The organism is Streptomyces sp. NPDC001922 (assembly GCF_042891165.1).
Lineage (GTDB): Bacteria > Actinomycetota > Actinomycetes > Streptomycetales > Streptomycetaceae > Streptomyces.
The window spans coordinates 177,464-225,387 of the sequence record NZ_JBIASV010000017.1 but is presented as its reverse complement, the minus strand read 5'-3'; the positions used below and the strand labels follow the sequence as shown (position 1 = coordinate 225,387).

The 47,924-nt window shown below is 72.7% G+C and carries 41 protein-coding genes, 1 tRNA gene and 3 pseudogenes; 26 read left to right on the top strand and 19 right to left on the bottom strand.

Annotated elements, in window-relative coordinates; genetic code table 11:
* Positions 1-263 precede the first annotated feature (263 nt).
* The 4 genes and pseudogenes from ACFYYR_RS28935 to ACFYYR_RS28920 all read right to left on the bottom strand — a co-directional run bounded on the left by ACFYYR_RS28935 (position 264) and on the right by ACFYYR_RS28920 (position 2,979).
* The gene (locus ACFYYR_RS28935; RefSeq protein WP_388859882.1) at positions 264-1,733 is read right to left on the bottom strand and encodes an IPT/TIG domain-containing protein; all 1,470 of its coding nucleotides are present in this window, start codon (positions 1,731-1,733) and stop codon (positions 264-266) included.
* 141 nt (positions 1,734-1,874) lie between these two features.
* Positions 1,875-2,129 (bottom strand): annotated as a pseudogene (locus tag ACFYYR_RS28930) (hypothetical protein); the annotation flags it as partial.
* 132 nt (positions 2,130-2,261) lie between these two features.
* On the bottom strand, positions 2,262-2,612 hold the full coding sequence (locus ACFYYR_RS28925; RefSeq protein WP_351505927.1) for a PRC-barrel domain containing protein: 351 nt from the start codon (positions 2,610-2,612) through the stop codon (positions 2,262-2,264).
* A gap of 196 nt (positions 2,613-2,808) precedes the next feature.
* Entirely contained in the window at positions 2,809-2,979 is a 171-nt protein-coding gene (locus ACFYYR_RS28920) for a hydrophobic protein (RefSeq protein ID WP_351505930.1), read from the bottom strand.
* Positions 2,980-3,209: 230 nt separating this feature from the next.
* Here ACFYYR_RS28920 and ACFYYR_RS28915 point away from each other — a divergent pair, with 230 nt between their 5' ends.
* Positions 3,210-3,635: a hypothetical protein gene (locus ACFYYR_RS28915; protein ID WP_388859836.1), complete on the top strand. Its 426-nt coding sequence runs from the start codon at positions 3,210-3,212 to the stop codon at positions 3,633-3,635.
* Between the two features lie 339 nt (positions 3,636-3,974).
* Here the strand turns inward: ACFYYR_RS28915 and ACFYYR_RS28910 are convergent, their stop codons facing one another.
* On the bottom strand, positions 3,975-5,276 hold the full coding sequence (locus ACFYYR_RS28910) for a M6 family metalloprotease domain-containing protein (protein WP_388859833.1): 1,302 nt from the start codon (positions 5,274-5,276) through the stop codon (positions 3,975-3,977).
* A gap of 365 nt (positions 5,277-5,641) precedes the next feature.
* Between ACFYYR_RS28910 and ACFYYR_RS28905 the strand changes: the two genes are divergently transcribed.
* Positions 5,642-6,286 (top strand): TetR/AcrR family transcriptional regulator, encoded by a 645-nt coding sequence (locus tag ACFYYR_RS28905; protein ID WP_388859879.1) that lies wholly within the window; start codon positions 5,642-5,644, stop codon positions 6,284-6,286.
* Between the two features lie 169 nt (positions 6,287-6,455).
* Positions 6,456-7,973, top strand: coding sequence for an MFS transporter (locus ACFYYR_RS28900; RefSeq protein ID WP_388859830.1), 1,518 nt, complete (start codon positions 6,456-6,458; stop codon positions 7,971-7,973).
* Between the two features lie 199 nt (positions 7,974-8,172).
* Here the strand turns inward: ACFYYR_RS28900 and ACFYYR_RS28895 are convergent, their stop codons facing one another.
* Positions 8,173-8,673 (bottom strand): MarR family winged helix-turn-helix transcriptional regulator, encoded by a 501-nt coding sequence (locus tag ACFYYR_RS28895; RefSeq protein ID WP_388859827.1) that lies wholly within the window; start codon positions 8,671-8,673, stop codon positions 8,173-8,175.
* 213 nt (positions 8,674-8,886) lie between these two features.
* A complete protein-coding gene (locus ACFYYR_RS28890) occupies positions 8,887-9,441 on the bottom strand; it encodes a GNAT family N-acetyltransferase (RefSeq protein WP_388859824.1) in 555 nt (184 codons plus the stop codon).
* Positions 9,442-9,607: 166 nt separating this feature from the next.
* Here ACFYYR_RS28890 and ACFYYR_RS28885 point away from each other — a divergent pair, with 166 nt between their 5' ends.
* Positions 9,608-10,648 (top strand): RNA polymerase sigma factor RpoD/SigA, encoded by a 1,041-nt coding sequence (locus ACFYYR_RS28885; protein WP_388859821.1) that lies wholly within the window; start codon positions 9,608-9,610, stop codon positions 10,646-10,648.
* Between the two features lie 407 nt (positions 10,649-11,055).
* Positions 11,056-12,690: an MFS transporter gene (locus tag ACFYYR_RS28880; protein ID WP_388859818.1), complete on the top strand. Its 1,635-nt coding sequence runs from the start codon at positions 11,056-11,058 to the stop codon at positions 12,688-12,690.
* Between the two features lie 93 nt (positions 12,691-12,783).
* On the opposite strand, the gene ACFYYR_RS28875 is transcribed toward ACFYYR_RS28880, so the two are convergent.
* Entirely contained in the window at positions 12,784-13,926 is a 1,143-nt protein-coding gene (locus tag ACFYYR_RS28875) for a low temperature requirement protein A (RefSeq protein WP_388859815.1), read from the bottom strand.
* Between the two features lie 577 nt (positions 13,927-14,503).
* On the opposite strand from ACFYYR_RS28875, the gene ACFYYR_RS28870 reads away from it, so the two are divergent.
* The 6 genes and pseudogenes from ACFYYR_RS28870 to ACFYYR_RS28845 all read left to right on the top strand — a co-directional run bounded on the left by ACFYYR_RS28870 (position 14,504) and on the right by ACFYYR_RS28845 (position 20,413).
* The gene (locus ACFYYR_RS28870; protein ID WP_388859812.1) at positions 14,504-15,601 is read left to right on the top strand and encodes an MFS transporter; all 1,098 of its coding nucleotides are present in this window, start codon (positions 14,504-14,506) and stop codon (positions 15,599-15,601) included.
* 17 nt (positions 15,602-15,618) lie between these two features.
* Positions 15,619-17,562: pseudogene (locus ACFYYR_RS28865) on the top strand (molybdopterin oxidoreductase family protein); the annotation flags it as partial.
* A gap of 90 nt (positions 17,563-17,652) precedes the next feature.
* Positions 17,653-18,237 (top strand): annotated as a pseudogene (locus ACFYYR_RS28860) (4Fe-4S dicluster domain-containing protein); the annotation flags it as partial.
* A 236-nt stretch (positions 18,238-18,473) separates the two neighbouring features.
* The gene (locus ACFYYR_RS28855; RefSeq protein ID WP_388859809.1) at positions 18,474-19,301 is read left to right on the top strand and encodes a Rieske 2Fe-2S domain-containing protein; all 828 of its coding nucleotides are present in this window, start codon (positions 18,474-18,476) and stop codon (positions 19,299-19,301) included.
* 401 nt (positions 19,302-19,702) lie between these two features.
* A complete protein-coding gene (locus tag ACFYYR_RS28850) occupies positions 19,703-20,014 on the top strand; it encodes a hypothetical protein (protein WP_388859876.1) in 312 nt (103 codons plus the stop codon).
* A 186-nt stretch (positions 20,015-20,200) separates the two neighbouring features.
* A complete protein-coding gene (locus tag ACFYYR_RS28845) occupies positions 20,201-20,413 on the top strand; it encodes a hypothetical protein (protein WP_388859806.1) in 213 nt (70 codons plus the stop codon).
* A gap of 193 nt (positions 20,414-20,606) precedes the next feature.
* Here ACFYYR_RS28845 and mscL read toward each other — a convergent pair whose 3' ends face one another.
* The 5 genes from mscL to ACFYYR_RS28820 form a co-directional block, all read right to left on the bottom strand.
* On the bottom strand, positions 20,607-21,137 hold the full coding sequence (mscL, locus tag ACFYYR_RS28840) for a large conductance mechanosensitive channel protein MscL (protein ID WP_388859803.1): 531 nt from the start codon (positions 21,135-21,137) through the stop codon (positions 20,607-20,609).
* Positions 21,138-21,631: 494 nt separating this feature from the next.
* Entirely contained in the window at positions 21,632-22,519 is an 888-nt protein-coding gene (locus tag ACFYYR_RS28835) for an S-methyl-5'-thioadenosine phosphorylase (RefSeq protein ID WP_388859800.1), read from the bottom strand.
* A 139-nt stretch (positions 22,520-22,658) separates the two neighbouring features.
* Positions 22,659-23,009, bottom strand: a complete 351-nt coding sequence (locus ACFYYR_RS28830) for an FmdB family zinc ribbon protein (protein ID WP_388859797.1) — start codon at positions 23,007-23,009, stop codon at positions 22,659-22,661.
* 276 nt (positions 23,010-23,285) lie between these two features.
* On the bottom strand, positions 23,286-24,605 hold the full coding sequence (locus tag ACFYYR_RS28825) for an MFS transporter (RefSeq protein WP_388859795.1): 1,320 nt from the start codon (positions 24,603-24,605) through the stop codon (positions 23,286-23,288).
* Between the two features lie 508 nt (positions 24,606-25,113).
* On the bottom strand, positions 25,114-26,643 hold the full coding sequence (locus tag ACFYYR_RS28820; protein WP_388859873.1) for a potassium/proton antiporter: 1,530 nt from the start codon (positions 26,641-26,643) through the stop codon (positions 25,114-25,116).
* Positions 26,644-27,131: 488 nt separating this feature from the next.
* Here ACFYYR_RS28820 and ACFYYR_RS28815 point away from each other — a divergent pair, with 488 nt between their 5' ends.
* A complete protein-coding gene (locus ACFYYR_RS28815; RefSeq protein ID WP_388859792.1) occupies positions 27,132-29,861 on the top strand; it encodes a penicillin acylase family protein in 2,730 nt (909 codons plus the stop codon).
* Positions 29,862-30,012: 151 nt separating this feature from the next.
* On the opposite strand, the gene ACFYYR_RS28810 is transcribed toward ACFYYR_RS28815, so the two are convergent.
* On the bottom strand, positions 30,013-30,639 hold the full coding sequence (locus tag ACFYYR_RS28810; protein ID WP_388859789.1) for a 5-formyltetrahydrofolate cyclo-ligase: 627 nt from the start codon (positions 30,637-30,639) through the stop codon (positions 30,013-30,015).
* Positions 30,640-30,710: 71 nt separating this feature from the next.
* Here ACFYYR_RS28810 and galU point away from each other — a divergent pair, with 71 nt between their 5' ends.
* The 7 genes from galU (at position 30,711) to ACFYYR_RS28775 (ending at position 36,195) form a co-directional block, all read left to right on the top strand.
* A complete protein-coding gene (gene galU, locus ACFYYR_RS28805; protein WP_388859786.1) occupies positions 30,711-31,634 on the top strand; it encodes a UTP--glucose-1-phosphate uridylyltransferase GalU in 924 nt (307 codons plus the stop codon).
* Positions 31,618-32,988, top strand: coding sequence for a gephyrin-like molybdotransferase Glp (glp, locus tag ACFYYR_RS28800; protein ID WP_388859783.1), 1,371 nt, complete (start codon positions 31,618-31,620; stop codon positions 32,986-32,988). Before galU ends, glp begins: the two co-directional genes overlap by 17 nt.
* Positions 32,989-33,041: 53 nt before the next feature.
* Positions 33,042-33,545 (top strand): cyclic pyranopterin monophosphate synthase MoaC, encoded by a 504-nt coding sequence (gene moaC / locus ACFYYR_RS28795; RefSeq protein WP_388859780.1) that lies wholly within the window; start codon positions 33,042-33,044, stop codon positions 33,543-33,545.
* Positions 33,542-34,111, top strand: a complete 570-nt coding sequence (locus ACFYYR_RS28790) for a molybdenum cofactor biosynthesis protein B (protein ID WP_388859777.1) — start codon at positions 33,542-33,544, stop codon at positions 34,109-34,111. Before moaC ends, ACFYYR_RS28790 begins: the two co-directional genes overlap by 4 nt.
* Entirely contained in the window at positions 34,108-34,731 is a 624-nt protein-coding gene (locus tag ACFYYR_RS28785) for a GNAT family N-acetyltransferase (protein ID WP_388859870.1), read from the top strand. Before ACFYYR_RS28790 ends, ACFYYR_RS28785 begins: the two co-directional genes overlap by 4 nt.
* Before the next feature lie 151 nt (positions 34,732-34,882).
* A complete protein-coding gene (glpR, locus tag ACFYYR_RS28780) occupies positions 34,883-36,025 on the top strand; it encodes a gephyrin-like molybdotransferase receptor GlpR (RefSeq protein ID WP_388859774.1) in 1,143 nt (380 codons plus the stop codon).
* Between the two features lie 96 nt (positions 36,026-36,121).
* Positions 36,122-36,195 (top strand) — tRNA-Ala (locus ACFYYR_RS28775).
* Positions 36,196-36,543: 348 nt separating this feature from the next.
* On the opposite strand, the gene ACFYYR_RS28770 is transcribed toward ACFYYR_RS28775, so the two are convergent.
* On the bottom strand, positions 36,544-37,149 hold the full coding sequence (locus ACFYYR_RS28770; protein ID WP_388859771.1) for a TetR/AcrR family transcriptional regulator: 606 nt from the start codon (positions 37,147-37,149) through the stop codon (positions 36,544-36,546).
* 183 nt (positions 37,150-37,332) lie between these two features.
* On the opposite strand from ACFYYR_RS28770, the gene ACFYYR_RS28765 reads away from it, so the two are divergent.
* Entirely contained in the window at positions 37,333-37,743 is a 411-nt protein-coding gene (locus tag ACFYYR_RS28765) for a DUF6463 family protein (RefSeq protein ID WP_388859767.1), read from the top strand.
* 318 nt (positions 37,744-38,061) lie between these two features.
* Here the strand turns inward: ACFYYR_RS28765 and trxA are convergent, their stop codons facing one another.
* Positions 38,062-38,475, bottom strand: a complete 414-nt coding sequence (gene trxA / locus ACFYYR_RS28760) for a thioredoxin (protein WP_388859764.1) — start codon at positions 38,473-38,475, stop codon at positions 38,062-38,064.
* 161 nt (positions 38,476-38,636) lie between these two features.
* Between trxA and ACFYYR_RS28755 the strand changes: the two genes are divergently transcribed.
* On the top strand, positions 38,637-40,178 hold the full coding sequence (locus tag ACFYYR_RS28755; RefSeq protein ID WP_388859761.1) for a dihydrolipoyl dehydrogenase family protein: 1,542 nt from the start codon (positions 38,637-38,639) through the stop codon (positions 40,176-40,178).
* A gap of 46 nt (positions 40,179-40,224) precedes the next feature.
* Here the strand turns inward: ACFYYR_RS28755 and ACFYYR_RS28750 are convergent, their stop codons facing one another.
* Positions 40,225-40,767, bottom strand: a complete 543-nt coding sequence (locus tag ACFYYR_RS28750; protein WP_388859758.1) for a GNAT family N-acetyltransferase — start codon at positions 40,765-40,767, stop codon at positions 40,225-40,227.
* A 67-nt stretch (positions 40,768-40,834) separates the two neighbouring features.
* Here ACFYYR_RS28750 and ACFYYR_RS28745 point away from each other — a divergent pair, with 67 nt between their 5' ends.
* Positions 40,835-41,638 carry an exodeoxyribonuclease III gene (locus ACFYYR_RS28745; RefSeq protein WP_388859754.1) on the top strand — a complete coding sequence of 268 codons (804 nt, stop codon included), beginning with the start codon at positions 40,835-40,837 and terminating at the stop codon, positions 41,636-41,638.
* 142 nt (positions 41,639-41,780) lie between these two features.
* Complete coding sequence (locus ACFYYR_RS28740; RefSeq protein WP_388859751.1) at positions 41,781-42,314, top strand: DUF309 domain-containing protein; 534 nt, start codon at positions 41,781-41,783, stop codon at positions 42,312-42,314.
* Positions 42,315-42,493: 179 nt separating this feature from the next.
* Here the strand turns inward: ACFYYR_RS28740 and ACFYYR_RS28735 are convergent, their stop codons facing one another.
* The gene (locus tag ACFYYR_RS28735; protein WP_388859748.1) at positions 42,494-42,739 is read right to left on the bottom strand and encodes a DUF2277 domain-containing protein; all 246 of its coding nucleotides are present in this window, start codon (positions 42,737-42,739) and stop codon (positions 42,494-42,496) included.
* 126 nt (positions 42,740-42,865) lie between these two features.
* The gene (locus ACFYYR_RS28730) at positions 42,866-43,594 is read right to left on the bottom strand and encodes a MerR family transcriptional regulator (RefSeq protein ID WP_388859867.1); all 729 of its coding nucleotides are present in this window, start codon (positions 43,592-43,594) and stop codon (positions 42,866-42,868) included.
* A 518-nt stretch (positions 43,595-44,112) separates the two neighbouring features.
* Here ACFYYR_RS28730 and ACFYYR_RS28725 point away from each other — a divergent pair.
* Genes ACFYYR_RS28725 through ACFYYR_RS28715 form a run of 3 tightly spaced genes read left to right on the top strand, consistent with a single transcriptional unit; the run spans position 44,113 to position 47,713 of the window.
* Positions 44,113-45,726: a flavin-containing monooxygenase gene (locus tag ACFYYR_RS28725; RefSeq protein WP_388859745.1), complete on the top strand. Its 1,614-nt coding sequence runs from the start codon at positions 44,113-44,115 to the stop codon at positions 45,724-45,726.
* Positions 45,723-46,826 carry an alpha/beta fold hydrolase gene (locus tag ACFYYR_RS28720; protein ID WP_388859742.1) on the top strand — a complete coding sequence of 368 codons (1,104 nt, stop codon included), beginning with the start codon at positions 45,723-45,725 and terminating at the stop codon, positions 46,824-46,826. The genes ACFYYR_RS28725 and ACFYYR_RS28720 overlap by 4 nt, the downstream gene beginning before the upstream one ends.
* Complete coding sequence (locus ACFYYR_RS28715; RefSeq protein WP_388859739.1) at positions 46,823-47,713, top strand: SDR family oxidoreductase; 891 nt, start codon at positions 46,823-46,825, stop codon at positions 47,711-47,713. Before ACFYYR_RS28720 ends, ACFYYR_RS28715 begins: the two co-directional genes overlap by 4 nt.
* Positions 47,714-47,924: the final 211 nt, after the last annotated feature.

The window sequence follows — 47,924 nt, the reverse complement described above, 5'->3', positions numbered from 1 at the left end:
CTGTGCCCGCACAGCGCGGTGAAGCAGGAAGCCCCCGGAAGGGTCAACCGACCCAGGCCGGAATCCCTGGACTTTAGGCCAGGGAGCACGTCAAGGACACCTGGTCGCCCGGCAGCTGCTCTGCCGGGCCGCACAGCTCCGTGGCTTGCTCGCCGCAGGGCGAAAGGTCCTGCGGCGATCCCTCGCCCAGGCACGCTTCGACCGGTCGGCGGCAAGGGCCCGGGGCTGCTCGCAGGGCCACCCGGGAACGGGGCGTGCGGGCGCTACCGTCCGGTGTAGGTGAACTCGTCGTCCGGGCTGGTGGGAGAGGTGGCCTTGCCGACCGTCACGGTGATGTTCACCGTCTGTTGGACGTCGAGCAGACCGGGCGCTGTTGCGGTGAGCTGGCCGGTGGAGACGAACTTGACCGAGTCGGATGCCTGGTCCTTGAAGTGCACGGTGGCGCCCTGGGCGAAGCCCTCGCCGTTGATGGTGACCGGGGTGCCGACCTTTCCACTGGCCGGGCTGACCGAACTGACCACTACAGGTGCGGGTCCGCCATAGGCGAACTGCGACATCGCGATGGCCGGGGAGGTGCCGAGAGTGTTGGTGACGCGGACGTGGACGACGCCTGTTCCGTTGGGGACCTTGGCGGTGATCTTGAGACCGGAGGAGTCGATGGTGGGCGGCTCGGTGCAGGCGAAGCGGCCGAAGTCGACCATGCTGTCCTTACTGAAACCCGTGCCGTTGATGGTCACCGTGTCGCCTGCTGCGCCGAAGGTGGGACTCAGGGCGGTCACCGCCGGCGGGGAAGGCACGTCAGGCGCCCCCACCAGGTCCAGGTAGGTGGAGTTGGCGTGCTGGTAGGCGATCTGGCCGAGGAAGTCCTGGGTGGTCTTGTGGATCAGCTTCTCGGAAAAGCTCGTGTATCCGGTGTTCATCAGGTAGAGCGTGCCGGGCTGGACGTAGACGTTGCCGTTGGTGCGCCTGGCGATCTTCTCGATGAGCAGCTTCACTTCTTCGGTTGCCTGCGGTCCCGGGCTCGGGTACCAGTCGGCGGTGGTGTCGAGATCGGCCCACGCGTGCGGTACCAGGTCGTAGGCGTTGTTCTGGCGCTCGTCGATGACCCACGGAATGGAGTCGAAGTAGTCGACGAAGCTCTGCACGCCGGCGGTGGGAGCGGCGTAGGTCATCACCGCGAACTTCGGCTGTTTCGGCCAGGTCTGTGCCTGCAGGTACGGCGCGAGCATGCTGGCGATGCAACCGCCCAGGCTGTGGCCGGTCAGATAGACGGTCGGCTGCGGCGAGGAGGGCGCCGCCTTGAGCGCGACGGAGAGCGCCTGAGCGAGCGTGGCGTTCGGGGAGGGAGAGGCGATCGAGCCGGCGGTGACCACTCGTGTGAACGCATCCTTTGCCCCCTTGGAAACGTGGATGGGCGTCGGCGATCCGCTTTCGGGGAACGGGACGACCGTGCCGACCTCGAGGTCTTCGAGGATGTCGATCCAATCGGCGTCCGTTCCGCGAGCGACCACGGCGAACTCGTTCGAGCCGTTGGTGCTCCGTACGAGGTAGGCCATATTGGCGTTGGCCTTGCTCAGGGCCAGCCACACCAGCTCCCACTCGTCCTGCGTCGCAAGGGTGGGATCGCTCAGTTGCGCGTCGATGCCGGTGATGATTCGTTTGGTCTGCTGCTCCAGGGTTTCCCCGGACGGACGCGGGGTGGCCCCGGTGGCTGCAAGGGCAGCCAGGGTCATGTTCACCTGGGAGATTGTCGGGTCGGGTGCCATCGTCGTTCCTGCTCCTCGGATGTTTTGCCGGTGCGGAGACGGGACGGCCGTTCGGCAGCATCAGGGCAGATCTGTGCCGAACCGACCGCCGGAGTGCATCGCACACCATCAGACCTCCCCTATGCGTTGCCCGGTGCTTTTCCTGCCTTCAGGCTGGGCAGGTTCACCTTTCTGGCCGTTCGCCATGCAGGTGCGTGGTTCACCGAGCCAGGTGCGCAGCGCGGTCGCCCGAGCTGCGGTGTCGGCGGACAGGCCCGAGGCGGCGGCCCAGGCGACGAGGCCGTCGGGGCGGATGAGCGCGGCCGACAGATCACCGCGGTCGGCAGGGGCGGCCGCCACGGTCGACAGGCGGTCACGCCATCCGGCCGCATCCTCGAAGCGCGGGCTGGGGACCGGAGCATCGTCGGGGGCGGTCGGCCGGCGGGGCCGACACGGCGCCGGGCCGCCGGATCCTCCTCGGGGGAGGCCGGCGGCCCGGCGCGCGGTGGGTGGGGGTCAGGCGGGGAAGCCGCCGTAGTAGCCGCCCACCTGGCGGTGGTATTCCGGGTCGGTGGAGTGCTGGTCCCTGTCGAACTCCGGGGCATTTTTGATCTCGTCCTTCGTGCGGGCGACGAAGAGCGTCCTCAGTTCGTGGTCGACGCTGGAGATGGTGCCCGCAGGCAGCAGGACGTGCTTTCCGAAGATCCAGATCCCGGTGTCGACGATGACAAAGGCCGAGCCCGCCTCGTCGAAGTGCTTGTCGACCTTTCCCACGCTGCCGTCCGTAGCCTCCACCGTGTATCCCGCGAGGTCGGTGCCGGTCAGGTATCCGGCCGTCGGCGTGTAGGCCCAGATGTTCTCGGTCACAGGTGAATGCCTCTCTGTTCCTGCGGGGGATCGGGTCCTGTCCGCTTTCGTGGATCAGGTCCTGCTGATCATCGTTGCGTTGCCGTTGTTTCCCGGTGGTCCCCGTCCGGCCCCGCGGGCGCGGGCCCCGGATGCGGGGGCGCTGCTCGATGCGCGGCCGCCCGGGCGGGGCCGTCGTGGCGGTGCAGGTGGGGGTCTACCAGCGGTACCAGCGGCCCCGGCGACCGCCCGAGGCGGCGGGGCGGACCACGAAGCCCAGCAGCCAGACGACCAGGACGATCGCTGCTATCCACCACAGGGCCTTGAGGGCGAAGCCGGCGCCGAAAAGCAGGGCGGCGAGCAGGAGTACGAGAAGAAGGGGAACCATGTCTATCAACCTCCGGTCACTCGAATTCCCGTGCTTTTGCCGGTCATTCCTGCCGGATGATTGGTTTGCCGGATGCGGGGGCGGGTACTCGACGGCACTTGTGTTCGTCAGCGGCGGTAATTTCGCGCGATGTTCGAGAACTGACGTGATCTCAGGGGTTGGTGTTCTTCGTGGGGGCCGGTCGGTATCGCGACGGGTTTGCTGCGATGCCGAGCGGTTAGGCGAAGGTCATGACTGAGAAAAAGAATGTGCGTACTGCTGCCCGTCGTACCACCGCGAACGCCAACGCCAAGTCCGCCGAGGCCAAGGCCAAGGACACCGCCGACAAGGCCAAGGAGACGGCCGGTGAGGCGGGGTCGACCGTAGGGAGCGCGGCGACGACCGCGACGCGGGCCGCGCAGGCCGCCGCGGGGAAGGCACAGGTGGCTGCCGACAAGGCGGTTGCCACCGGCCGGACCGTGGCTGCGGAGGCCCCCAAGAAGGCCGTTGCCGCGGCGGGTACCGCCTGGATGGTGATCAAGGCACGGAAGGTGGCGACCGTCGCCGCCGGTGCCGGAGCCGCCGTGGCCGGTGCAACCGTTGTGGTGCTCCGTCGGCGCGCCGCGCGCCGCCGTCGCCCGCTGGCGCGGCTGACCGGCGGCCGGCTGGGCGTCTGACGGTGGACGCCGGGAGGTGCGGGTGGTCCGTACCTGTTCGGCGGGGCTCCGATGGGGCCAGCTTCCGTACCCGTCCGGCCGCCTGCCGGTACCACTGCCGCCCGCGTTCCGCGTGCGGATCCGCCCGTGAGTCCGGGACCGGACCCACGGCCGCAGGAAATCCCTGCGATGTCACCCGGCTCGGGTGACCCGGCCCATGCGCCCGCCACGGCGGGACGGCCGGAGCGGATCCGCACGCGGAAGCATGTGCGGGGGCGGGTGTGACCCGGCTTCCGCATCCGTGCGGCGCGCCATCCCGCGGGGGCGGGTGGCCGGTGCCGGGGCAGGCGGCGGGGGGACTCAGGACGGCCGGGTGATCCGTACCCGGTGGTTGCCGGACGCGTCGGAGCCGATGACCTCGACGGTGACCCCGGTGGTGCTGTCCGCCATCCGTTCCCCGGGGGCGAACGGGGCGTCGGTCAGCTCCGCGTTCACATTGGGCCGGGTGGTGCAGCCGTCGCTGTGCGGCTTGCTGTCCTTGACGGTGACCGGCCCCTCGCCGCTGCTCACCCCGGTGTCGATCCAGTAGACGAGGACCCCCGGTTTGCAGACGGCGGCGTCGTTCCCCTCCTGGGTGCGGACCTCGACCGCGTACCCCGTCCGTCCGGAGACCGGCACGTACACCAGCTTGGTGCCGTCCGGCCGGGCGAGCGGGCTGATGGTGTGCTCGCTGCTCCCGGTCCCGTCGGCGCAGACCACCTGCTTGCCGCCGAGCCAGCCGAGCTTGCGCTTGTGCCAGGCGAGGAAGTCGTTGTTGGCCCCCCAGTCCTCGGACATGATGTCCCAGTGGCCGGCCAGGGTGCCGCCCTGCGCGGTGTAGAGGTCGGGCAGTCCGAGGGCGTGGGCGTTCTCGTGCGGCAGGACCCGGTAGGCGTTCAGCCCCGCGGTCGCCGAGCCGTCGTCCTGGCGGCTGTAGACGAACGACATATGACCGAGTGTCACCCCGTCCGCCTGCGGGGCGTCGCGTATGCCGGCGAAGGTCACGGAGAGCACGGTGTCGAGCGCGGACGGGCCGGCGTTCGGCGTCACCAGCACATTGACCACGTCGTACGCGCCGAAGTCGACCCGGGCGTCGGCGGCCTTCGCGATGTCCTTCGCCAGCTGCCGGTAGCCGGGCTCGTAGCTGACGCCGCGGTCCACCCCGTACTCGACGAACGAGCGGGGCATCCGCAGCCACTCCATGACCGGTGCCTCGGCCTTGTACTCCAGCGCCCCGTAGGAGCTGGTCCGGTACCAGTCGGCGGTCGCCGGGAAGAACTCGTCGAACCGCGCCCGCGGGCTGCCCTCGCCGTGCGCGTCGGGGAAGTCGATCATGAGGTTCAGGGACCGGAGGACTCCGGTGCTCGGGCTGTGGCCCGGCGGGGTCGGCAGGCCTTCCGACATCTGCACCCCGGGGACGGTGGCGGGCGTGCAGGGGGCGTCGGGTTCGGCCCGGGTGGCCGGGGAGGGGCCCGAGGTGCCGACGGTGACGGTGGCGGTCGCGGTGGTGGGGGCGGTGATCCCGAGGGCGGCGACGGCGAGGAGCGCGGTGCAGCGGCGGGGCTTGCGGGGGCGGGCCCTGTGCGGGAGGGCCTCGCCTATTCGGGGGCGGTGTGGCGTCATGCTGCCGCCTTCCGGTCGGGGGCAGTCGTCCACGGCCGACCGCACGCTGTGACCACCGTGCTGCGGCGCCCCGGCCGGTGGCGCGCCGGATGCGGCCGTCCGGGCGGAAGCCCTGCGCCGTCCGGGCGACGTTCCCTATCGGAGCGTTACGGCGTAGCGACATTCGGTGTCCGGGGCGCGGCCCCGGGTGGTGTGTGACGCGGGTCACGGCGGCAGGGTGAAATATCCGGGGACTCAATCCCCGTTAAGGCGGTGTCCGGATCAAACGGGGACTCGCTCCCCGTATCCCGCGCCCACCGCGGCCGGACCGTCCAGCAGAGCAGCAGTCCGGCGACGGGCTCACGACCAGGAGAGGGGTGCCGGAGTTGGCCGCCACCACCGAGCAGCACCGCAAGCCCCGGCTGCGGGCCGACGCGCTGCGCAACCGGAAGCTGATCGTCGCCGCCGCCCGGGAGCTGCTGGTCGAGCAGGGCCCCGACATTCCGCTGGACGAGGTCGCTCGTCGCGCGGGCGTCGGCAACGCGACGCTCTACCGTCACTTCCCGGACCGCGGTGAGCTGATCCACCGCGTCACGCTGGACGTCATGTCCCGGATCGCCGACCAGGCCGAGGCCGCGCTCGCCGAGGAGACCGACACCTTCGAGGCGCTGCGGCGCTTCGTCCACGCGGCGGCCGACGAGCGCATCGGGGCGCTCTGCCCGCTGCTGGCCGAGGGCATCGACCGCGACCATCCGGAGCACGCGGCGGCCCGCGACCGGCTCGATCACGCCGTCGAAGCGCTGATGGACCGGGCGCGGCGCGACGGGCGGCTACGGGAGGACATCGCCGTCGGCGACCTGATGGTGGCGATCACGCAGCTGACCCGGCCGCTGCCCGGCAACGCCTGCGGCGGCTTCGACCAGTTCATCCACCGCCATCTGCAGCTCTTCCTGGACGGTCTGCACACCCCGGCCCGCTCCGAACTCCCGGGCTCCGCGGCCACGCTGGAGGACCTCCGGCAGCAGCCCTGAGCCCGTACCGCCCTGCCGGGCCGGCACCGGGCGACGTCCCGCACGCACCGAACTTCCCGCGACCCATCCGCGCCCCGCGTTCCCGCCCGCTTCCGCCGTCCCTCCGTTCCCCGTCCTCGCTTCCGAACGTTCCGTTCCTCCCACTCCGCACCCTGAGGTAGGCACAGCCATGCCCGTTTCCCTTCCGGCACTCGATCCACGGCGCTGGAAAGCGCTCGTCTTCATCGCCCTCGCCCAGCTGATGGTGGTCCTCGACGCGACCATCGTGAACATCGCGCTGCCCTCCGCCCAGGCCGACCTCGGCATCTCCGACGGCAACCGGCAGTGGGTCATCACCGCGTACGCCCTGGCCTTCGGCGGGCTGCTGCTCTTCGGCGGGCGGATAGCGGACCTGTGGGGCCGCAAGCGCGCCTTCCTCGTCGGCCTGGTCGGCTTCGCCGGTGCGTCGGCCCTGGGCGGCGCCGCGGTGAACACCGGGGTGCTCCTCGGCTCCCGGGCGCTGCAGGGGGCGTTCGGCGCGCTGCTCGCGCCGGCCGCGCTGTCCCTGCTCGCGGTGATGTTCACCGACGCCAAGGAGCGGGCGAAGGCGTTCGGCATCTACGGCGCCATCGCGGGCGGCGGCGGTGCCGTCGGCCTGATCCTCGGCGGCTTCCTCACCGAATACCTGGACTGGCGCTGGACGTTCTTCGTGAACATCCCGTTCGCCGTCATCGCCGCCGCCGGTGCGTACTTCGTGATCCGGGAGCCCGAGGGCAGCCGGAACCGCTCCACCCTCGACATCCCGGGGGTGGTGCTCTCCACGCTCGGCCTGGTCTCCCTGGTGTACGGCTTCACCCGCGCCGAATCCGACGGCTGGACCTCCCCGGTCACCCTCGGCCTGTTCGTCGCCGCCGGAGTGCTGCTGGCCGCGTTCGCCCTGGTCGAGTCCCGGGTCAAGGCGCCGCTGCTGCCGCTGCGCGTGGTCACCGAGCGGAACCGCGGCGGGGTCTACGCCTCGCTGGGGCTCGCCGTGATCGCGATGTTCGGCCTGTTCCTCTTCCTCACCTACTACCTGCAGATCGTGAAGGGGTATTCGCCGGTCCGGACCGGATTCGCCTTCCTCCCGATGATCGCGGGCATGATCACCGGCTCGACGCAGATCGGCGCCCGGCTGATGAACCGCGTGCCGCCGCGGCTGCTGATGGCGCCGGGCTTCCTGGTCGCCGCCACCGGCATGCTGCTGCTGACCCGGCTGGAGGTCGGCAGCGACTACGCCACGCTGATCCTGCCGGCGCAGCTGCTGCTCGGCCTCGGCATGGGCACGGCGTTCATGCCGGCCATGAGCATGGCCACGTCCGGGGTGCAGCCGCGGGACGCCGGAGTGGCCTCCGCGATGGTCAACACCTCGCAGCAGGTCGGCGGTGCGATCGGAACCGCGCTGCTGAACACCATCGCCGCGAGCGCCACCACGGCCTACGCGACCTCGCACGCGACCGAGGCGACGTCGCCGACGGCCCTGAAGCTCGCGGCGATGGTGCACGGCTACACCAGCGCGATCTGGTGGGCGGTCGGCATCCTGCTGGTGTCCTCGGCCATCGCCTTCACCTTCATCACCACCCGCGGCCAGGGCGGGCAGAAGGTCGCGGGCTCGGACGACGAGGGGCGCCCGGTGGAGGACGAGGTGGCGGTGCCGGTTCTCGCGCACTGACGCACACCGTGGAACAGATCAGGGGCCCCGCTTGCGCCGAGCGGGGCCCCTGTGGCCGTGCGGGGGCAGTGGGTGAGGGGTGACGGGTGTCGGGGCGTGCGGTCCGGCCCGTTCCCTGACGGATGTGCCGTGCCGGCTCAGCGAAGCCCGGCTCGGGGGATCCCGGCTCAGCGGATCCCCTGCTCAGAGCATCCCCGGCTCAGCGGAGCCAGGGAAGGTCCGCGCCCTGCTTCGGCTGGAGCCCCTCGGCCATGATCCGGCAGATCTCGCCCAGTTGCTCCACCTGCCGGGGATCGAGCCGGTCGAAGATCGCGGCGCGCACGGCGGCCACATGGCCCGGCGCCGACTTCTCCAGGACCCCGTACCCCTCCTCGGTGAGGACGGCGAGCTGGCCGCGCTTGTCGGACGGGCAGTCCTCGCGGCGCACCCAGCCCTGCTTCTCCAGGCGCGCCACGGCGTGCGAGAGGCGGGACCGGGTGATCTTGGCGTTCTGGGCCAGCTCCGTCATCCGCATCCGGCGGCGCGGGGCGCGCGCCAGGGCCACCAGCAGGCCGTAATAGACATGCGGCATGCCCGCGTCGCGCTGCAACTGGCGGTCGAGGTGATCCTCCAGGAGCGCGGTCGCGTGCAGATAGGCCTGCCAGGTGCGCTGTTCGTCGTCGGTGAGCCAGCGGGGCTCGTCCTCGGTTCCGCTTGTCATGGGACCACTGTACGGGGGCAGTTCTTGAAAGTTAAACGAAAAATGGGGTGAAGGGTTCCATTCGCGGGCCGAGGGGCCTGTTGCGGAGGTCCGCGGGAAGTGCGGGGCGCCTGGGGCGGGTGGGTCGCCCTGTCGCGGGGGCGCCGCGGCGTCCGACGGCCCCGGTGCCTCCCGCGCCGCAGGGTTCCGGATCCCGGGCGGGAGCCGCCGGGGTCAGCCCGCCGTGCCGCGGTCCGCGTCGGCGGGCTTCCCGTCGAGGTGCTTCTCGTAGTGGGCCACGTCCAGGTACCGGCCGAACTTCCGCCCCACCTCCCGGTACGTCCCGACATGGGAGAAGCCGAAGCGGTGGTGCAGGCGGACCGAGGCCTCGTTGGGCAGGGCGATCGCCGCGTAGGCCCGGTGCAGGTCCTCGCCCGCCAGGGCCTCGAACAGGGCGGTGTAGAGGAGGGTCCCGATCCCGCGCCCGGCGGCGTCCGGTGCGCAGTAGGTGGTGACCTCGACCGATGTCGAGTACGCCGGTTTCGGCCGGAAGGGGCTGCTCGTGGCGTAGCCGACCACGCACCCGCCGCGATCCTGCGCAACCAGGAGGCGATGTGGGCCGTCTTTCGGGTAGGAGAGCAGCCACGGGCGACGTTGCCCGGCAGTGAAGGGCTCGGTGTCGAAGGTGATCACCGTCTCGCGGACGTAGTGGTTGTAGATGTCCGTCAGGACCGCGAGGTCGCCTTCCGTTCCAGGCCTGACCTGCGTGTCCGCTGTCTCCATGGGCATGTCGCCTCCCCCTGTGCGGCCGGACAGGGTACTGCATGATCACAAAAATCGTCGGACGGCTTGGGAATTCTGTCCGGATTCCAGTCGTTGTTTCCATCGGAACGGGCATCCGATCCGGGGTGTACGTCCGTTTGACCCGCGACCGACTCATCGCAAGGGAGCACGCATGGCAACCCGTGCCGTCGCCCGTCGTCAGTCCGCCTCCACCGAGACCGACCGGGCCAACAGTGTTCGCGCTGCAGGCGGGGAGATCGCCGACCGCGACCTGGTCGGCATGTACCTCGACGAGATAGCGCGCACACCCCTGCTCGATGCCGCGAAGGAAGTCGAGCTTTCCCAGACCATCGAGGCGGGCGTGTACGCCCGGCAGATCCTCGACGGCGTGGAGGCGTCACCCGTCGCCGAGGGGGAGGGTTCCGGGGAGGCCGAGGGCTCCGGGAAGGGCGGCGCGACCCGCGAGGAGCTGGAGGCCGTGGCTGCCGAGGGCGAGCGTGCCAAGGACGTCTTCATCCGTTCCAACCTGCGGCTGGTCGTCGCCGTGGCCCGCCGGTACCCACGCAGCGGGCTGCCGCTGCTGGACCTGATCCAGGAGGGCAACGCGGGCCTGGTGCGCGCGGTCGAGAAGTTCGACTACACCAAGGGCTTCAAGTTCTCGACGTACGCGACCTGGTGGATCCGGCAGGCCATCACCCGTTCCATCGCCGACCAGTCCCGGACGATCCGGCTGCCCGTGCACCTGGTCGAGGAGCTCGGCCGGATCCGGCGGGTGCAGCGCGAGTTCAACCGCGAGAACGGCCGGGAGCCGGAGCACACCGAGATCGCCGCCGAGTTGGGCTCCACGCCCGAGCGCGTGGGCGACGTCCTCGACTGGGCGCGCGACCCGGTGAGCCTCAACATGTCGGTGGACGACGAGGGCGAGACCCAGTTCGGCGACCTGCTGGAGGACACGTCGGCGGCCACGCCCGAGCAGTCCGTGCTGGTGATGCTCCGCCGTGAAGGCCTCGACGAGCTGATCGGCAAGCTCGACCACCGCACCGCGTCGATCATCAAGATGCGGTACGGCATCGAGGACGGCCGGGAGCGGACCCTGACGGAGGTCGGCAAGCGGCACGGCCTGACGCGCGAGCGGATCCGGCAGATCGAGAAGCACGCCCTGCTGGAGCTGAAGAAGATGGCGCGCGACACCGGCTTCGACGCCGCCGCGTAAGCCCCTGAGCCGCCGCGCAAGCCCTCGAGCTGCCGCGTCGGCCCCCTGAACCGGACCCCGGTGCCCTCCCCCCCCCGGCACCGGGGTTCGTGCTGCCCAGCCTCGCGGGGGCGGGCCCGTCCGGGTGGCCCATGGCCGGTCCGTGGCCGGTCGCCGTCGGGGGCGGTGTGCAGCCGGCCGTCGGCTGCCCGGTGCCGTCCCGAGCCGTCGGCCCGGCCCCTCATGCCCGGCCTGCCCCGGCCGTCGTTCCGGTGGCTCACCGGCCCGGCTCCGGCTGTGGCCGTATGGGACATCTCCTGTCCTAGAAGCGCTCTAGTGTTCGGTGTGCTCCAGGAAGTGCCCGGGAAACGCCCCGGAACCGCCGGACCGGAGCCGCCTGACCGGAAGTGCCAGAAAGGCCGCGCCTCATGACCACCGCCCCCGCCCCCGCCGCCGTCACGGATGCGGCGTCCGCTCCACCCGACCCCCGCCGCTGGCTCGCGCTCGCCGTGGTGATGACCGCGAGCTTCATGGACCTGGTGGACGTCACCATCGTGAACATCGCGATCCCCGAACTGCGGCGCGACATCGGTGCCTCGTTCACCGCGATCCAGTGGATCACCGCGGGCTACGCCCTGGCCTTCGCGGCGGGGCTGATCACCGGCGGCCGGCTCGGCGACATCTACGGCCGCCGGCGGATCTTCCTGCTCGGCATGGGCGGGTTCACGCTGGCGTCGGTGCTGTGCGGCGTCGCCGCCGATCCGGAGATGCTGGTGGCGGCCCGGCTGCTGCAGGGCGCCGGCGGGGCCTTGATGGTGCCTCAGGTGCTGGCCATCATCCACGTCACCTTCCCGGCGCACGAGCGCGGCAAGGTCTTCGGGATGTTCGGCGCGGTGATCGGCCTCGCCGCGGTGTCGGGCCCGCTGATCGGCGCCCTGCTCACCCAGTGGAACCTCTTCGGCCTGGAATGGCGGCCGATATTCCTGGTCAACCTGCCGGTCGGCATCGTCGGGCTGTTCCTCGGACGCCGCTTCATCTCCGAGTCCCGGTCCCCGCACGCCCTGCGGCTGGACCTGGTCGGTGTCGCCCTGGCCACGCTCGGTCTGGTGATGCTGCTGTACCCGCTCACCCGGGGCCGCGAGCTCGGCTGGCCGCTGTGGGGTCATCTGTGCATGGCCGGCAGCGTCGTGGTCTTCCTCGGCTTCATCGCGCACGAGCGGGCCAAGACCCGCCGGGACGGATCGCCGCTGGTGGAGCTCTCCCTGTTCCGGGTGAAGAGCTTCGCCGCGGGGATCGGGGTGTCGCTCACCTTCGGTGTGGTGACCGGGATCTTCTTCCTGGTCTGGACGATGTACATGCAGCTCGGCCTGGGCTGGAGCGCGCTGCGGGCGGGCCTGACCGGTGTGCCGTTCTCCCTCGCGGTGTCGGCCGCCGCGGCCGTCTCCGTGCAGAAGCTGGTCCCGAGGTTCGGCCGCAAGGTGCTGCAGGCGGGCGCCCTGGCGATGATCGCCGGACTGCTCCTCTACATCTGGGAGGCCGACCACTTCGGAACCGCCATCTCCTCCTGGCAGATGGCCTTTCCGCTGGTCGTGATGGGGATCGGGATGGGCCTGATCGTGGCTCCGCTGACCGACGCCGTGCTCTCCGACGTGCCGCGGGAACACTCCGGATCGGCCTCGGGGCTGATCAACACCACCCAGCAGGTGGGCGTGGCCCTGGGCCTCGGGCTGGTCTCCGTCGTGTTCTTCGGAGAGCTGGACGGCGACCTCGCGCCGGGTGCCGGGGGCCGGCCCGTGACCCCCGACGCCGTGGGCCAGGCCTTCGCCCACGCCTTCACCCACGCGCTGGGCTGGGTCGCGGGAATCCTGGGCCTGGTCTTCGTCCTGGTCTACGCGCTGCCGGCGAAGGCGCGGACGGCGGGCGAAGCGGCCGGTGCGGGGGACGCGGCGGAGAAGCGGGACGGCGCCACGGCCGATGCGGCGGAGGTGCCGGACGGCGCCGCGGGGGTGCGGGACGGCGACGCCGAGGTGACGGCAGGAAAGGAAGCCGCTCTGACCGGCTGATCGGGCTCACCCGGCCCAACGGCGGCGGCTTCGAGGCCATGGCCTCGAAGAGAGCGGGGGCCGGGCGCGGGACCGGACCTCGGCCCGGCGATATCACCGGGCCACCGCCCGCGCCTGCCGGCGGCTCACGGTGAGGCCGACCGCGATGGACATCGCGGAGACCAGCCCCGCCAGCAGGACGGCGGAACGCCCGGCGAACGTGCAGGCCAGCACCGCGATCGCGGTCGCCGGCAGCACCGCCTGGCCGATGCCGTGCTTGGTGAAGCGGGCGTGGAGCACCCAGACGCTGAGGAAGTAGAGCGCCGCGGGGAGGGTCACCGCAGCGGACGCCGCGGTCACGGAGATGTGCGCCTTGCCGATGGTCTGCTCGACCGCCACCTCGATGCCGGCGCCGATGGCCGCCGCGGAGCCGAAGACCAGATAGTGGCCGTACCCCCAGGGGAAGGCGGCGCGATTCGAGGTCAGCCGCTCATGGGCGGGAACCACGAAGTAGATCCACCACGCGGAGAAGATGATCAGCAGTCCGCCGGCCGCGATGGGGAGCAGGTCGATCAGCTTCTCGTTCTCGTCGAGCGCGGACCGGACCGCGGTGGTCGAGGCCGCGATGGTCTCCCCGAGCACGATGATGGTGAACAGCCCGTACCGCTCGGCGATGTGGTGCGGGTGCCAGGCCGTCTGCCAGGCGCGTTCCGCCCAGGCGGGCACGGCCAGCTCGACACAGGCCATGGCGAGGAACAGCCACGGCTTCGCGTGGTCCGGCAGGAACAGCAGGCCCGCCCAGCCGACCTGGCAGAGCGTCACGCCGATCGCATAGCGCAGCGCCGTCGCCCGTTCCGCGCCGCTGGTGGACCAGGCGGCGCGCAGCCACTGGGACACCAGCGCGATCCGCATCACCACATAGCCGAACCAGGTGCCGTCGAAGTCGTCGTCCTCGAACGCGCGCGGTACCGAGGCGGCGAGGATCAGCACGCCCACGATCTGGATCAGGGTCACCAGCCGGTACGGCACATCGTCGACGTCGTACGCGGAGGCGAACCAGGAGAAGTTCATCCAGGCCCACCAGATGGCGAAGAACGTCATCAGGTAGAGCGTGATGCCGTGCCCGGGGTGGCCTTCGGCCAGGGCGTGGACGAGACCGAGACCCGCCTGCGCGATGGCGACGACGAAGCAGAGATCGAAGAAGAGCTCCAGCGGAGTGGCCGCCCGGTGCTCCTCGTTGCGGTCACGGGCGGTCATCCGGACCAGGGGAGGGGCCGCGTGGCCATGGCCTGCGCCGACGGGGCCGGAACGCGTGGAGCCGCCGGACGGCTCACCGGATGGACCCCCGGACGGGTCACCGGACGCGTCGGAGGGGGTCTGCTCGCTCATCGGTGCGCGTGCCCTTCGCTCGTGCGGCCCGGCTCCGGAAGGCTCCTCACCCGGAGATCCGTGACCCGGCGCTTCCTCACCCCGGAGACCCGGCCTGGAGGCTCCTGATCCCGGCCGGCACACCGTCGGGCTCCGGCGCGCGGCCCGTGTCCGGAACACAGCCGGGTCCCAGCACAGCAGATACCCGACCCGGCCGCGCGACGGCGACGGAGCCGGCCCATCCAGCCGTCCGCCGAGCGGAGGCACCGGTGCGCCGGCCCCGGCGAAGCGGCCGGGTTGTGTCCCGGCCGGCGAAGTGTCCCGACCGGCGAAGTACCCCGGCGGGCAAGGGGCGGCGAGGAACGCGGGAACGGCACGGGGGACCCGCCCGGCCGACGGGCGGACGGCCTCACCCACCCGTCGTACAAATCGGGCTGAAGCTCGCATATGTCGATACGGTGACCGCGTGGCCGCGTCCTCGGAGACACCCCGGGAGAACTCCGTCCAAGGGGAGAACTCCGCCCCATGGGAGGCCCCGCCGCGCCCCGGCAGTCTCCGTGCGACCTCGTCGGCCACGCTGGCCTCCTTGCTGCTGACCGTGCTCATCGTGGTCGGCAGCCGGTATCTGGAGGGCTTCGACGCGGCCCTGTTGCCGTATGCCGTGGCCACCGTGTTCCTCACCTTCGGGGTCGTCTACCGCTACACGGTGTGGGCCCAGGCCCCCGCCGCCCGGCGGCTCTTCCGGGAGGGCGTGCGGACCTGCTTCTCGCGTGCCGGTCTGCGGGGATCCGCCGCCGCCCTGCCGCGGATGGCCGCCGCGTCTCTGGGCCTGCGGAGGTTCTCCGGTCCTCGCTCCCGGGCCCGCTGGGTCGCCCATCAGTCCGTTCTCTGGGGGTGTGTGCTGGCCGTCCTGGTGGCCGTCCCCCTTTCCTGGGGCTGGATCAGCTTCACCGCCGTCACCTCCTCCGGACCGGGCTACGAGCTGCGCATCTGGGGGCGGACCGTGGTCGGCTTCGACTCGGCCTCCCCCGCGGGGTGGGCGCTGTTCCATGTCCTGGACCTGGCGGCGGTGCTGGTGCTCGCCGGCGCCGGGTACTTCCTCTGGCGCCGGATCAGGGGGCAGGCCCCGGTGACCGGCCAGCGCTTCGGCTACGACCTGGTCCCGCTCCTCGCTCTGATCGTGATCTCGGTGACCGGTCTTCTGCTGACCTTCTCCGCGCTGGCTCTGCACGGCGGTGGCTACGAGTTCCTGGCCGTGCTGCACATGACCTCGGTGGTCTTCGCTCTCATCCATCTTCCGTTCGGGAAGTTCTTCCATGTGGTGCAGCGGCCGGCGACAGCCGGAGTCCAGGCGTTCACCGACACCGCCCGGCAGGGCGGTGACACCGCGCTCTGCCGCCGCTGTGCGGCCCCGCTGGCCCCGGTCCCCGCGGTCGCGAACCTGCGCGGGACGATGCGTGACCTGAGACTCCGTTTCGACCAGACGGCCGAATACTGCCCGCGCTGCAAGCGGGTACTGCGCGGGAGCGCCTACCTCTCCGACGTGAAGCGGGGCTTCCGGTGACACCGCCCGCCGTCCTGAACGGCGACACCCTGGTGCCCACGCACTGCTCGTGCTGCGGGATGCAGTGCGGGTTGTATCTGCGGGTCGGCCGGCGCGGCAGGGTCTCGGGCGTCGAGCCGCGCGATCACGACATCAACCGGATGCGGCTCTGCCCCCGGGGCATCACCGCCTACCAGCAGGTCGACCACGCCGACCGGCTGACGGTTCCGCTGGTCCGCCGCTCCCGCGACGACCCGTTCCGGGCGGCCTCCTGGGAGGAGGCGCTGGACGTCACCGCCGCGGAGATCCGGCGCATCCAGGAGGCCCACGGGCGGGACGCGTTCGGACTGCTCGGTGGTGCCGGGCTCGGCACGGAGAAGACCTATCTCCTCGGGAAGTTCGCCCGGGTCGCCCTGCGGACGCGACAGGTGGACGACAACGCCGGTCCGTACGGAACAGGCGCCTCCGACGCCCATCGGACGGCCTTCGGCATCGACCGGGCCGCCAGCCCGTTCTCCGACATGCTCCTCTCCGACTGCCTGCTCGTCGCGGGCCCGGACGTGGGGGAGCGGTTCCCCGTCCTCACCCGGTACCTCTGGGGCGCGCGGGACCGCGGGGCGCGCCTGATCGTCATCGACCCCCGTGCATCGGCCATCGCCCGTACGGCCGACATCCATGTCGCACTCCGCCCGGGCACCGACCCGGTCTTCTGCAACGCCGTCCTGCACGTCCTGGCGACCGAGGGACTGACCGACGAGGGCTTCCTCACCGAGCACACCACCGGCTGGGCAGAGGCGGAGCGCGCTTCGGCTGCGTATCCGCCCGAGCGTGCGGCGACGGTCTGCGGCGTCCCCGCCGAACAAGTGGTCCAGGTCGCCCGGCTCTTCGGCACGGCGCGCAACGCGATGGCCTGGTACGCGGGCACCACCACCCCCTGGACCCCGCGGGACGCGGAATCCAGCACCCGGACGGAGGCCGAGAGCTGTCTCTCCGTCATCAACCTCTGCCTGGCGACGGGCAGCATCGGACGGCCGGGCGCGGGATACGGCGCCCTCACCGACCCCGGAGCCGCCCCGGTCCCGGAACCGGCCTTCCTCGAACCCGTCGTCGAACCCGGCTCCGAACCTGGCTCCGAATCCGGCTACGCCCAGGGCTCTGCCCAGACCTACGGCCACTGCCGGGGCGGCCGGGAGCCGGGGTGGAGGGCCGACATGCTGCCCGGCGGACGGTCCCTCGACGATCCCGCACACCGCCGGGAGCTCGCCCGGATCTGGGATGTCGAGGAGACCTCCCTCCCCGGGCCCGCCCCCACGACGGGCACGGCGGAGCAGCTCAGGCGGGGCGCGATCCGCGGCCTCCTCGGCGTCGGTGACATGTCGGCCGTGCCCCTCCCCGGGCACTCGCTTCCCGGGCACGTGGATGCTGGGCACGCGCTCGCCGGGCACACAGGCACCGGGCACACAGGCACCGGGCACTCGGGCACCGGGCGCACGGACACCGGACACGAGCACGGGCTCCGGATCGGGAGCCCGTACGAGCCGACGACCCCGAACAACCTGGAATTCCATGTCCAGTGCGCCTCCTTCCTCTCCGGACCGGCCGTGGGCGCCCATGTGGTTCTGCCCGTCACGACCTGGGCCGAGGACGACGCTGTGATGACCAATGCCGAGGGCCGGATGGTCAAGCACAACAAGGCGCAGCAGCCACCGCCCGAGGTCCGTACCGAGACCTGGGTGCTGTGTCAGCTCGCGGTGCGGCTCGGTGTCGGCGACCGGTTCGCCTTCGCGGGGTCCCGGGAGCTCTTCCAGGAGTGGCGAACCGCCTCGGCGGGCACCGCGGTCGACGGCTCCGGGGTCAGCTACGAGCGGCTGGAGGAGACCGGCGGCATCGCCTGGCCCTGCCCCGCCATCGGCCACCCCGGAACTCCCCGCCTCTTCGAGGACGGACGCAGCCACCACGCGGACGGACGCTTCCACCTGCGGTCGGGCGGGCCGGCAGGGGAGTGGGGACGGTACACCGACCCGCAGATCGCCTCCCCTGTCCCCGGCACGGCAGGGACGGGGTGAGAGCCGATGATGGGCAGAACGATCTTCATCGATCCGGGGCGCTGCACAGGGTGTCAGGCCTGCGTCGCGGCCTGCCGCGAGTGCGACTCCCATCGCGGCATCTCGCTCATCCACCTCGACCCTTCGGACGAGGGCCATAGCGTTGCCTCCCTTCCCACGGTGTGCATGCACTGCGAGGACCCGGTCGCGCCCTGTGCCGCGGTCTGCCCGGCGGACGCGATCCTCACCACCCCCGACGGCGTGGTGCAGCAGGCCGATGCCTCGCGCTGTTTCGGTTGTTCGGACTGTGTCAGCGCCTGCCCCTTCGGCGTTCCCGAGATCGACCTCCAGGCCAGGCTGCAGCGCAAGTGCGACCTCTGCTACGACCGCACCTCCCAGGGCCTCGGCCCGATGTGCGCCACGGTCTGCCCGACGGGGGCGCTCTTCTACGGCACGCTCGACGAACTCCGGGCGGAACGCCCCGGCGTCGAGGTCGCCGACTCCTTCGTCTTCGGCGAAACGCAGGTACGGACAGGGGCCGCGATGGTCGTCCCCGCCGACAAGGCCCGGTGGCCGGTGCCCGGCGGGCTGCCGATCGTCGAAGTGAACGGAGTCGGCATCAGCGGCGCGGGCATCACCCGAGCCGACGGCACGGTGCCCCGGGCCAACGTGCCCGAGGCGTCCGGAGCCGGCCCCGACCGACCCGACAGCGTTCAGGGCGACGGCGATGCAGCCCACGGCGGTCGGGCCGACGGCGACCGGCCCGACAACGGTCAGGCCGGCGGCAGCCCGGCCACCGGCACGTCGGCCGGGGACGACAGCACCGAGGCGAACGGAGCGGACGTCAGGTGACCGAACAGGGCGAGCAGATCGTTCCCACCTCCCCAGGGGCCACCCCATCGGGAACCGCCTCCGGAACCACCTCCTCAGGGCCGCCCTCCTCCGGGGCCCTCCCTGCATCCGGGGCCGCCACGGCCTCCGGTGTCCCCACCGGCCCGGCGTCCCTCGCGCTTCAGGCGGCGGTCACCGATCCCTCGGCCCCGGCCGCGGACCCCACCGACGGTTCCGAGGCCGGGAGCGGCCGGCGGCCGACAGCCTCCGGCAGGAACGGCCCCAACTCCCTCACCACGCGGCGGGACTATCTGCGCATCGTGGCCGTCGTGTCCGGAGGCCTCGCGGCCGGGGGCCTCGCTGTCGCCGCCGGCGGGCTGCACCGGCAGGGCGACTCGGAGGGCGCTCCCGCAGCCAAGCGTGTCGCGACGGTGATCGGCGCGGGGGAGTCCGTTGCCTTCCGCTATCCGGGAGAAGACGACCGGGCGATCGCGGTGCGGCTCTCCGACGGTTCGCTCGTCGGTTACTCCGCGGTGTGCACCCATCTGGCCTGTGCCGTGTCGTGGCGTGCGGACCAGGGCTTCGAGGGCGAGCTGCACTGCCCCTGCCACCAGGGCGTATTCGACATCCGCACCGGCGAGGTCACCGCCGGCCCGCCACCGCGCGGCCTGCCCAAGGTGGTTCTCGTCGAACGGGCCGACGGCAGCGTCTGGGCCATCGGCACCGCACGCTCCGGCGAGAGCCTCGAAGAGGGCCTGTGCCGCCAACTGCTCAGGGACTACCCCGACACGGCTCGTGAGATCGGCTGCCCAGGCGTGCCGCCCGTGGGGAACGAACAGGTATGAGCGAGCACGACCCCAACCCCAACCCGCCGGGCTCCAACTCGCCGGGCGGCCCCAGCCCGTCGGGCCGCAATGAGCCCGGCCTCAATGAGTCTGTCCCGGGAGAGTCCGGCCGATCAGAGTCCGCCCCCGAGGAGCCCGGCAGAGACGAGCCCGGCAGGGACGAGCCCGGCAGGGAAGCGCCCGCCGCCCACGGACCGGGTTCGTCCCCGGCGTATGAACCGCCCCCGCATGTTCCGCCTTCCGGCGGAACAGCTTCCGGCAGCCCGCCGACGGGCGGGTCCGCGCCCCTTGGTTCTCCACCTCCTGGCTCTCCGCCCGTGGCTCCTGCCGCTGTCGGCTCTCCGCTCGCGGGTCCTCTGCCTGCCGCCTCGCCGCTCGAGGGGACTCCGCCGCCCCGGCCTCTGCTGACCGAGGCACCCCGGGAGCCCGGTCCCTGGGTCGGTCCCACCAGCGGCCACGGGGACCCCCGCGTCAGGCACACCGGGCCGGGGCCGGGTGCGGGCGGTGAACAGGAGCCGGCGCGGTCCTCGAAACTGTCCGTACGCCTCGCCCTGGCGCTGACCGTGGTCATGGGGCAGCTCTGGGGCCTGACCATCGCTGCGAATGAGTGGATGAGGGGCGATACCCGGACTGCCCAGTGGCTGGCGGGTTTTCTCGTGCTGTCCTTCGTCGTCGTGCTGGTGCTGTGGCTGATCGATCCGGAGGACCGCTGAGCCGGCCCTTCTCCCGGAATGCAGGAGCCCGAACCACGCGCCGGGAGCCGGCAGCCTGCGCCCCAGGCCGGAGGCCAGGGCCCGTCGGCATCGGGAGGAGCAGGGGAGCACGGACCGTGGTGCCCGACCCGTGGGGACGGGGCACGCAGCGCCGACCACCGGCCCGGGCCCCGTACCCTGGGAGCCATGAGCAGTGCCCCTACGCCCGAACCGTCCGCACCCGCCCCCGCGCAGGGGGCGTCCCGTGATCCGAGGGCCGCCAAGGTGGACTTCGACGACCCCTTCGGGCGGCCGTCCGCGGACGACACCGACCGTGGCTGGGGCGAGCGTCCGACCGAGGGCGACAGCGCCTCCGACCTGGCCCGGTTCCTCGACGAGAAGCCGCCGCACCACTTCTGAGGCGGCACCTCCTTCTGAGGCGGCCCCTCCTTCCGAGGCGGCCCCGCCTTTCGAGGCATCTCTGCCGTCCGAGGCAGCTGCTCCTCTCGAGGCGGCCCCACCTGCTGGGGCGATCTCTCCGCAGCTCGCGTACTCCACGCCTCCGGACCGGCAGCGGCAGCCGCCGCCCCGACAGGTCCTCCCCGAGCAGGTGCTACTTCTGTGTCGGAACGCGGCCGGTGCCGGGCCCGGAGGGGCCGGGGCCCTGCCAGTCGGAGCCGCCCTGCCGGGCGACCAGGGCGTCCCGGATCTCGGTGAGCAGCTCGATCTCCGTCACCTCGGTCGGCGTGGCCTCCACGGGCGCCTTGGCAGCCTGCCGGGCCTTGTAGCGGTTCATCGGAAGGATCATGAGGAAGTAGACGACCGCTGCTGTGATCAGGAACGTGATGGTGGCGCTGATCACCGAGCCCCAGAGGATGTAAATGCCCTCGGTGGCCTCGCCCGCCTTGTTCTTGGTGCAGGTGCCCAGGCAGAACGTGTAATGGTCGAGGTTCTGGGTCCCGAAGGCGCCCACAACGGGGTTGATGATGCCCTTCACCACGGTGTTCACGATGTTGGTGAACGCCGCTCCGATGACCACCGCAACCGCGAGATCGACGACGTTCCCGCGCATCAAGAACTGCTTGAAGCCGTCCAGGATGCCCTTGTTCTCCTCGCTCACCGGGGTGCCTCTCTCTGCGTGCACGATGAATGGAACAGATGGTTCCGCAATGTACGGCAGGGCAGCGGCGGGCTGTCCAATCACGCACCCCGGGCGTGGCAGCGACAGCCGCTCCCGAGGTGCCGGCGGCGGTGGACCGCCGGGGCAGCCCCGTTCGTACGGCAGCGGGCTGCTCCCGTAACGCACCCGGGAGCGCCCGTACTGCACCGGGCAGGAGCCGCACCGCCTGGGGAAGCGTCGTCGGGGAATCGATTGTCGGGGACGTGACCGTCATGGCCATCACCAGCCTGCCGCGAGGAGGTTCTCGCTCGGACGCCCCCCACGATGCACGGATGTTCCCCATCCCGCTGAGGCCTGTGGACAACCCCTCGATTGTGGACAAGGCGGTCACCCTCAGGGGTTCACAGCACCCACAGAAGTCTCCGCTGGCCCCCAAGAGCCAAGAGCCAAGAGCCAAGAGCAAGAGCAAGAGCCAGCCCCACTCAGCGGCCGGCGCCTCCTACAGCCGAGGCCGCCCCCTACGGCAGCTCGATCCCCGGGTCGAGCCCGTCCAGAGCCCGCGCGCAGAAGCAGTCCCGGTCGCCGTTCTCCGGCAGCCCGCCCACTGCGTCGAAGAGCACGGTCCGCAGGCGTGAGACATTCGCGGCGAAGACCTTGAACACTTCCTCATGGGACACGCCCTCGCCCGTCTCCGCCCCCGCGTCCAGGTCGGTGACCAGCGTCAATGAGGTGTAGCAGAGGCCCAGCTCGCGGGCGAGCACCGCTTCCGGGTGGCCGGTCATCCCGACCACCGACCAGCCCTGCGCCGCATGCCACCGCGACTCGGCCCGGGTCGAGAAGCGCGGGCCCTCGATGACGACCAGCGTTCCGCCGTCCACCGGCTCCCAGTCCTGTCCCCGGGCGGCGGTCACGGCCGCCTTCCGGCCCACGGGGCAGTAGGGGTCGGCGAAGCCGAGATGCAGCACGTTCGGCACCTGCGCGGCCCGGGGCTCCACTCCCGCGGGCGCGGAACCGGCCGTCGCCGGCAGCGGCTCGCCGTCGTAGAAGGTCTGGGTGCGGGTCTTGGTGCGGTCCACCAGCTGGTCGGGGACGAGCAGCGTGCCCGGGCCGTACTCCTCCCGCAGGCCGCCCACCGCGCACGGCCCCATCACCTGGCGCACGCCGACCGAGCGCAGCGCCCAGAGGTTGGCGCGGTAGTTGATGCGGTGCGGCGGCAAGTGGTGCTTGCGGCCGTGCCGCGGCAGGAAGGCCACCCGGCGTCCGGCGACCTCGCCGAGGAACAGCGAGTCACTCGGCGGCCCGTAGGGGGTGTCCACCGTGATCTCGGTCACGTCCTCGAGGAAGGAGTAGAACCCCGATCCGCCGATGACGCCTATCTCTGCTTGCGCGCTGACTGTCTCGACCATGGGATCACCCTATGGGGCCCCGGCCGGTTGTCACGGGCATGCATCGGACCCCGTCGCCTGGATCAGGCCACGGGGTCCGCTGAGTCCGTCGTCCGCGCCGCCCGGCCGGGCCGGGCAGGGCCGCGGAGAGGTGGTGCCGTCAGGCGGCGGAGGAGCTGCTCGCGCTGCCGCCGGTCCCGCTGCTCGTCTTCGCCGACGAGGAAGAGGACGACGAGGTCGAGGAGGAGCCGGCCGAGGACGAGGAGTCCGACGACGACGAGCTGTCGCTCTTGGCCGGGGCGGACGACGACTTCGCCGTGCTGCTCGACGACGAGCCGCGGCTGTCCGTCCGGTAGAAGCCGGAGCCCTTGAAGACGACGCCGACCGCCGAGAACACCTTGCGCAGGCGTCCTTCGCAGCTCGGGCACTCCGTGAGCGCCTCGTCGGTGAACTTCTGCACCGCTTCGAGGCCTTCACCGCACTGGGTGCACTGGTACTGATAGGTCGGCACTTGCTCCTCCTGGCACTCTCACTCGATGAGTGCTAACGACGGTCAATAGTGCAGCATTCCGCGGGATCAGTCCACTGCGACCGGCCTCACGGTGACCGAGCCCACGCTCCGCGCGCCCGATTCACACGCGTGCGCCGGCTTCCCGCACCCGTGTGCCGGTCTCCCGCACGCGTGCGCCGACTTCCCACAGCCGCACCTCGGCCCCTCACGCGCGGCCCCTCACGCGCGGCCTCTCACGCGCGGCCTCTCACGCGCGGGCTCTCGCAACGCGCGCTCTCACACCCGTGCGTCGGCCTCCGCGCCGTCCCGGTCCCCGGAGTCCCAGCTCCTGGTCGCGGAGCCGGCGACCACGCCACGGCCTCCGGAGTGCGACGCCGCGTCCGGGCTCGGCACCAGCCGCCCGCGCAGCACCACCAGGGTCAGCAGCGCCAGCGACGTACCGATCAGCGGGACGGTGAACGCCGCACTCGGGCCGAACCGGTCCGCCAGCTGTCCGGCCGCCGTCACCGCCGCCGCCTGCCCCAGGGCGACCGCCCCGGTCAGCCAGGTGAAGGCCTCGGTGCGGGCGGTCGCCGGAACCAGCGTCTCCACCAGCGTGTATCCGGTGATCAGCGCCGGAGCGATGCAGAGGCCCACCAGCAGGCCGAGGGCCCCGAGCAGCAGCGGCGAGTGCACCGTCCACAGGACCGAACAGGCCGGGGCCAGCGCCGCGTACGCCGTCAGCAGGCGCCGCCGCGCGGACGCCCGCCAGGCGATGGCCCCGCAGGCCGCACCGGCGAGCATGTTGCCCGCCGCGAAGACGCCGTACAGCGGGCCGTTCAGCCCCGGCTCCCCGATGTCCTGGGTGAAGGCGGTCAGGGCCACCTGCATGCCGCCGAACACCGAACCGATGCCCAGGAAGGCCGCCGCCAGCACGCGGACGCCCGGCACGGCCAGGGCCGAGGTGCGCGGTGCCCGCTCGCCGTCGGTCCCGGGCCGGGACACGGGGGGTGCGGTGCGGCGCTGGGCCGCGAAGAGCAGCCCGCCCGCCAGGGTCAGGGCGGCCTCGGCGACCAGGCCGGCCGCCGGATGCACCCCGGTGCACAGCGCGGTCGCCAGGACCGGGCCGATCACGAAGGTGAGCTCGTCGGTGACCGACTCGAAGGCGGCCGCGGTGGACATCAGCGGGTGGCCGTCGAGCTTCGCCGCCCAGCGCGCCCGGACCATGGGGCCCACCTGCGGCACGGAGGCGCCGGTCGGCACCGCGGCGGCGAACAGCGTCCAGAGGGGCGCCTGGCCGAGCGCGAGCGCCGTCAGCAGCCCGGCGGCCACCACGTGCACCAGCACGCCGGGCACCAGCACCCGGCTCTGGCCGAAGCGGTCCGCGAGCTTGCCGCCCTGCGGCGCGAACAGGGCCATCGAGACCCCGGTGACCGCCGCGACGGCGCCCGCGACGCCGTACGAGCCGGTCGTGTGCTCGACGAGCAGGACGATGCTGATGGTCAGCATCGCGAAGGGCTGGCGGGCGGTGAAGCCCGGGAGCAGGAAGGTCCAGGCGCCGGGGGTGCGCAGCAGCTGCCGGTAGCCGGGACGGGACGTGGTGACCGCGGATGCCACGGCCGTGCCTTTCCGCTGCCTGGTAGCGCACGTCCGACGAGACCGGCCCCTGAAACGGCGATCTCTCAGTACGGTGCGCCGAGAGCTGTCCTCTCGCGCATGTTCCGCGGTAGATACCGGGTCCGCACCGAGGTGGCTGAAGGGACCGCGGCCGCCATGCGGTCGCGCCAGCTCTGCATCAGGCAGAGTGGGTCGTCATTTGTGCGTCCTTGATTGTACAGGGCGGATCGGGGCCCCTCCTGTGATCCATGCGGCGCCTGTGGCCACTGGCCTGTGAAGGAGCGGCCGACGCCTCCCGCGATCCGGTGCGGGGGCAAGGGCCTGGTACGAGGGCATGGAGCGTGCGGCCCGCCACCGGTCCCGTCCGCCGTGGCTCCGTCCGTCCGGGATCGGCCGGCTCGGTCGGCTCGCCGTCCTCAGTGCGGGCCGTCCGGGCGCAGCCGGCTCGTCGGCTTGCCGCCCTCGGCGCGGGCGTCCGGGGTCAGCCGGCTCGGTCGGCTCGCCGTCCTCAGCGCGGGCCGCCCGGGCGCAGCCAGCTCGCCAGCTTGCCGCCCTCGGCCACCGCCCGGAGCCGCTTCTCGGTGGCGTCCCGCACCGGGTCCGTGGCCACCACCAGCAGCTCGTCGCCGCGCCGCAGCACCGTGGTCGGCGCCGGGACGAAGCTCTTCTCGTCCCGCACGACCAGGGTCACCGCGGATCCGGCCGGGAGGCGCAGTTCGCCGACCTCCACGCCGTGCATCTTCGACTCCTGCGGGACCGTGACCGACAGCAGGTGGCCGCGGAGCTTCTCCAGCGGCGCCGATTCGATGCCCAGGTCCGTCGTCGGCTCCCCGGCGCTCAGCCGCAGCCGCAGCCGCTGGGCGACCCAGGGCAGGGTCGGCCCCTGGGCCAGGGTGTAGACGATCACCAGCATGAAGACGATGTTGAAGATCCGCCGGCTGTCGCCCACCTCGTAGACCATCGGGATCGTCGCCAGCACGATGGGCACGGCCCCGCGCAGGCCCGCCCAGGACAGCAGCAGCCGCTCCGCCCACGAGGTACGGAACGGCGCCGTGCTCACCAGCACCGACACCGGCCGCGCCACCACCGTCAGGACCAGGCCCACCACGACCGCGGGCACGATGTCGTCCCCCAGCTCGTGCGGGGTGACGAGCAGGCCGAGCAGCACGAACATGCCGATCTGCGCCAGCCAGCCGAGCCCCTCCGCGAAGCCGCGGGTCGCGGGCCAGTGCGGCAGCTTGGCGTTGCCCAGGATCAGGGCGGCCACGTACACCGCGAGGAAGCCGCTGCCGTGCGCCAGCGCGCCGCCCGCGTAGGCGACGACCGCGATCGCCATCACCGCGATCGGGTACAGACCCGAGGCGGGCAGTGCGACCCGCCGCATTATGTAGGCCCCGAGGAAGCCGACCGTGATGCCCATCGCCGCGCCGATCGCCAGCTCCAGAGCGATCTTGCCGAGCAGCAGGTACCAGCTGTCGATCGGCCCGGTCGAGGAGAAGGCGACGACCAGGATCACCACCGGGGCGTCGTTGAAGCCCGACTCGGCCTCCAGGACGCCCGTCAGCCGGGACGGCAGCGGCACCCGTCGCAGGACGGAGAAGACCGCCGCGGCGTCCGTGGACGACACCACCGCGCCGATGATCAGCGACTGCCGCCACTCCAGCCCCACCAGGTAGTGCGCCGCGGCCGCGGTGATGCCCACGCTCACCGCGACGCCGACCGTGGACAGCACGGCGGCGATCGGCAGGGCCGGTTTGATCTCCCGCCACTTCGTGCCCAGACCACCCTCGGCCAGAATCACCACAAGGGCGGCGTAGCCGATCAACTGCGTCAGTCCGGCGTCGTCGAAGGTGACTCCGATGCCGTCCTGCCCTATCGCGACGCCGATGCCGAGGTAGATGAGCAGGCTGGGGAGCCCGCTGCGCGAGGAGACCCGGACCGCCGCCACCGCGATGAGGAGGACGAGCGAACAGACCAGCAGGAGTTCATTGAGGTGGTGAACAGTCAGGGGCCGAACCCTTTCTTGCGTTATCGGCAGGAACGTCCATTCCTGCCGATCGGTACTTCATTGCCTTACCTAATATTTTACCGGTTCTTGACGCGGGCCCGCCGTGGAAGCGGTCACCATCTCCGCCGATCCTGCCGAACACCCCCGCGCGAACGGTCCGGACGACGCGCGGCGGAGAGCGAATCGCGCCGGACGACGGACCGCCGAGCCGGAGCCACCCGTCCGGAGCCGTCGCCCCGGAACCCCGGAGCTGTCGCCCCGGAACCCCGGAGCTGTCGCCCCGGAACCCCGGCCCGTCGCCCCGGAACCCCGAGCCGCCGGACCACCCATCCCGTGGCGACGGAAACCGGACAGCCCGCCCGCCGGAACCGCACCGATCGCGCCACACCGGAAACGGCACCGGACGCTCGCGGCGCCCTTGCCGGCACCGACCCTGACTCCGCGTAGGGGCCGTCCGGGCACTGCGCCTAAGGTTGCTCCTGCATTCCCAGGACCACCCTGCCCCTCTAAGGACAGCGATGCCCGCCAACAAGACCGGCCCTTCAGGCAAGAGGAAGGGCCGACGCGCCCGGCTTCTCGTGTTCGCAGTCGTGCTGCTCCTCGTGGCGGGCTTCGGCTACGGCACGTACTGGAGCCTCAGCACCGTGCGCGCCTCCTTCCCGGAGACCACGGGTTCCGTCAAACTCGACGGCCTCTCGGGGCCGGTCCAGGTGAAGCGTGACGGCCACGGCATACCCCAGGTCTACGCCGACACGGAGGAGGACCTCTTCCGGGCGCAGGGATTCGTCCAGGCGCAGGACCGCTTCTGGGAGATGGACGTCCGTCGGCACATGACCGCCGGACGGCTGTCCGAGATGTTCGGCAAGGGGCAGGTCGAGACCGACGCCTTCCTGCGGACCATGGGGTGGCGCAAGGTCGCGCAGCAGGAGTACGACCACAAGCTGTCGCCGCAGACGAAGAAGAACCTGCAGTCCTACTCCGCCGGTGTCAACGCCTACTTGAAGGACCACAAGGGCTCCGACCTGTCCGTGGAGTACGCGGCGCTCGGCTTCACCAACGACTACACGCCCCAGAAGTGGACCCCGGTCGACTCGGTGGCCTGGCTCAAGGCCATGGCCTGGGACCTGCGTGGCAACATGCAGGACGAGATCGACCGTGCGCTGATGACCAGCCGCCTCACGCCGCAGCAGATAGAGGAGCTCTACCCCCAGTACCCGTACGACCGGAACGAGCCGATCGTCGGCGGCGGCGCGGTGAACCGGGCGACCAAGGAGTTCGACCCCCAGGCGACCGCCCCGCGGAACGCCGCGGCCGGCACCGCCGGGGCGGACGCCGCCCGCGGTGCCCGGACCCAGCTGTCGTCGCTGTCCAGGACGCTCAAGGGCGTCCCGGCGCTGCTCGGCCCGAGCGGTGACGGCATCGGCTCCAACTCCTGGGTGGTCTCCGGCAAGCACACCGCCACCGGCAAGCCGCTGCTGGCCAACGATCCGCACCTCGCGCCGCAGATGCCCTCGCTCTGGTACCAGATGGGTCTGCACTGCCGGAACGTCAGCGCCTCCTGCCGCTACGACGTGTCGGGCTACACCTTCTCGGGCATGCCGGGCGTCGTCATCGGCCACAACAAGGACATCGCCTGGGGCTTCACCAACCTGGGCGCCGACGTCTCCGACCTCTACCTGGAGAAGGTCACCAGCGACGGCTACCTCTCCGACGGCCGCCGCCGGCCGTTCAAGGTCCGCCGCGAGACCATCAAGGTCGCGAACGGGCCGGACCGGGAGATAACGGTCCGCTCCACCGGCAACGGGCCCATCGTCTCCGACCGGAACGAGGAGCTGGGCAAGGTCGGCCGGCAGGCGCCGGTCCGGGACGCCGCGCCGGACCGGGGCAGCGGCTACGCCGTCTCCCTCCGCTGGACCGCCCTGGAGCCGGGCCGCACGATGGACGCGGTCTTCGAGCTCAACGCCGCGAAGGACTTCGACGGCTTCCGCGCCGCGGCCCGCGACTTCGCCGTCCCCTCGCAGAACCTGATCTACGCCGACACCCGGGGCCACATCGGCTACCAGGCGCCGGGCCGGATCCCGGTCCGCGGCAAGGGGAACGGCCGCTACCCCGCCCCCGGCTGGGACTCCGACTACCGCTGGACCGGATACGTCCCGCAGTCCGCGATGCCCTGGGAGAAGGACCCGAAGCGCGGCTACATCGTCACCGCCAACCAGGCCGTGGTCGACGGCCGGAAGTACCCGTACCTGCTCACCGAGGACTGGGGCTACGGCGCCCGCAGCCAGCGGATCAACGACCTCATCCAGTCGAAGATCAAGGACAGCGGGAAGATCTCGACGGACGACATGCAGACCATCCAGCAGGACAGCAACAGCGAGATCGCCGAGCTGCTGACCCCGCTGCTGCTCAAGATCGACGTCAAGGACCCGTACGTCCGGGAGGCGCAGAAGCTCCTCGAGGGCTGGGACTACACCCAGGACCCGGACTCGGCGGCGGCCGCCTACTTCAACGCCGTCTGGCGGAACACCCTCAAGCTGGCGTTCGGCAACAAGCTGCCGAAGGAGCTCCGCGTCGAGGGCCAGTGCCTGCGGGTCCGCCCCGCCGACGACACCGGCCCGGCGGAGGACCTGAACGGCAACGCCCGGCTGGTGCGGGAGTGCGGCGAGCGGGAGGCCGAGTCGGCCCAGCCGGACGGCGGCGACCGCTGGTACGAGGTGGTGCGCTCGATCCTCGACGACGAGGACAACACCTGGTGGAAGACCTCCGGCACCGTGGGCAGCCCCGGCGACCGCAACCGGGACGAGCTGCTCGCGCACGCCATGAAGGACGCCCGCTGGGAGCTCACCGCCGAGCTGGGCAAGGACACCGACACCTGGAGCTGGGGCCGGCTGCACCAGCTGACGCTGCGGAACCAGACCCTGGGCGTAGACGGCCCCGGCTTCCTGCAGTCCGTGTTCAACCGCGGGCCGTGGAACCTCGGCGGCGGCCAGGAGGCGGTCAACGCCACCGGCTGGAACGCGGCGGGCGGCTACGACGTCGTCTGGGTCCCCTCGATGCGGATGGTCGTCAACCTCGGGAACCTCGACAAGTCCCGGTGGATCAACCTCACCGGCGCCTCGGGCCACGCGTACAACGCGCACTACGCGGACCAGACCGACAAGTGGGCCAAGGGCGAACTGCTGCCCTGGGCCTTCAGCGAGGCGAAGGTGCAGAAGGGGACCGAGGACACCCTGGCGCTGACGCCCTGACCCTGTCCCACCGCCCCGTCCCGGTTCCCGGCCGCCCCGCGCGGCCGGGGCCGGGACGGCGTCGTTTCCGGCCCCGGCCGTTCCGCCGTAGCGGTTCCGCTTCCGCCGGCCGGCCCGGGGCTACGGCTCCGTCGTGCGCCGCTCCCCGGGGCTAGGGCTCCGGCGTGCGCTGCTCCCCGGGGCCGAACCGGTGCACCCCGGACGGCGTCACCGCCGCGTGCACCGGGCGGTCGTGCTCCTCGGCCGGCACCGCGTCGAGCAGCTCGCCGTCGTACAGCAGCACCACCAGGGCCGGGTCCGCCCCGGCCGCGGCCAGCCGCTCCAGCACCCGGTCGTAGCTGCCGCCCCCGCGCCCCAGCCGCAGGCCCCGGCCGTCCACCGCGAGGCCCGGCAGCAGTACCGCGTCCGCGCCGGTGACCGCGTCCGGCCCCAGCCGCTCCCCGGCCGGCTCCAGCAGCCCCCGCCCGGCCTTCGCCAGCCGGTCCGCTCCCGCGTAGGTGCCCCAGTCGAGGTCGTTGTCGGGCAGGAGCACCGGCAGCAGCACCCGGACGCCCCGGTCGCGCAGCGCGTCCAGCAGCGCGCGGGTCCCGGGCTCGCGGCCCACCGAGACGTACGCGGCGACGGTGCGTGCTCCCGCGAGCTCGGGGAGTTCCAGGGCGTGCCGGGCGAGCAGCGCCGCCGTCGCCGGGACGTCATCCGCCGGAAACCCGGCCCTCACCGACAGGAGGTGCCGCCGCAACTCCGCCTTCGTAACCTGGCCCGCACTGTCCACGCGCACAAACCTCTCCTACGGAACGTAATAAGTGGAGTCTCATCTTCCGCTCATACGTACCGGTTATGGTTCTCCGCATGACTGAAGCGCGCTCCCGGATCAGCAAGGCTGTCATTCCCGCCGCCGGACTCGGCACCCGTTTCCTTCCGGCCACCAAGGCCACGCCCAAGGAAATGCTGCCCGTGGTGGACAAGCCCGCGATCCAGTACGTCGTCGAGGAGGCCGTGGACGCGGGTCTCGGGGACGTCCTCATGGTCACCGGTCGTAACAAGCGCCCGCTCGAGGACCACTTCGACCGCAACTACGAGCTCGAGGAAGCGCTGCGCCGCAAGGGCGACGAGTCCCGCCTCGCCCGGGTCCAGGAGTCCAGCGACCTCGCGACCATGCACTACGTCCGGCAGGGCGACCCCAAGGGCCTCGGCCACGCCGTGCTGTGCGCCGCGCCGCACGTCGGCGAGCAGCCCTTCGCCGTCCTCCTCGGCGACGACCTGATCGACCCCCGTGACCCGCTGCTCGCCCGGATGATCGACGTCCAGGAGCAGCACGGCGGCAGCGTCGTCGCCCTCATGGAGGTCGACCCCGCGCAGATCCACCTCTACGGCTGCGCCGCCGTCCGGGCCACCTCCGAGGGCGACGTCGTCCAGGTCACCGACCTCGTCGAGAAGCCCGACCCGGCGGACGCGCCCAGCAACTACGCCATCATCGGCCGGTACGTGCTCGACCCCGCCGTCTTCGAGGTGCTCCGCAAGACCGGGCCCGGCCGCGGCGGCGAGATCCAACTGACCGACGCCCTGCGCACCCTCGCCGAGACGCCGACCCTCGGCGGGCCCGTGCACGGCGTGGTCTTCCGGGGCCGCCGCTACGACACCGGCGACCGTGGGGACTATCTGCGTGCCATTGTCCGACTCGCGTGCGAACGTGAAGACCTGGGACCGGACTTCCGGACCTGGCTTCGCAGTTACGTCACGGAGGAGATGGAGCACGGTGAGCGACACCGCTGAACACGCCGCCGCGTCGGCCGGGCTCGGGGACACGTCCCCGGAGGAGTCCGGCGCGGCGGCACCGGTCCAGGACGACGACCGCGTCTGGACCGTCTCGGAGCACCTCGACGACATCGTGCGGCACGTCCGCCCGCTGGAACCCATCGAGCTGCAACTCCTGGACGCCCAGGGCTGCATTCTCGTCGAGGACGTCACGGTCCCGGCCGCCCTGCCGCCCTTCGACAACAGCTCGATGGACGGCTACGCGGTGCGGACCGCCGATGTCTCCGGTGCCTCGGAGGAGTACCCGGCCGTCCTCACCGTCATCGGTGACGTGGCGGCCGGCCGCGGCGAGCCGCCCACGGTCCGGGCGGGCCAGGCCGCCCGCATCATGACCGGCGCGCCCCTGCCACCGGGCGCCGAGGCCGTCGTCCCCGTGGAGTGGACCGACGGCGGCACCGGCGCGGGTCCGGTCTCCGGGATGCGCGCCGCCGGCCGGGCCCCGGAGGGCGCCGGCGGCGAGGTGGCCGTGTACCGCGCCGCCGAGGCCGGAGCACACATCCGCGCCCGCGGCAGCGACGTCGCCGCGGGCGAGCTCGCCCTCGCGGCGGGCACCGTCCTCGGGCCGCCGCAGATCGGGCTGCTCGCCGCCATCGGCCGCGCCAGCGTCCGGGTCCGGCCGCGGCCGCGCGTCGTCGTACTGTCGACCGGCAGCGAACTCGTCCAGCCGGGCGAGGAGTTGGGCCAGGGCCGGATCCACGACTCCAACAGCTTCGCGCTCACCGCGGCCGCCCGCGACGCCGGAGCCATCGCGTACCGGGTCGGCGCCGTGGCCGACGACCCCGACACGCTGCGCGCCACCGTCGAGGACCAGCTCATCCGCGCGGACATCATCGTCACCAGCGGCGGCGTCAGCGTGGGCGCGTACGACGTGGTCAAGGAGGCGCTCTCGCAGTTCGAGGGCGAGGAGGGCCGCGTCGACTTCCGCCGGATCGCCATGCAGCCGGGCAAGCCCCAGGGCTTCGGCCGCATCGGGCCCGACCGGACCCCGCTGCTCGCCCTCCCCGGCAACCCGGTCAGCTCCTACGTGTCGTTCGAGATCTTCGCCCGCCCCGCCATCCGCGCCCTCATGGGTCTGGAGGCCCGCGGCCGGGAGACGGTCCGGGCGGTGTGCCGGGAGGAGATCGGTTCCTCGCCCAAGGGGAAGCGTCAGTTCCTCCGCGGGTGGTACTCCGAAGGGGAGGTCACCCCCGTGGGCGGCGCCGGCTCCCACCTCGTGAAGGCCCTGGCCCATGCCAACGCGCTGATCGTGGTGCCCGAGGACGTCACCTCCGTGGCGTCGGAATCCCTGGTCGACGTGATCCTCCTCGGCTGAAACGCCGTTCCTGCCGGTACGGTGTCTGCCCACAGGACCGGACCGGGAGAACGATGAGCAGCGCCGAGCACCACCTCACCCACCTCGACGACACGGGCGCGGCCCGGATGGTCGACGTCTCCGGGAAGGACGTCACGGCGCGCACCGCGCGGGCGGCGGGCCGGGTGCTCGTCGCCCCGCGCGTCGTCGAGCTGCTGCGCGGGGCGGGGGTGCCCAAGGGGGACGCCCTCGCCACCGCGCGGATCGCCGGGATCATGGGCGCCAAGCGCACCCCCGACCTCATCCCGCTCTGCCACCCGCTCGCCGTCTCCGGGGTGAAGGTCGATCTGGCGGTGGCCGACGACGCCGTCGAGATCGAGGCCACGGTCCGCACGACCGACCGCACCGGCGTCGAGATGGAGGCCCTGACCGCGGTGACGGTCGCCGCCCTCACCGTGATCGACATGGTGAAGGCCGTCGACAAGGCCGCGGCCATCGCCGACGTCCGCGTCCTGGAGAAGACCGGCGGCAAGTCCGGCGACTGGCGGCGCCCGGCGGAGGCGGGGGACGAGGCATGAGCCCGGAGCCCACCGCCCACCAGGAGCCGCGGCCCCGGCCCGGCGGCCCGTCCGGGGAGAGCCCGGAGCGGGAGTACCGCGCCCTGGCCGTCACCGTGTCCAACCGTGCCGCCGCCGGTGTCTACGCCGACAAGGGCGGCCCGCTGCTGGTCGAGGGCCTCACCGCGATGGGGTTCCGGACCGACGGCCCCCGGGTGGTGCCCGACGGCGAACCGGTCGAAGCCGTGCTGCGCGAGGCCGTCGCCGCCGGGTACGACGTGGTGCTCACCACCGGGGGCACCGGCATCTCGCCCACCGACCGCACCCCGGAGATGGTCCGCCGGGTCCTCGACCACGAGATCCCCGGCATCCCGGAGGCGATCCGCGCCGAGGGCCTGGCCACGGTGCCCACCGCCGCACTGTCCCGCGGTCCGGCGGGCGTCGCGGGGACTACCCTGATCGTCAGCCTCCCCGGGTCCACCGGAGGCGTCCGCGACGGCCTCGCCGTGCTGGGCCGCCTGCTCGTCCACGCCGTCGACCAGATCCGCGGCGGCGACCACCCCAGACCCACGGGGAGCACGACCTGAACGCCTCCTGGCCGGTCGGACTGGCGGACGGTGACATCGCCCTTCGCCCCATAAAGCTGCGCGACCAGCGGGCGTGGCGGGAGGTCAACCGGCGCAACCGTGACTGGCTCCGCCCCTGGGAGGCCACCGTCCCGCCCCCCTCGCCCAGCGGCCCGGTCACCCACCGCCCCACCTTCCGGCAGATGGTGCGCCACCTGCGGGCCGAGGCGCACGCCGGCCGGATGCTGCCGTTCGTCATCGAGTACCGGGGCGAGCTGGTCGGCCAGCTCACGGTGGCCGGCATCACCTGGGGCTCGATGTGCTCGGGCCACATCGGGTACTGGGTCGACGAGGCGGTGGCGGGCCGCGGCGTGATGCCGACGGCCGTCGCACTCGCCGTGGACCACTGCTTCCGCGCCGTGGGGCTGCACCGCATCGAGGTGTGCATCCGCCCCGAGAACGCCCCGAGCCGCCGGGTCGTCGAGAAACTCGGATTCCGCGAGGAGGGGTTGCGGCCCCGCTATCTCCATATCGACGGCGCCTGGCGCGACCATCTGGTCTTCGCCCTGACGGCGGAGGAGGTACCGGAAGGGATGCTGGCCCGCTGGCACCGCGTCCGACCTGGATCGGCTCACAAATAAAATAAGTGTTCGAATTTCAGAGCGAGTTGACCGGTTGTGCGGTCCAGCTCTCTCAACAATCACAAAAAAAGTTCGGGATATCAGCCAGATCGTGCGACACACCGCGCCAATTGGCAGATGGCCTCATGCGGACCCCTCTACCGTGTGAGATGTGAGCAGCAGTGGCCTCATTTATGCAGTCATCGTCGGGGCCTGGGCCGCCTACTTGGTGCCGATGTGGCTCCGTAGGCAGGACGAGCTGAACGAAGCCCGTCCGACGGAACGCTTCAGCACCGCCATCCGGCTGCTGTCCGGACGGGCGGGGATGGAGCGCCGTTACGCCAAGGGCCTGGAGGAGCGTTCCTCCGGTGACGCGGACGCCTCCGGGGACGGAGACGGTTCCGCGGGACCGGACCGGGGCGCCGCCCCGGACGTCGTGACCGACTCGGTCGACGTCCGGGCCTTCGCCGTGTCCGCGTCCGAGCCGGCGCCGGCGCCGGCTCGCGTCGACACCGGGACCGGACGGGCGGACCGCGCCGCCACGGGCACCGGCCGCACCGAGCGCCCGGCGCGGCCCGCTGCCCACCCGACGCCGTCCGCCGCGCAGCGCGCCCGCCGTTCGAAGGTCCTGGCCCGCCGGCGCCGCACCACGATGGCGCTCTTCGTCGCCTTCACCGCCGGATCGGTGGTCGCCGCGGTCGGCGGAATCGCCTTCCTCTGGGCCCCGGCCCTGCCCGCGATACTGCTCAGCCTCTACATCGCCCATCTGCGGGCCCAGGAGCGCCGCCGCTTCACCTTCACCATGGACCGGCGCCGTGCCGAGGCCGCCGCCCAGCGGCTGCGCGAGCACCGGTCGCGGATCGCCGCGCGGCCGGAGCACGGCGACGCGGAGCCGCCCGCGGACGACGGTCCCGCGGACCCGGTCGCCGCGCCGGAGAGCACCTCGCCGCACACCGCGGGCCGCCGGGCACTGGTCGAGCAGACCGACCACGCGGAGTGGGTCGACCAGCAGCGGCGCAGTTCCGAGGGCGACAGCTGGGACCCGGTGCCGGTGCCCCTGCCCACGTACGTCACCGCGCCGGTCGCCCCGCGGGCCACCGGTGGGGTGGACCTCGACGCCCCGGACGCCTGGAGTTCCGCGCGGTCCAGCGTCGCCGAGCCGGCCGCGGAGGCCCCGCCGGCCGAGCCGGCCCCGGTTCCGGAGCCCGCTCCGGCCGCTCGCCGGCCCGCCGGCCGCCGGGCTCGTGAGCGCGGCCGCACCCCGCTCTTCGACCAGTACGCCGACGAGGACCGGCCGCGCGCGGCCAACGAGTGACGGCAGGGCCCGCCGGGGCGCACCGTGCGGGCCCACCAGCGCGGGAAGCGATTTCCGAGCACCCCGAGGAGGGTGCTAGAGTTTCACCCGTTGCAAGGGCCTGTGGCGCAGTCCGGTAGCGCACCTCGTTCGCATCGAGGGGGTCAGGGGTTCAATTCCCCTCAGGTCCACAGCAAGGCCGTTCTCGAGTTCGCTCGGGTTCGGTTGACGGGATCCCGCCGATCATCATGATCGGCGGGATCTCTGTCGTTTCCGGGGTCTTTGTCGTCCCGGGGTCCGTCCGGCGCCGTTCGGGGGTGTGGACGGCAGCGCATCGCGGCGGGAGCCGTGCTGATCCTCTGTCATGCGGTCGTGTGAGGAGTGCGGCCTCCCGGGGTTCGGGGGGCGGCGCTGGGCCGGGGGCAGGTCAACGGGTGCCTGGACAGCCGGTCTTGCCCCGTGGAGCGCGTGGCTCACCCGGTAGGGGTGAGCGGCCGGCGCGGGGACGGTGGGGTGTTGAGTCCCGGACGGCCGCCCGGTCAGGAGGAGCGGCCCTGTCGGTGCGGCTCGGCGGCTCCCTCGGGATCGCTGTGGTGCCGGTCCGCCAGTGCGGTGATTCCTGCCGTGGCGGCGGTGGCGAGGTCGGTGACCATCGCGTCGTCGACGGGCTGGTTGAGGATGTACAGGGCGGATGCCAGGGAGCCGAGCAGCAGCAGGTGGGCCATCGCGGGGTCGACGGTCCCGGCCAGCTCGCCGCGGGCCACGGCCTGTTCGATGATGTCGGCGAAAGCGGCCTGTTCGGTGGCCAGGAAGGTGTCCCGGAACCGGGTGTTCAGTTCGGGATTGACGGCAAGTTCGCTGATCAGGGCCGGTGCCAGCTGTCGGGCCGCCGGGGCTGCCATACGGGCGTGGAAGGTGCGGACCAGCGCCAGCAGGTCCCCGTGCAAGGAGCCGGTGCCGGTGAACGGGGGCAGCTGCTGCTCGTGCACGGTGGCGACGAACGCCATCTCGGCCTTGGAGGCGTAGCGGCGGTAGATCGCCGCCTTGCCCACCCCGGCGCGCGCCGCGACCTGGTCGACGGTCAGGGCCGGGTAGCCGGCTTCGTCGATCAGCTCACGGGTGGTCTCCAGGATCTTGTGATCCACGTGACTGTCCCGGGGGCGTCCACCCCGTTGCGTTCGCGCTGTCATGGCTGCATGATACGGAACGTGAGTATCGAAACCGTAGTATCGGAACTATGGTTTCGGATGTCGCCCGCTGTGCGGAGGCGACCGCGATGAAGTCACGCCGTGCGGCTTCACGACCAGCGAGCAGAACGGAGAACTCGGATGATCAAGTGGGCCGGCTGGATCGTCGTGTTATGCGGAACCGCGCACACGATCGGCGCCCTGACGGTGGAGAAAGCCGCGCGTCACGCCGGGACATGGTTCAGCGGCGGACTGTGGAGCGAGGACTTCACCGACATGAGCCCGGCGGGCAGCGCGTACTGGCTGAGCCTGTCGAGCTTCGGTATACCGCTCGTCCTGGTCGGCCTGACGGTGCTGTGGCTGGACCGCCGCGGGATCACCCCGCCGGCCTTCATCGGCTGGACACTGGGGGCCTGGACCGTCGTTGACGCCGTGGTCCTTCCGTTCACGCCGTGGCCCATCTTCGTGCTCGCGTGCGCCCTGCTGCTGATCGGAACCCGCCGCGCCCGCCGCGACAACCCCGCGCCTGAGGCCGGGCTTCGGCGAGCGTGACCACGGGCCCCGCCCGTGGCGGGCGGTGGAGGGTGCCGGCTCCCCGGCGGTGAGTGCACCGGCTCACCGGGAACCGTCCTTCTTGCCCAGGGCCGTTGACCCGACGTCGGAGCGTGTGGCGCGAAGTGCTGCGTCGCACATGGTTGTTGAGGGTCCGGCGTCCCAAGGGGAGCGCTCGGGGGGTGGTCGGGTGCCGATGGTGGCCGGTTGCGGTGCGGAGGCGGGCGCGCCGAAGGCCCCGGCCGGGTGGCCGGGGCCTTCGGGAAGGGGGTGACCCGCATCACCCGCCACGGGGGTCCGGGTGGACCGCCGCGGGGGTCAGGCCGAGGGCTCCTCGCTCGCCGCGGCGGTCGCGCCCTGCCGCTCGGCGGCGGCCTGCTGCTCGGCGACGGACTTGTGCACCTCCGCCATGTCCAGGTTCCGGGCCTGTCCGATGACGTCCTCCAGCGCGGCCTCGGGCAGGGCGCCCGGCTGTGCGAAGACCGCGACGTTCTCCCGCACGATCATCAGCGTGGGGATCGACTTGATGTCGAAGGCCGCGGCCAGTTCGGGCTGGGCCTCCGTGTCGATCTTGCCGAAGACCAGGTCCGAGTGGCGCTCGGCTGCCTCCTCGTAGACCGGCGCGAACTGTCGGCACGGGCCGCACCAGGAGGCCCAGAAGTCGATCAGAACGAAGTTGTTCGCGGAGACGATCTCGTCGAAGTTTTCCTTGGTCAGCTCGACCGTGCTCATGGTTTCCTTACCTGCTTCCGGATGACGTCGGCGGGTGTCCCCGTTGGGGGGAACGAGGGGGAGCCTGTCCGTATTCCGGTGGTTCATGTGGCCGACTTTGCGGCAGCGCGGAAGGATGGCCGCAGCACCCCACCGGCATCCCCGACCGAGAGGCGGCGCGCATGAGCCCCAGCGCGGAGGCACCCCAGAGTTACGAGCGGGAGGACGAGTACGACGTCGTGGTGCTGGGCGCCGGGCCGACGGGGGAGGTGCTCGCCGAGCGGGTGCGGGCCGCGGGGCTGTCCACCGCCGTCGTGGAGCGCGAGCTGATCGGCGGGGAGTGCTCGTACTGGGCCTGTATCCCCAGCAAGGCGCTGCTGCGCCCGATCGCCGCGCTCGCCGGGGCGCGGGCCGTCGAGGGCGCCCGGCAGGCCGTGAACGGAGGCCCGGACGCCGCCGCGGTGCTGGCCCGCCGGAACGGCTTCACCTCCGACTGGAAGGACGACGGCCAGGTGGCCTGGCTGGGCTCCGAGGGCGCCGAGATCGTCCGGGGCAGCGGCCGGCTCGACGGCCCGCGCCGCGTCGTGGTCCGGACGCCCGACGGGGGCCTGCGGCTGCTGCGGGCGCGGCACGCGGTCGCCGTGTGCACCGGCAGCCGGGCCGTGGTGCCCGATCTGCCGGGGCTGGCCGAGGCTCGTCCGTGGACCAGCCGGGAGGCCACCAGCGCGCAGAAGGTGCCGGGGCGGCTGGCGATCGTGGGCGGCGGCGTGGTCGGGGTGGAGATGGCCACCGCCTGGCAGGCGCTCGGATCGCAGGTCACGATGCTCGTCCGGGGCGGCGGGCTGCTGGAGCGGATGGAGCCGTTCGCGGGCGAGATGGTCACCGAGGGGCTGGCCCGGGCCGGGGTGGAGATGCTCATCGGGGTGTCGGCGACCGGCGTGCGCCGCGAGGCGCCCGGCGGGCCGGTGACGGTGCTGATGGACAACGGCCGGGAGATCGTCGTCGACGAGGTGCTGGTCGCCACCGGGCGCGCCCCGCGCACCGACGGCCTCGGGCTGGAGACGGTCGGCCTGTCGCCCGGGGGGTGGATCGAGGTGGACGACTCGTGCCGGGTGACCGGGGTGCCGGGGGACTGGCTGTACGCGGCGGGGGACGTCAACCACCGTGCACTCCTCACCCACCAGGGGAAGTACCAGGCGAGGGTGGCGGGCGCGGTCATCGCCACCCGGGCGCAGCACGTGCCCGTCCTGGAGCGGGACCGGTGGGGCGCGCACGTGGCGACCGCGGACCGGGCGGCCGTGCCGCAGGTGGTGTTCAGCACGCCGGAGGTGGCCGCGGTCGGGCTGACGGCGGCCGAGGCCGAGCGGCAGGGCCGCCGGGTGCGGGTCGTCGACTACGAGCTGGGGCAGGTCGCGGGCGCCTCGCTGTACGAGGACGGCTACCGGGGGCGGGCCAGGATGCTGGTCGACCTCGACCGGGGACATCTCATCGGGGTGACCTTCGTGGGGCCGGGGGTGGGGGAGCTGCTGCACTCGGCCACGGTCGCGGTGGTCGGCGAGGTGCCGGTGGACCGGCTGTGGCACGCGGTCCCGGCCTTCCCCACGATGAGCGAGGTCTGGCTGCGGCTGCTGGAGGAGTACCGCGGTCAGCAGCTGTGGCCGGTGGGCACGCCGGCGCTGACCGAGCCGCAGGCGATGGCGCCGGGGCCGGGCGTGGGGCGCTGAGTACGGGGGCGGGGAGCAGGGCCGGGCTCGTGGTGCCCGGTGGAGATCACCGGTCCGGGGCGGTCCGGGCGGACGGCTCCGGCGCCGGCGCCTGGCCGGAGGCGGCCGGGGCGCCGAGCGGCTTGGCGAAGCAGCGGCTCAGGGACTCGTGGCGGTAGATGCCGAACTTCGGTACCGCGGGGGCGTAGCCGCTGGAGGCGTAGAGGGCGATGGCCTCGGGCTGCTTGGTGCCGGTCTCCAGGACCATGCGCTGCCGGCCCGCCTGCCGGGCGCTGTCCTCCAGCGCGGCCAGGACCCGGCGGGCCAGCCCCCGCCCGCGGGCGTCGCGCACCACGAACATCCGCTTGATCTCGGCGTCGCCGTCCGCGTAGCCCTCGGAGCTCCCCTCCTGGGCGCGCCAGCCGCCGGACGCGACCGGCCGGCCCTCGTCGTCGTACATCACGAGGTACAGCCCCTGCGGCGGATCGAACTGGGACGGATCCATCGGGGTGAGGTCGCCGTCGCCGTAGCGCTCGGCGTACTCCAGCTGCACCTCGGCGTTGAGCCTCACGGCGTCGGGGTGGTCGTAGCGGACCGGGCGGATCTGCATGGGGGCAATCGTACGGTTGTGCGGGCCGAGTCCGGGGGCGCCGCGCGGAGGTCGGTATCGTGCCGGGATGCTCACTGTGACGACCGTGAATGTGAACGGGCTCCGTGCCGCCGCCCGGAAGGGATTCCAGGAGTGGCTGGCGGCGACCTCGGCCGATGTGGTCTGCCTCCAGGAGGTGCGGGCCGAGCCGGACCAGCTCTCCGCGCAGGTGCGGGAGCCCGACGGCTGGCACACGGTCCACGCTCCGGCGGCGGCCAAGGGCCGGGCCGGGGTGTCGCTCTACTCGCGGCGCGAGCCGGAGGGGGTGCGGATCGGCTTCGGCTCGACCGAGTTCGACGGCAGCGGCCGGTACGCGGAGATCGACCTGCCGGGCGTCACGGTCGCCAGCCTCTATCTGCCCTCGGGCGAGGTCGGCACGGAGCGGCAGGAGGAGAAGGAGCGCTTCATGGGCGAGTTCCTGCCGTATCTGAAGGGGCTCCGGGAGCGGGCGGCGGCCGACGGGCGTGAGGTGCTGGTCTGCGGCGACTGGAACATCGCGCACCAGGAGGCCGACCTGAAGAACTGGAAGGGCAACACGAAGAACGCCGGTTTCCTGCCGGAGGAGCGCGGGTGGCTGACCCGGGTCCTCGAGGAGGGCGCGTACACGGATGTGGTGCGGCGGCTGCACCCGGACGTGGCGGGCCCGTACTCGTGGTGGTCGTACCGGGGGAAGGCGTTCGACAACGACAGCGGCTGGCGGATCGACTACCACATGGCGACGCGGGGCCTGGCGGACCGCGCGGTCAAGGCGGTCGTCGAGCGCGCCGCCAGCTATGACCTGCGCTGGTCGGACCACGCCCCGGTGACGGTGGCGTACACGACCGGGCACTGAGACCGGCACTGAGACCCACTGCACTGAGACCCGGCACTGAGACCCACTGCACTGAGGCCTGCCGGGCACTGGGACCCACCGGGCACTGCGGCCCGGGGCCGGCGGACGGCCTGGGCGACGGACGGCGGAGGACAATCGAGCTGTGAGCGACGAGGGCACCACCCGGGACACCGGCGCACCGGCCGAAGGCCGGCGGACCACCGCGGGCCGGGACCGCGATGAGGAGGGCCGCGCCCGCAACGCGCGCCCGCGCGACGGTCTGGGGCGGCCGCTGCCGTACGGGGCGGCGGGTGTGGAACGCCAGCCGGAGGGCGTGGTGCGGACCCCGGACGCATCGCTCGCCGAGGGCCAGCGGCTGCTCGACACCGGCATGCCGTTCCATGCGCACGAGGTCTTCGAGGACGCGTGGAAGTCCGCGACGGGACCCGAGCGCGCGCTGTGGAAGGGGCTGGCGCAGCTCGCCGTGGGCGTGACCCATGCCGCGCGCGGCAACCGGCGCGGCGCCGTGTCCCTGCTCCGGCGGGCGGCGGAGGTGATTGCTGCGGCCGAGGGGAATCCGCCGTACGGCATCGATGCCGCCGGGCTGGCCCGCTGGGCGCGAGGGTTCGCGGACGAGCTGGCCGCCGCGCCGGAGGGCGGGCCGGTGCCGGCCGCCGCGCCGCGGTTGCGGGGCTGAGGGGCGCGGAGGGAGGCGGCCGGACAGGCTGACGTCGGCCTGGTCCGGCCTCGCCGGGCCTGGTTCGGTTCGGTCCGGCTCTGCTCGGTCCGGCTGGGCTGGGCTTCGCCCGACCAGGCCCCGACCCGACCGGGCCCGACCCGACCAGGTCCGATCCGGTCCAGCCCCCGCGGAGGGCGTCAGGCCGTCGCGTCCGTCCGGGGGCGCCGGTGGCCTCCGGAGCCCCGGATCTCCAGCTCGGCGAGGAGCTGCTCGGTGGCTCCGGCGACGGCCTCCACGGCCCGGTCGAAGACGGCCTGGTTGTGGGCGGCGGGGGCGCGGAACCCCGAGACCTTGCGGACGTACTGCAATGCGGCCGCCCGGATGTCCTCGTCGTCGACGTGGTCCATGGCGGGCGGGCGGAGCGTCTTGATGCTGCGGCACATGCCACCAGTGTGCTCCCGCACGGGGACGTGGCGCGGCTCGGTCGCCGGATGGAGCGTCGACCGTCCGTACGGGGCGGCCCGTACCGGTCCGCAGGCTCGCCCCGACGCGTGCCGGGCCGGTCCCGTTCAGGTGCCGGGCCGCTCCGGGAGCTCCTTCCGCCAGGCGTCCAGTTCGGCCCGGATCCTGCGGTCCAGGGCCATGGAGAGCTCGGCGTCGACGACGCCCTTGGCCAGCGGGCGCAGCCGTTCCACGGTGGCCGTGATGTCCGCCGTCTCCTCGGCGCCCGGCGGCTCGCCCGCCGCGGCCCGGGTGAGGGCGTCCGACACCACATGGGTGCGGACGAGGGAGGTGAACAGCTCGGCCAGGGCGTCGGTGTGGGTGCGGACGGCGCGGGCCGCGGCGAGGACGGCGTCGAGCGGGATGCCCTTCTCGACCAGCGTGCTGGAGGTGTCCAGCAACCGGCGGCTGACGTGCACGAGTTCGTCCCCGTCCACCGTCAGATAGCCCAGGTCGAGGGCTTCGGCGAGGTTCTCGGCGGTGATGTGGTCCGCGAAGTAGTCGGAGAGCGCCTCGGGGGTGAGGCGGACCGGGGTCTCGTCGGTCCAGGTGGCGCCGATGGCGTTCTCCAGGCCCAGGAGTTCGCCGACGTCGCGGCCGTTCTCGAACGCCGTGATCAGCTCGGCGATGCCGCCCAGGGTGTGGCCACGTTCCAGCAGGGCGCCGATGGTCCGCAGCCGCGCGAGGTGGTGGTCGTCGTACCAGGCGATCCGGCCCTCGCGGCGCGGCGCGGGCAGCAGCTTCCGCTCGCGGTAGAAGCGCAGGGTGCGGACGGTGATGCCCGCCTCCGCGGCCAGTTCCGCCGTCCGGTACTCGGTCCGTGGCGCGCGGGAGGGTTCGCGCGGCTCCGCGGAGGGGGCGTGCGCCTCGGGGCTCGGGGCGTGGGGTTCGTGCCTCTCGGGACTCGGGGCGGGGCGCTGGTTCCGTTCGGACGGGCCGCTCGTCCCGGGCGGTTCGCCGCTTCCGGGGGAGCGCTCCCGCGCCGGTGTGCCGCCGGTGGCCGGGGCCGGGTGGCCGGAGGGGTTCGCCGGGTCCCGCCGGCCCGGCGCCGTCGGGGCGTGGTCCCCCGGCCGGCGGTCCTGTGCGCTCCGTGTTTCCTCTGTCTCGGCCACACCGGAAGCCTATGCCGTCCCGTCGGCGGGCCGGGGCCGCGCGGCGAACGGCCGCGAGCCGGCCGGGCCCGCCTCCGGGCCGCCGCAACCGGCGGTAACTTCCGCTGCCGAACCCCTACCCCTGAGTACGTTCCTGCTTTACGCTCCCGATCACGCCAGTGATTGGTGGCGCGATCGTTTCCGGACGTTGGGAGGCGGCGGTCATGGCCGGACCGAAGGACGAACACGCACATGTCCGAGTCGCGGTGATCGGCTCGGGCTTCGGCGGTCTGGGGGCCGCCGTCCGGCTGCGCAGAGCCGGGATCACCGACTTCACGGTCCTGGAGCGGGCCGGCGCGGTCGGTGGCACCTGGCGGGACAACACCTACCCGGGCTGCGCGTGCGACGTCCCCTCGCACCTCTACTCGTTCTCGTTCGCCCCGGATCCGCAGTGGCCGCGGAGCTTCTCCGGGCAGCCGCACATCCGGGCGTACCTGGAGCGGGTCGCCGACACCTTCGGACTGCGCCCGCACCTCCGCTTCGACTCCGAGGTCCTGGCCATGCGCTGGGACGGCGACGCGCTGCGCTGGGAGATCGACACCGCGTCCGGGCCGCTCACGGCCGATGTGGTCGTCTCCGCGACCGGCCCGCTCTCCGATCCCAAGGTCCCCGACATCCCGGGGCTGGACTCCTTCCCCGGCGCGGTCTTCCACTCCGCGCGCTGGGACCACGGGTTCGACCTGCGCGGCAAGCGGGTCGCCATGGTCGGCACCGGCGCCTCGGCGATCCAGATCGTGCCCGAGATCCAGCCGGTGGTCGGGGAGCTGACCCTGTTCCAGCGCACCCCGGCCTGGGTGGTGCCGCGCCTGGACCGGCGGATCACCGAGCTGGAGCAGCGGCTGCACACCCGGCTGCCGGCCACCGGGGCCCTGCGCCGCGCCCTGCTGTGGGGCATCCGGGAGCTCCAGGTCGGCGCCTTCACCCGGCACCCCGGCCGGCTCGGCGTGCTGGAGGCCCTGGCCTCGGCGCACATGAAGAAGGCCGTCAAGGATCCGGCGATGCGGGCGGCCCTCACCCCGGACTACCGCATCGGCTGCAAGCGCATCCTGCTGTCCAACGACTACTATCCGGCGCTCGCCCGGCCCAATGTCTCGCTGGTCGCCTCGGGGCTGCGGGAGGTCGACGGCTCGGCCCTGGTCGCCGCCGACGGCACCCGCACCGAGGCGGACGCGATCGTCTTCGGCACCGGCTTCCACGTCACCGACATGCCGATCGCCGAGCGGATCACCGGCGCCGAGGGCAGGACGCTCGCCGAGGAGTGGAAGGACGGCATGCAGGCGCTGCGCGGCGCCAGCGTCCCCGGCTTCCCGAACTTCCTCACCGTCATCGGCCCCAACACCGGCCTCGGGAACAGCTCGATGATCCTCATGATCGAGGCGCAGCTGAACTATCTGACCGACTTCCTCGGCCGGCTCGGCACGCTCGGCGGGCGGGTGGCGCTCGACGCCCGGCCGTCCGCCGTCCACGCCTACAACCGGCGGCTCCAGGAGCGGATGCGGCGCACCGTGTGGAACACCGGCGGCTGCGACAGCTGGTACCTCGACAAGTCCGGCCGCAACACCACGGTGTGGCCCGGGACGACCGCCGAGTTCCGCAGGGTGACGCGGGAGGTGAACCTCGCCGAGTACGCGGTGCTGCGCCCGCCGCGGGATCCGGGCCGGGGTACCGCCCCGGCGGCCGTGGCCGGTTCCGACGGGGCTGTTTCCGATGGGACCGTTTCCGATGGGGCCGTTTCCTATGGGGCCGGTTCCGACGGGGCCGGGGAGGGCGTCCGGTGAGCCGCCGCAAGGGTTTCCCGGCCGCGGCCTTCGTGCCGCCCACGCCGGTGCGCGAACTGACCGCCGATTCCACTCACGGGTCCCGGCTGCACATCGAGGTGCACGGGCCCGAGGACGCGCCCGCGGTCGTCCTCGCCCACGGCTGGACCTGTTCGACCGCCTTCTGGGCGCCGGTCGTCCGGGCCCTCGCCGCCGAGCATCGGGTGATCCTCTACGACCAGCGCGGCCACGGCCGCACCCCGGCGACCGGCCCCGACGGGTACAGCACGGACGCGCTCGCCGACGATCTGGAGGCGGTGCTCGGCGCGGCACTGGCGCCCGGCGAGCGCGCGGTGCTCGTGGGGCATTCCATGGGAGGCATGACCCTCCTGGCCGCCGCCGGCCGGCCGGTGCTCCAGGAGCGGGCCGCCGCGGTGCTGCTGTGCAGCACCGGGAGTTCGCGGCTGCTGCGGGAGGCGCTCGTGCTGCCGCTGCCCTGGGCGGGCGTGCGGTACCGCGCGCACCGCGCGCTGCTCGGCTCCCGCGCCCCGCTCGGTCCGGTCACGCCGCTCGCCCGGCGGGTGCTCCGGTACGTGACGATGGGCCCCGGCGCGGACCCGGGCGCGGTGAACACCTGCGCCCGGATCGTGCACGCCTGCCCGCGCACCGTCCGGGCCCGCTGGGCGCACGTCCTCGCCGAGCTGGATCTCGACGGGCGGGCCGCGCGGCTCGCCGTCCCGGCCGCGGTGATCGTGGGCACGGCCGACCGGCTCACCCCGCCCGTGCACGCCCGGCGGCTGGCGGCCGCGCTGCCGCACTGCACGGGCCTCACCGAGCTGCCCGGCATCGGCCACATGACGCCGGTGGAGGCACCGGAGACGGTCATCGGGACGATCCGGGAGCTGGTACGGGAACGGCTCACCGGGGCGGGTCCGGGGGCCGGGACCGGCGACACGACGAACGCATCCGGATCGAGGAGCGCATCCGCATCGACGAACGCATCCGCATCGACGAACCCATCCGGACCGACGAGCGCACCCGCACCGAGGAGCGCATCCGGACCGGGGACGTCCGGACCGGGAAACGCCCGCGGAGCCATGGCCGAGGAGGAGACGGCGTGAACGCACAGGGAAGGCTGGAGGGCCGGGTCGCGGTGGTGACCGGTGCCGCCCGCGGTGTCGGCGAGCGACTGGCCCGCAAACTCGCCGCGCGCGGCGTGCGCGTCGCCCTGCTCGGCCTGGAACCCGAGGAGTTGCGGCAGGTCTCCGACCGGCTGCCCACCGAATCCGCGTACTGGCCGGTGGACGTCACCGATGCCGCGGCCATGGACCGCGTCGCCCGCGAGGTGACGGAGCGCTTCGGCCGGGTCGACATCGTCGTGGCCAACGCGGGAGTGGCGCAGGGCGGTCCGTTCGCGGACTCCGACGCCCGGTCCTGGAACCGGGTCGTCGAGGTCAACCTGCTGGGCAGCGCCACCACGGCCCGCGCCTTCCTGCCGGCGCTGCTGGACAGCCGCGGGTACCTCCTCCAGATCGCCTCGCTGGCGGCGATCGTCCCGGCGCCGCTGGGGTCCGCGTACTGCGCCTCCAAGGCCGGGGTGGAGGCGTTCGCGCACTGTCTGCGCGCCGAGGTCGGCCACCGGGGCGTCACGGTCGGGGTGGGCTATCTGAGCTGGACCGACACGGACATGGTGCGCGGCGTCGACGAGGACGCGGTGATGCGGGAACTGCGGCAGCGGCTGCCCTGGCCGTCCAACCGCACCTATCCCCTGGGGCCGGCGGTCGACCGGCTGGTCGCGGGCATCGAGCGGCGCTCCGCGCAGGTGTACGCGCAGTGGTGGCTGCGCGGCATGCAGGGCGTCCGCGGCGTGCTGCCGGGCCTCATCGCGACCGTCGGCGCCCGGGAGATGCGGCGCTTCGCACCCCGGCTCGCGGCGGCCCGCGGGGCGCGCACCGGTCTGGTGGGCGCCGGGGGAGCGGCGGACGAGAAGGCGCGCACGGACGGGTAGTGGCTCGGACGGGCCGGTGGCGGTCCGTCCGAGCCCGGAGAGGCCGGGTGCGGCGCACGGGAGCGGGCGGCGCTCCGGGGGACCGAGTGCTCCGGAAGCCGAGGTGCCGGTGGCCGAGGTGCCGGCCACCGAGCGCCCCCGGGGACCGACCGCCGCGTCCGGCGCTCAGCCCGACCGTCGCGTCCGGCCCCCCAGCCCGGCCCCCAGCCCG

Excerpts from the sequence above, each read along its gene's own strand:
- ACFYYR_RS28935 (WP_388859882.1), bottom strand. The coding sequence starts at position 1,733 with ATGACCCTGGCTGCCCTTGCAGCCACCGGGGCCACCCCGCGTCCGTCC.
- ACFYYR_RS28920 (WP_351505930.1), bottom strand. The coding sequence starts at position 2,979 with ATGGTTCCCCTTCTTCTCGTACTCCTGCTCGCCGCCCTGCTTTTCGGC.
- ACFYYR_RS28915 (WP_388859836.1), top strand. The coding sequence starts at position 3,210 with ATGACTGAGAAAAAGAATGTGCGTACTGCTGCCCGTCGTACCACCGCG.
- ACFYYR_RS28910 (WP_388859833.1), bottom strand. The coding sequence starts at position 5,276 with ATGACGCCACACCGCCCCCGAATAGGCGAGGCCCTCCCGCACAGGGCC.
- ACFYYR_RS28900 (WP_388859830.1), top strand. The coding sequence starts at position 6,456 with ATGCCCGTTTCCCTTCCGGCACTCGATCCACGGCGCTGGAAAGCGCTC.
- ACFYYR_RS28895 (WP_388859827.1), bottom strand. The coding sequence starts at position 8,673 with ATGACAAGCGGAACCGAGGACGAGCCCCGCTGGCTCACCGACGACGAA.
- ACFYYR_RS28890 (WP_388859824.1), bottom strand. The coding sequence starts at position 9,441 with ATGCCCATGGAGACAGCGGACACGCAGGTCAGGCCTGGAACGGAAGGC.
- ACFYYR_RS28885 (WP_388859821.1), top strand. The coding sequence starts at position 9,608 with ATGGCAACCCGTGCCGTCGCCCGTCGTCAGTCCGCCTCCACCGAGACC.
- ACFYYR_RS28880 (WP_388859818.1), top strand. The coding sequence starts at position 11,056 with ATGACCACCGCCCCCGCCCCCGCCGCCGTCACGGATGCGGCGTCCGCT.
- ACFYYR_RS28875 (WP_388859815.1), bottom strand. The coding sequence starts at position 13,926 with ATGACCGCCCGTGACCGCAACGAGGAGCACCGGGCGGCCACTCCGCTG.
- ACFYYR_RS28845 (WP_388859806.1), top strand. The coding sequence starts at position 20,201 with ATGAGCAGTGCCCCTACGCCCGAACCGTCCGCACCCGCCCCCGCGCAG.
- ACFYYR_RS28835 (WP_388859800.1), bottom strand. The coding sequence starts at position 22,519 with ATGGTCGAGACAGTCAGCGCGCAAGCAGAGATAGGCGTCATCGGCGGA.
- ACFYYR_RS28815 (WP_388859792.1), top strand. The coding sequence starts at position 27,132 with ATGCCCGCCAACAAGACCGGCCCTTCAGGCAAGAGGAAGGGCCGACGC.
- galU (WP_388859786.1), top strand. The coding sequence starts at position 30,711 with ATGACTGAAGCGCGCTCCCGGATCAGCAAGGCTGTCATTCCCGCCGCC.
- moaC (WP_388859780.1), top strand. The coding sequence starts at position 33,042 with ATGAGCAGCGCCGAGCACCACCTCACCCACCTCGACGACACGGGCGCG.
- ACFYYR_RS28790 (WP_388859777.1), top strand. The coding sequence starts at position 33,542 with ATGAGCCCGGAGCCCACCGCCCACCAGGAGCCGCGGCCCCGGCCCGGC.
- ACFYYR_RS28765 (WP_388859767.1), top strand. The coding sequence starts at position 37,333 with ATGATCAAGTGGGCCGGCTGGATCGTCGTGTTATGCGGAACCGCGCAC.
- trxA (WP_388859764.1), bottom strand. The coding sequence starts at position 38,475 with ATGAGCACGGTCGAGCTGACCAAGGAAAACTTCGACGAGATCGTCTCC.
- ACFYYR_RS28755 (WP_388859761.1), top strand. The coding sequence starts at position 38,637 with ATGAGCCCCAGCGCGGAGGCACCCCAGAGTTACGAGCGGGAGGACGAG.
- ACFYYR_RS28750 (WP_388859758.1), bottom strand. The coding sequence starts at position 40,767 with ATGCAGATCCGCCCGGTCCGCTACGACCACCCCGACGCCGTGAGGCTC.
- ACFYYR_RS28745 (WP_388859754.1), top strand. The coding sequence starts at position 40,835 with ATGCTCACTGTGACGACCGTGAATGTGAACGGGCTCCGTGCCGCCGCC.
- ACFYYR_RS28735 (WP_388859748.1), bottom strand. The coding sequence starts at position 42,739 with ATGTGCCGCAGCATCAAGACGCTCCGCCCGCCCGCCATGGACCACGTC.
- ACFYYR_RS28725 (WP_388859745.1), top strand. The coding sequence starts at position 44,113 with ATGGCCGGACCGAAGGACGAACACGCACATGTCCGAGTCGCGGTGATC.